This window comes from Bacillus sp. AFS015802, from assembly GCF_002561455.1.
Lineage (GTDB): Bacteria > Bacillota > Bacilli > Bacillales > Bacillaceae_B > Rossellomorea.
Genome location: NZ_NTUP01000012.1, coordinates 1 through 57,671, shown reverse-complemented (window position 1 = coordinate 57,671; position 57,671 = coordinate 1). Strand labels below are relative to the sequence as shown.

At 43.8% G+C, this 57,671-nt stretch carries 52 protein-coding genes, 4 tRNA genes, 1 pseudogene and 1 riboswitch (1 of these 58 running past the window's edge); of the genes and pseudogenes, 11 read left to right on the top strand and 46 right to left on the bottom strand.

Annotation, left to right across the window (positions count from 1 at the left end; translation table 11 throughout):
- The 22 genes from CN378_RS08105 to CN378_RS07995 form a co-directional block, all read right to left on the bottom strand.
- Positions 1-180, bottom strand: partial view of an aldo/keto reductase gene (locus CN378_RS08105; RefSeq protein ID WP_098351392.1) — the start only. It extends 756 nt beyond the left edge of the window; the window shows 180 of its 936 coding nt (coding positions 1-180); its start codon is at positions 178-180; the stop codon falls past the left edge of the window.
- Positions 181-288: 108 nt separating this feature from the next.
- Positions 289-1,269 carry a Gfo/Idh/MocA family protein gene (locus tag CN378_RS08100; RefSeq protein ID WP_098351391.1) on the bottom strand — a complete coding sequence of 327 codons (981 nt, stop codon included), beginning with the start codon at positions 1,267-1,269 and terminating at the stop codon, positions 289-291.
- 74 nt (positions 1,270-1,343) lie between these two features.
- Entirely contained in the window at positions 1,344-2,684 is a 1,341-nt protein-coding gene (locus tag CN378_RS08095; RefSeq protein ID WP_098351390.1) for an amino acid permease, read from the bottom strand.
- A 136-nt stretch (positions 2,685-2,820) separates the two neighbouring features.
- Positions 2,821-2,901, bottom strand: a riboswitch (glycine riboswitch).
- A 382-nt stretch (positions 2,902-3,283) separates the two neighbouring features.
- Entirely contained in the window at positions 3,284-3,946 is a 663-nt protein-coding gene (locus tag CN378_RS08090) for a hypothetical protein (protein WP_098351389.1), read from the bottom strand.
- Between the two features lie 92 nt (positions 3,947-4,038).
- On the bottom strand, positions 4,039-4,500 hold the full coding sequence (locus CN378_RS08085) for a hypothetical protein (protein ID WP_098351388.1): 462 nt from the start codon (positions 4,498-4,500) through the stop codon (positions 4,039-4,041).
- 304 nt (positions 4,501-4,804) lie between these two features.
- Positions 4,805-5,284, bottom strand: coding sequence for a 23S rRNA (pseudouridine(1915)-N(3))-methyltransferase RlmH (gene rlmH, locus CN378_RS08080; RefSeq protein ID WP_098351387.1), 480 nt, complete (start codon positions 5,282-5,284; stop codon positions 4,805-4,807).
- Between the two features lie 94 nt (positions 5,285-5,378).
- Positions 5,379-5,537, bottom strand: a complete 159-nt coding sequence (locus CN378_RS08075; RefSeq protein ID WP_079532410.1) for a CxxH/CxxC protein — start codon at positions 5,535-5,537, stop codon at positions 5,379-5,381.
- Between the two features lie 110 nt (positions 5,538-5,647).
- Positions 5,648-6,889, bottom strand: coding sequence for a S1C family serine protease (locus CN378_RS08070; protein WP_098351386.1), 1,242 nt, complete (start codon positions 6,887-6,889; stop codon positions 5,648-5,650).
- A 393-nt stretch (positions 6,890-7,282) separates the two neighbouring features.
- Positions 7,283-8,077, bottom strand: a complete 795-nt coding sequence (locus CN378_RS08060) for an MBL fold metallo-hydrolase (protein ID WP_098351384.1) — start codon at positions 8,075-8,077, stop codon at positions 7,283-7,285.
- 5 nt (positions 8,078-8,082) lie between these two features.
- A complete protein-coding gene (locus CN378_RS08055; protein ID WP_098351383.1) occupies positions 8,083-8,889 on the bottom strand; it encodes a two-component system regulatory protein YycI in 807 nt (268 codons plus the stop codon).
- Positions 8,890-8,892: 3 nt separating this feature from the next.
- Positions 8,893-10,209, bottom strand: coding sequence for a YycH family regulatory protein (locus CN378_RS08050; protein WP_179884848.1), 1,317 nt, complete (start codon positions 10,207-10,209; stop codon positions 8,893-8,895).
- A complete protein-coding gene (gene walK, locus CN378_RS08045; protein WP_098351381.1) occupies positions 10,206-12,032 on the bottom strand; it encodes a cell wall metabolism sensor histidine kinase WalK in 1,827 nt (608 codons plus the stop codon). Before walK ends, CN378_RS08050 begins: the two co-directional genes overlap by 4 nt.
- A gap of 6 nt (positions 12,033-12,038) precedes the next feature.
- Positions 12,039-12,746: a response regulator YycF gene (gene yycF / locus CN378_RS08040; protein WP_098351380.1), complete on the bottom strand. Its 708-nt coding sequence runs from the start codon at positions 12,744-12,746 to the stop codon at positions 12,039-12,041.
- A gap of 217 nt (positions 12,747-12,963) precedes the next feature.
- Entirely contained in the window at positions 12,964-14,451 is a 1,488-nt protein-coding gene (locus tag CN378_RS08035; RefSeq protein WP_098351379.1) for a M23 family metallopeptidase, read from the bottom strand.
- A 354-nt stretch (positions 14,452-14,805) separates the two neighbouring features.
- Positions 14,806-14,878 (bottom strand) — tRNA-Phe (locus CN378_RS08030).
- A 159-nt stretch (positions 14,879-15,037) separates the two neighbouring features.
- Positions 15,038-15,114 (bottom strand) — tRNA-Asp (locus tag CN378_RS08025).
- A 95-nt stretch (positions 15,115-15,209) separates the two neighbouring features.
- Positions 15,210-15,281, bottom strand: a tRNA-Glu gene (locus CN378_RS08020).
- Positions 15,282-15,290: 9 nt separating this feature from the next.
- Positions 15,291-15,366 (bottom strand) — tRNA-Lys (locus CN378_RS08015).
- A gap of 259 nt (positions 15,367-15,625) precedes the next feature.
- Positions 15,626-16,039 carry a DUF350 domain-containing protein gene (locus CN378_RS08010; protein ID WP_098351378.1) on the bottom strand — a complete coding sequence of 138 codons (414 nt, stop codon included), beginning with the start codon at positions 16,037-16,039 and terminating at the stop codon, positions 15,626-15,628.
- Positions 16,040-16,054: 15 nt separating this feature from the next.
- Positions 16,055-17,206 carry a glutathionylspermidine synthase family protein gene (locus CN378_RS08005; protein ID WP_368731157.1) on the bottom strand — a complete coding sequence of 384 codons (1,152 nt, stop codon included), beginning with the start codon at positions 17,204-17,206 and terminating at the stop codon, positions 16,055-16,057.
- Positions 17,207-17,297: 91 nt separating this feature from the next.
- Entirely contained in the window at positions 17,298-17,606 is a 309-nt protein-coding gene (locus tag CN378_RS08000; protein ID WP_098351376.1) for a hypothetical protein, read from the bottom strand.
- Entirely contained in the window at positions 17,603-18,067 is a 465-nt protein-coding gene (locus CN378_RS07995; protein ID WP_098351375.1) for a hypothetical protein, read from the bottom strand. Before CN378_RS07995 ends, CN378_RS08000 begins: the two co-directional genes overlap by 4 nt.
- 119 nt (positions 18,068-18,186) lie before the next feature.
- Here CN378_RS07995 and CN378_RS07990 point away from each other — a divergent pair, with 119 nt between their 5' ends.
- Positions 18,187-19,209 carry a potassium channel family protein gene (locus CN378_RS07990; protein WP_142323588.1) on the top strand — a complete coding sequence of 341 codons (1,023 nt, stop codon included), beginning with the start codon at positions 18,187-18,189 and terminating at the stop codon, positions 19,207-19,209.
- Between the two features lie 44 nt (positions 19,210-19,253).
- Here the strand turns inward: CN378_RS07990 and CN378_RS07985 are convergent, their stop codons facing one another.
- Positions 19,254-20,546 (bottom strand): adenylosuccinate synthase, encoded by a 1,293-nt coding sequence (locus tag CN378_RS07985; protein ID WP_098351374.1) that lies wholly within the window; start codon positions 20,544-20,546, stop codon positions 19,254-19,256.
- Between the two features lie 769 nt (positions 20,547-21,315).
- On the opposite strand from CN378_RS07985, the gene CN378_RS07980 reads away from it, so the two are divergent.
- On the top strand, positions 21,316-23,040 hold the full coding sequence (locus CN378_RS07980) for an ABC transporter ATP-binding protein (protein ID WP_098351373.1): 1,725 nt from the start codon (positions 21,316-21,318) through the stop codon (positions 23,038-23,040).
- 42 nt (positions 23,041-23,082) lie between these two features.
- Here CN378_RS07980 and dnaB read toward each other — a convergent pair whose 3' ends face one another.
- From dnaB to CN378_RS07925, 12 genes and pseudogenes are all read right to left on the bottom strand, one after another.
- Positions 23,083-24,435, bottom strand: coding sequence for a replicative DNA helicase (dnaB, locus tag CN378_RS07975; protein WP_034764791.1), 1,353 nt, complete (start codon positions 24,433-24,435; stop codon positions 23,083-23,085).
- A 187-nt stretch (positions 24,436-24,622) separates the two neighbouring features.
- Positions 24,623-25,069, bottom strand: coding sequence for a 50S ribosomal protein L9 (rplI, locus tag CN378_RS07970; protein ID WP_098351372.1), 447 nt, complete (start codon positions 25,067-25,069; stop codon positions 24,623-24,625).
- Positions 25,066-27,039, bottom strand: coding sequence for a DHH family phosphoesterase (locus CN378_RS07965; protein ID WP_098351371.1), 1,974 nt, complete (start codon positions 27,037-27,039; stop codon positions 25,066-25,068). Before CN378_RS07965 ends, rplI begins: the two co-directional genes overlap by 4 nt.
- Positions 27,040-27,065: 26 nt before the next feature.
- On the bottom strand, positions 27,066-27,989 hold the full coding sequence (locus CN378_RS07960; RefSeq protein WP_098351370.1) for a YybS family protein: 924 nt from the start codon (positions 27,987-27,989) through the stop codon (positions 27,066-27,068).
- Between the two features lie 213 nt (positions 27,990-28,202).
- Positions 28,203-29,036, bottom strand: coding sequence for a methyl-accepting chemotaxis protein (locus tag CN378_RS23300; RefSeq protein WP_483295070.1), 834 nt, complete (start codon positions 29,034-29,036; stop codon positions 28,203-28,205).
- A gap of 114 nt (positions 29,037-29,150) precedes the next feature.
- Positions 29,151-30,122: pseudogene (locus CN378_RS23295) on the bottom strand (cache domain-containing protein); the annotation flags it as partial.
- A gap of 304 nt (positions 30,123-30,426) precedes the next feature.
- Entirely contained in the window at positions 30,427-30,663 is a 237-nt protein-coding gene (rpsR, locus tag CN378_RS07950; RefSeq protein WP_034764780.1) for a 30S ribosomal protein S18, read from the bottom strand.
- Positions 30,664-30,704: 41 nt separating this feature from the next.
- Complete coding sequence (gene ssb, locus CN378_RS07945) at positions 30,705-31,220, bottom strand: single-stranded DNA-binding protein (RefSeq protein ID WP_034764778.1); 516 nt, start codon at positions 31,218-31,220, stop codon at positions 30,705-30,707.
- Positions 31,221-31,299: 79 nt separating this feature from the next.
- Complete coding sequence (gene rpsF / locus CN378_RS07940; protein WP_034764776.1) at positions 31,300-31,587, bottom strand: 30S ribosomal protein S6; 288 nt, start codon at positions 31,585-31,587, stop codon at positions 31,300-31,302.
- Positions 31,588-32,088: 501 nt separating this feature from the next.
- The gene (gene ychF / locus CN378_RS07935; RefSeq protein ID WP_060674606.1) at positions 32,089-33,189 is read right to left on the bottom strand and encodes a redox-regulated ATPase YchF; all 1,101 of its coding nucleotides are present in this window, start codon (positions 33,187-33,189) and stop codon (positions 32,089-32,091) included.
- A 252-nt stretch (positions 33,190-33,441) separates the two neighbouring features.
- Complete coding sequence (locus tag CN378_RS07930) at positions 33,442-33,648, bottom strand: DUF951 domain-containing protein (protein WP_098351541.1); 207 nt, start codon at positions 33,646-33,648, stop codon at positions 33,442-33,444.
- 7 nt (positions 33,649-33,655) lie between these two features.
- On the bottom strand, positions 33,656-34,504 hold the full coding sequence (locus tag CN378_RS07925) for a mechanosensitive ion channel family protein (protein WP_257141084.1): 849 nt from the start codon (positions 34,502-34,504) through the stop codon (positions 33,656-33,658).
- A gap of 335 nt (positions 34,505-34,839) precedes the next feature.
- Here CN378_RS07925 and yyaC point away from each other — a divergent pair, with 335 nt between their 5' ends.
- Positions 34,840-35,460, top strand: coding sequence for a spore protease YyaC (yyaC, locus tag CN378_RS07920; protein WP_098351367.1), 621 nt, complete (start codon positions 34,840-34,842; stop codon positions 35,458-35,460).
- 38 nt (positions 35,461-35,498) lie between these two features.
- Here yyaC and CN378_RS07915 read toward each other — a convergent pair whose 3' ends face one another.
- From CN378_RS07915 to rpmH, 11 genes are all read right to left on the bottom strand, one after another.
- Entirely contained in the window at positions 35,499-36,212 is a 714-nt protein-coding gene (locus CN378_RS07915) for a DUF554 domain-containing protein (RefSeq protein WP_098351366.1), read from the bottom strand.
- A gap of 117 nt (positions 36,213-36,329) precedes the next feature.
- Entirely contained in the window at positions 36,330-37,169 is an 840-nt protein-coding gene (locus tag CN378_RS07910; RefSeq protein ID WP_098351365.1) for a ParB/RepB/Spo0J family partition protein, read from the bottom strand.
- Positions 37,162-37,923, bottom strand: coding sequence for a ParA family protein (locus CN378_RS07905; protein ID WP_098351540.1), 762 nt, complete (start codon positions 37,921-37,923; stop codon positions 37,162-37,164). The genes CN378_RS07910 and CN378_RS07905 overlap by 8 nt, the downstream gene beginning before the upstream one ends.
- Before the next feature lie 220 nt (positions 37,924-38,143).
- Positions 38,144-39,007 carry a nucleoid occlusion protein gene (gene noc / locus CN378_RS07900; RefSeq protein WP_098351364.1) on the bottom strand — a complete coding sequence of 288 codons (864 nt, stop codon included), beginning with the start codon at positions 39,005-39,007 and terminating at the stop codon, positions 38,144-38,146.
- Positions 39,008-39,122: 115 nt separating this feature from the next.
- Positions 39,123-39,839, bottom strand: coding sequence for a 16S rRNA (guanine(527)-N(7))-methyltransferase RsmG (gene rsmG / locus CN378_RS07895; protein ID WP_098351363.1), 717 nt, complete (start codon positions 39,837-39,839; stop codon positions 39,123-39,125).
- Between the two features lie 21 nt (positions 39,840-39,860).
- Entirely contained in the window at positions 39,861-41,753 is a 1,893-nt protein-coding gene (gene mnmG, locus CN378_RS07890) for a tRNA uridine-5-carboxymethylaminomethyl(34) synthesis enzyme MnmG (RefSeq protein WP_098351362.1), read from the bottom strand.
- A gap of 49 nt (positions 41,754-41,802) precedes the next feature.
- A complete protein-coding gene (gene mnmE / locus CN378_RS07885; protein WP_098351361.1) occupies positions 41,803-43,188 on the bottom strand; it encodes a tRNA uridine-5-carboxymethylaminomethyl(34) synthesis GTPase MnmE in 1,386 nt (461 codons plus the stop codon).
- Between the two features lie 297 nt (positions 43,189-43,485).
- Complete coding sequence (jag, locus tag CN378_RS07880; protein ID WP_098351360.1) at positions 43,486-44,103, bottom strand: RNA-binding cell elongation regulator Jag/EloR; 618 nt, start codon at positions 44,101-44,103, stop codon at positions 43,486-43,488.
- A complete protein-coding gene (spoIIIJ, locus tag CN378_RS07875) occupies positions 44,100-44,888 on the bottom strand; it encodes a YidC family membrane integrase SpoIIIJ (RefSeq protein ID WP_098351359.1) in 789 nt (262 codons plus the stop codon). Before spoIIIJ ends, jag begins: the two co-directional genes overlap by 4 nt.
- Positions 44,889-45,028: 140 nt before the next feature.
- Positions 45,029-45,403, bottom strand: coding sequence for a ribonuclease P protein component (gene rnpA / locus CN378_RS07870; protein ID WP_098351358.1), 375 nt, complete (start codon positions 45,401-45,403; stop codon positions 45,029-45,031).
- 166 nt (positions 45,404-45,569) lie between these two features.
- Entirely contained in the window at positions 45,570-45,704 is a 135-nt protein-coding gene (rpmH, locus tag CN378_RS07865; protein ID WP_034764748.1) for a 50S ribosomal protein L34, read from the bottom strand.
- 1,323 nt (positions 45,705-47,027) lie between these two features.
- Between rpmH and dnaA the strand changes: the two genes are divergently transcribed.
- The 8 genes from dnaA to CN378_RS07825 all read left to right on the top strand — a co-directional run bounded on the left by dnaA (position 47,028) and on the right by CN378_RS07825 (position 57,442).
- On the top strand, positions 47,028-48,374 hold the full coding sequence (dnaA, locus tag CN378_RS07860) for a chromosomal replication initiator protein DnaA (RefSeq protein ID WP_098351357.1): 1,347 nt from the start codon (positions 47,028-47,030) through the stop codon (positions 48,372-48,374).
- A gap of 207 nt (positions 48,375-48,581) precedes the next feature.
- Positions 48,582-49,718 (top strand): DNA polymerase III subunit beta, encoded by a 1,137-nt coding sequence (gene dnaN, locus CN378_RS07855; protein ID WP_098351356.1) that lies wholly within the window; start codon positions 48,582-48,584, stop codon positions 49,716-49,718.
- Positions 49,719-49,957: 239 nt separating this feature from the next.
- Positions 49,958-50,176 (top strand): S4 domain-containing protein YaaA, encoded by a 219-nt coding sequence (yaaA, locus tag CN378_RS07850; protein WP_098351355.1) that lies wholly within the window; start codon positions 49,958-49,960, stop codon positions 50,174-50,176.
- 17 nt (positions 50,177-50,193) lie between these two features.
- Positions 50,194-51,312, top strand: coding sequence for a DNA replication/repair protein RecF (recF, locus tag CN378_RS07845; RefSeq protein WP_098351354.1), 1,119 nt, complete (start codon positions 50,194-50,196; stop codon positions 51,310-51,312).
- A gap of 9 nt (positions 51,313-51,321) precedes the next feature.
- Complete coding sequence (gene remB / locus CN378_RS07840) at positions 51,322-51,576, top strand: extracellular matrix regulator RemB (RefSeq protein ID WP_098351353.1); 255 nt, start codon at positions 51,322-51,324, stop codon at positions 51,574-51,576.
- 48 nt (positions 51,577-51,624) lie between these two features.
- Positions 51,625-53,547 carry a DNA topoisomerase (ATP-hydrolyzing) subunit B gene (gene gyrB / locus CN378_RS07835; protein ID WP_098351539.1) on the top strand — a complete coding sequence of 641 codons (1,923 nt, stop codon included), beginning with the start codon at positions 51,625-51,627 and terminating at the stop codon, positions 53,545-53,547.
- A 144-nt stretch (positions 53,548-53,691) separates the two neighbouring features.
- On the top strand, positions 53,692-56,226 hold the full coding sequence (gene gyrA / locus CN378_RS07830; protein WP_098351352.1) for a DNA gyrase subunit A: 2,535 nt from the start codon (positions 53,692-53,694) through the stop codon (positions 56,224-56,226).
- A 130-nt stretch (positions 56,227-56,356) separates the two neighbouring features.
- Positions 56,357-57,442, top strand: a complete 1,086-nt coding sequence (locus tag CN378_RS07825; RefSeq protein WP_098351351.1) for an HD-GYP domain-containing protein — start codon at positions 56,357-56,359, stop codon at positions 57,440-57,442.
- The last annotated feature ends 229 nt before the right edge of the window (positions 57,443-57,671 follow it).

Below are 57,671 nucleotides of genomic sequence, written 5' to 3'. Positions count from 1 at the left end.
CGATCCATAGTTAGGAGCAGTATCAAAAAAATTGCACCCCGAATCCATAGCTTTTTCAACTAAATAAATAGCTTCATCATCGGTCATTTTCCCCCAGTCTTTCTGGTTGCCTAATTGCCATGCGCCAAACCCTATTTCCGATACCTGAATGCCTGTACTTCCGAGGTTGCGTTTTTTCATTTTATTCACCCTTTTTCTTTTCTTCTATTATTGATGAAAATAGATACACAGATCAGGAGATTTAAAATATGATAGGGAACCGGAACGCCCATTAGTATTTAGGTTTCTTTACTTCCCGACGATCGCATCCATCACCCAGTTGGTTCGCGAACCAGAATCTCCCGTACTAGGACACCGGACGCCACCCTCGGTCAGCTCTTTCACGATTGTTTCCACAAGGGGCTGGTGAACATGGAGAGGGCGTTCAAAACTCCATTGCTCTATCCCTTCGTTTGTCGTCAACGTGACGGGATCATCTCCAAAAGTAGAAAAGGTGATTTTCCCCTTGCTGCCGACTATCTCATTCATGTCCACATCTTCAAAAGCCGTGAAGCACCATTTTCCGGTACCTTGAACGCCAGAGGAAAATTGATATGTACCTGTCACAATATCTTCGGCCTGATAATAGCCCCCTTGATTCGATGCAAACCCTTTTGCTTCTTGAATGGGTCCGAGCAGAAAATCAAGAATATCGAGGGTATGGCTGGCCAGGTCAAAAAACAATCCTCCTCCGGCAACAGCAGGTTGAACGCGCCAAGGAAGATGTTCCGCATCTTTTACATCCTCACCCGCTTTTTGATATTGAGTCGAGGAGACAAAGCGAACATCTCCAATCCTCCCTTGATCTAGTAATTCTTTTATTTTCAAAAAGCGCTCCTGTGCCCGGCGATAGTAAGCTACATACAACGGAACCCCTGCCCTCTTACACGCAGCGATCATCTCATTGCATTCATCGAAATCACGAGCCATTGGCTTCTCGACATATACAGGTTTCCCGGCAGCTGCAGCCTGAAGGGTATATCCCATATGAGAACCTGGTGGCGTAGCAATGTAAATCGCATCCACCTCTGGATCGTGAATGAGCTTTTCGGCATCATCGTACCACTTAGGGACCCGGTGCCTTTCTGCATAATCCCTTGCCAGTTCACCCGTCCTCCGCATGACTGCCACAAGTTCCGAGTTTTTAACCTTTTGAAAGGCCGGGCCACTCTTCTTTTCTGTCACATCTCCGCAGCCGATGATCCCCCACCGGACTTTATTGTATGTCATGGCTTGGTTCCTCCTATTTGGTTCGTCTCTATTCATCATACCTGAACTCACATACGTTGGCCGCAATTAGTTGCTTATTTCCCTCTCCTTAGCCGATATAAAACAAATAAGAGAAAGAACCATAAAGGAGTCAACAATAACGCCGGACGGGTCGCCTCAGAAAACAGCATGATCAACAGAATCACAGCAAACAATGTCAGCACCACGTAGTTCATCAATGGAGTGAAGGGTGCCTTGAAGGTTGATTTCAAGTGTAGTTGTGGCCGTGTTTTCTTGTACTTTATATGGCATATGAGAATGATGCCCCAAACCCAGATAAAACAAATCGCACTAATGGTTGTAACGATTTGAAAGGCTTGACCTGGTATAATTTCACTTAAAAGAGCTCCCGCTGATATGACCAGTGTCGACAAAAATAATCCGTTACTTGGTACATGATTACGATTCAGTTTGGCCAATTGAGACGGACCTTGATTGTGATTGCTTAAATTATAAAGAATCCGGCTTGTGGAAAACATTCCACTGTTACAAGCAGAAGCGGCCGACGTTAAAACGACAAAATTAATGATTCCCGCAGCAAGCGGGATCCCTACTAAACTAAATGTCTTCACAAATGGACTTTCTGAAGCATTAAGTTCCACCCACGGGTTAATACATAACAGGACAATAAGCGCCCCAACATAGAAAAATAAAATTCGTAAAGGAATTTTATTAATGGCGGATGGGATGTTTTTTTCTGGATTAGATGTTTCCGCTGCCGACACACCGACTAATTCCACACCCACATAGGCAAATACGACCATCTGGAATGAAAGCAAGAAGCCTGAGATTCCGTTCGGGAAAAATCCTCCATGTTCCCAAAGGTTATGAACCGTAACCGATCCCGCATTTGTCTTAAAACCCATGACCAGCAAAATGGCCCCTAGTACAATCAACCCCAGAATCGTCATGACCTTGATTAAAGCAAACCAAAATTCCAATTCTCCAAAGAGCTTTACCGTTAGCAGATTCAATCCTAACAAAATGATGACACAGATGAGTGCAGGCACCCACTGTGGAATGTCGAACCAATAGTTCACATACACACCAACAGCAATCACATCAGCCATAGCCGTCATGATCCAACAGAACCAATACGTCCAGCCCGTTACAAAGGAAGCCCAAGGGCCCAGATACTCTTCAGCAATATCTGTTAACGATTGATAACCCGCTTTCGACAACAGCAGCTCCCCAAGTGATCTCATCACGAAAAAAAGGGCAATACCCACAATTAAATAAGCAAAGATGATGGAGGGACCTGCAAGCTGTATCGCTTTCCCGGAACCTAAGAACAGCCCCGTACCAATCGTTCCCCCGATGGCAATCAGCTGAACGTGTCGATTTGATAGATCCCTCTTTAATTCTCGTTGTTCCAACCTTAACTCCTCCTTACAACCAATAAAATGAAGCACTTCAACAAATGAGCACAAAAAAAGAGATTGGATGGGCTCCAATCTCGCGGTCATAAGAATAACAAATATCATTTGGCATGAGCACATACCAAAAAAAATCCGATACTCTTCTGTCCTTTTGCCTGAGATAATGAACCCTTCGGCGCCGCGGATCTTCCGCGGTCTCTCCAGAAGCTGCTCCTGCTATGGGATGATCCATAGCAATCATAGCTTTCTATTATTTATATTTTCTGTTCATCGTTCCACTGTCGAATAGTTGATAATTTTAAGGGGTGATATAGATTTTGTCAACCGGATGGATTGGTTATGGTGCTGCTCTTTGCAACAATATGAATTCAGGGTCACCTCTGGGTTCATATTGAGCGGAGGTAAATTAATCGGAATTTTTCCGGTTATATAAAGGTTGGACCTCGATTTTGGGGTATTTAAGCGGAATTTTTCCGGTTAAACATAGGAATTTTTCATATTTTCTCGTTTTTTATGTCAATAGGCGGAATTACTCCGTCTATTTAAGCTAATTCAAACTAAATTTACTGATTAGACGGAATTTTTCCGTCTATTGATTAGATTGTGTGTTTAACCTGATCCCCTAAGCGATAAGAGCGGATTCTCTTGACCCCAGATTCGGGAATCAACATTTTTTTTTCAACTAGTTGAGTAAGTAACTTTTTCACCGTCTTGTCAGTTCGCTTCAAATACTTTTCAACTTCCATTGGGGATATCGCTTTCCCTTTTCGAATCGCTAATCGCAGCACTTCCTTTTCAGCATAGGATAGAGTGAACTGGTCAAGCTCATCACCTAGCCGTCGCCCAATCACTTGCTGAACAACCTGTTGACATCGACGAGGTTTTTCTTTCACTTGGTCATATGAAAATCGGATGACAGTCCACCCGTCAATCACCAACTGGTTTTGACGTTCCAGACTATCGGAAAATTGCCATCTGCTTATGTTTTTTAAGTGAGGGCCATACCCGTCGACCTCAAAGCAAATCCTGATGGCTTGACGAATATAAGCAAAATCTAAATACGGTTTTCCATCCTTAAAATCATTGACTTCAAATTCTGGATGAAGATAACGAAAATGATAGAATGAAGGCCACCAAACCTGCTTCAAAAACAGCATTTCAGCCTGGCTGTGACCTTCTTGTAAACGCCTCAATCGTTCCCCGTTTCTTTCCTGAAAGTGAGCATTCATAAAAGCCTGGTACTCTTCATCAAATCCCACAGCAATCCTCCTAAATAATCAGCAAACATTAGCCAATTCATCAAAAAAATATTAGTTCGTTCTTTCCTCAATTTCTTCTACTAAACCTTTATCTACCTCTCAATTGGAACCATAAAACCATATTCAGGTGCTCCATACTTGGCAATCATCTTTTTCCGATACTCTTCAAAAGATAATTGAAAATGTTCCGGTGGGTTGCCGAATAGGATAGTAAATTCTCCGTTTTTGAAAGACATTAAATAGCTTTTCTCCTGGTTAACATTCTCCTCCATAAGTGATTCCATTAACTCTTCCAATTGCTCATCTGTTAGGCTATCGCTCAACTTCACTTTTTTGCAGTTTCCATCTTTATTTTCCAATACAAACATACCGTGTCCTTCACATTCCTCTTCCTTGTACTTAAAAGAGTTTTCAGTATATTTTTCTATTGTTTTGGTGGAATAATAGCCGCACACCCCACAAAAAATGTACTTCTCATCAGTTTTGTAATAATCGTCTACATAAGCAGAACGTCCACAACTGGGGCATTGAATAGCATACATAATCGATGCCAAAAAGGAATCATCTCCCTTAATTAATTATTTTAATTTCGGACAGTTTTTTAAAATGAATGAGTGTAAAATCTAGAGGGGGAAAAGGTTTAATGTGGTTTCAACTGGAGAGAGATTAAAAAGCAAATAAGGATATCAAGGAGTAGTTAAGTAAGAAGAAATGTGAGGAAAGAACTACTTTTAGTCTAAAAGAATTTTTTCATTTGTCAATCTAATTTATCTTCACTTCAACAATACCTCCCTTCACATTTCTATTTGCCTTTTGCCTCCCCAGCAAGTAGGAGAGGCATTGGACTTACAACTTCATTCACTTATGATACGGTTCACCCCGATTAATCCGAAACGCCCGATAAATCTGCTCCACCAGTATCAATCTCATCAGCTGATGGGGGAAGGTCATCTTGGAAAACGAAAGCGTCTCATTCGACCGTTTGATGACTTCATCACTGAGTCCCAATGATCCGCCTATCACAAACGCTACTTTGCTTTTACCATACGTTGCAAGCTTGTCCAGGTTATCAGCGAGCTCTTCTGAAGATTGCATTTTCCCTTGAATGGCAAGGGCGATGACATGATGGTCCGGCGAGATCTTCGCTAAGATCCGTTCCCCTTCTTTATTCTTCACCTGCTCCATTTCAGCGTCACTCAATACTTCAGGGGCTTTTTCATCTGCCAGCTCCACAATATCGATCTTTGCGTACGCACCAAGGCGTTTCACATATTCGCCGATGCCCTGTTTTAAATATTTTTCTTTCAGCTTTCCAACCGTTACTATTGTGATGTTCACTATCCACACTCGCTTTACAAACAATTTACAAACACGTTATCCACAGAAATTATCCACATATCCACAATGCCCATCTTCATATGGTATGGGAATATTAGTTCGCCACTATATATACTGCGTTATTCCCACAATATTCACAGGTTGTGGATAACTTCTTGTCTTCAGAAAGCTCCGTTAGTTGAGGCGCTACCTCATGCTCATCGACGACAATATCCATGGCTAATTCCACATGCTCCAAACAGCAGTAAATCATGTTGTTTCCTCCCTAAATGTAGTTTATATACTTATCCACAATCATCATATCATGTAAAGAAAAAGCAGGAAAGGGCGCATCGCCTTCCTGCTTTTCACTTTATCCACATTCTATAATCGGGATTCATCCGTCAGTTTCATCGTGACTTCTTTCTTTTTGCCATCCCGGTAGATGGTGACTTTCATTTGATCGTTCACTTCTTTTTTATTGTATAGGTGCTTCCTGAGATCAATTACATTCTGGATTTTCTCACCGTCAAGTTCTGTGATGACATCAAGTTCTTGCAAACCAGCTTGAGCAGCAGGTGAATTCGGAACGGTTTGTCTGATCATGACACCATAATTGATATCCTTCGGCAGTTTTAACGTTTCCTGCTGATGGTAAGCAGAGATCTGGTTGACGTCTTCAAGGGTGACACCCATTGCCGGACGCTTCACTTCACCATATTGCTCAAGATCTTCAATGATGGGTCTGGCTGAATTGATTGGGATGGCAAGTCCAATACCTTCAACGGCTTCCTGGGCGATCTTCATGGAGTTGATTCCGACCAGCTGACCGGAAATATTGATAAGGGCTCCACCGCTGTTCCCCGGGTTGATGGCTGCGTCGGTTTGCAGAACCTCAGCATTCCAATCCTCCATGCCATCCTGATTGATGTCGACAGGAATCGTTCTCTCCACACCAGATACGACACCCTGCGTAACGGAACCTGAGAATTGGAGTCCAAGGGGATTCCCGATGGCGATGACAGGCTCACCCGCTTTCAGTTCATCCGAATTTCCAAACTCGGCAATATCCTCCTTCTTGATCTTGCTTCCATCAATTTCAATGACGGCAAGGTCTGTCCAAACGTCAGTACCACGAAGCTTGGCAGGAACCTTTGTACCGTCAGCAAGGGTAACCTCCAGTTGATCAGCACCTTCTACCACATGATTATTCGTCACGATATAAACGGTTTTTCCTTCTTTTTTATACATGACCCCTGATCCCGTTCCTGCCTGCTGATCCTGAGTTTGTCCACCACCCTGACCCCAGAAGCTCTGGGATTGGATGTTCGTGATGCCCACCACGGAGTCTCCGGTCTTCTCAACCGCCTTCGTCACATCCGTCGTCACATTGACAGACACATTCTGAGTGGTTCCATTGTGGTAATCTTGGTCGGTTTCTTTCAAATCCTGATCCGGTTGAACCGAATAGGGCAATATATCAAAGTTCGTCAGCTGAGGAATGGCAACAACTACGAGAATCGCTCCAAGGATGACTCCCAACAAACCGGCAAGAAACATCCCGCCCCGGTTTCCCTTTTGTCTCCCGGTCCTTCCTTCCGAGTTATTACCGTCATAATATCCCATGTATCTTCATCCTTTCTACCAGCTATTCCTTTTGTTATTTTATCTTTCCAAGCCCGATTATAGTCAGGTTAAATTAAAAAATGATGAAAAAAAGGTAAGAATTTCATAATGGCATATCAAAAGCGGAGGCGGCTTGACCAGAGGCGACAAGCATATGACGAGAACATCGGAAAGGCGCTCTTTGCCTTTTTGATGTTCTTGACATATGACCTCGAGCCTCTAGCCGCCGGAGCTCGACGACACCAAAAGCGGAGGCGGCTTGACCAGAGGCGACACCCAAATGAGAAAGCCAGTCAGACATATGTCACTCTATGTAAACACAAAAAGGTGAAGACCAATAGTCCTCACCTTTTTGATACCATTCAGGGAGAAATCATAAACATTTGAACCGGTTTAAATCGCAACTAATGGTGTTGGCACTTTAGGGTCCGTATCAAATAGATCGATTTGTTCTCCTACTATGATTCCTTTTGATTCGAGTGTTTGGGTGACACTCATCCTTGCCAGGTCCTTCATATTGTTGTCCAGGCTCAGATGGGCCAGGTAAATCCCTTTTGTGTTATCTCCCATCACATCACTCATCGCAATGGCCGCGTCCTCATTGGATACATGTCCGTAATCACTGAGGATCCGGCGCTTGATATTCCATGGGTAGCGGCCCATTCGGAGCATTCCTACATCGTGGTTGCTTTCAAATACATAGGCATCGGCATTCGAGATGATCCCTTTCATCCTGTCGCTTACATACCCTGTATCGGTGACCAGAACAAGCTTCTTATCTCCGTGATGGAAGATATAAAACATCGGTTCGGCCGCATCGTGTGATACACCGAAGGACTCGATGCTCAGTCCCCCGAAGTGCTTAGCCGTTTCCATATCAAAGGAAAACTTCTGCTCTGTATCGATTTTCCCCACTAATCCGTCCATCGCATTCCAGGTCTTATCGTTGGCATAGATCGGCAGCTTGTACTTTCTCGCCAATACGCCGATCCCTTTAATATGGTCACTATGCTCATGGGTGACGAGGATCCCCGACAAATCTTCAATCTTTCGGTCGATCTGGCTGAACAACCCTTCCATCTGTTTGCCGCTTAATCCGGCATCGACAAGGAAAGAATGCTCCTCTGACTCGACAAATATTGCATTTCCTGTACTGCCGCTGGCAAGTACACTAAAATGCATCGTCATAACGCTCACTCCAATGTTTCTTTTTCTGGTTTGTTAATCTCTACAATCTGTGCTTCCACTGCATTGATAAATAAATCTTCTTTCTTTCCATCTTTTTCAACAATGAAATGCCAGGTTGGTGCCAACACTTGATAATCATCAAGTTCGAGGGTTGAATATCCCAGGCTTGGAACCTCGGTGATTTCACTGCCATTGTCAATTTCATTGTTTTCCACAAGGTACCTGAGGGCATCAAATGGGGTCACGAGCTTTTTCTTTCCGGTGGATTCTTTCAGGTTTTCCAACAGTGTTTGTTTGTAAGAGACAATTTCCCTGTCTGTATTTAAATAGAGAATCAATTTGCCGTTTGTATTATTAAAAATTTTCCGGTCGTTGTACGTCTGAAAATAGACGAGGGTCTGATCTTCCTTATTATATTTCCAAAAGCTGTACTGCTCTCCACTGATGATTTTATCTTTTAGAAAGCCCTTCAATTCTGCCGGAGAAAAATTTTCATTAATGGGAAAAGGTTCCTTCAAAGTTGAATTGATCGTACTCTCATTTACAGCATTGACTTCCTGAGCAGTTAGCTTTTCAAGGTCTTTTTCACTGAATTTTTTTTTGCTGGCACTGATAATCGCATCTTTTACAGGCTCTTTTGACAGCTTTGGCGGATACTGTATATTAGCCGCTTTTAACGTTTCTTCAAAGGAAGTCTGTTCTAAAGTAGCAGGATTGCTCGCCCTGATTTTATTCATGAATATAGTCAGGAGAAAAATATCCAGAACCAGAAAGACGATAATGAAAATGCTCTTTGTTTTACTCCAATCCATCTTTTAGAATCCCTCCAGTTCTTCCAGTGGGACCCTTATCCAATTTCCACTAAACTTGTAGTACCAGGAAGGCTCAAATATTAAGAATTTCCTATTGGATTCATTGGTATCCCTGGTCATCTTATATCCAACGACAATGTCCTCGATCTCTTCCAATTCTTTCGGGCTATTCTTCTTCAACGCATACAGTACAGAGGCACCAGAAGGAAGCTGCACATCTCTGATGGCGTTTTTCGACACCATATCCAGTGTATAGTACGGCCGTTCATACTTGCTGATGGAATTACTTCCCCATTCTTGGGTGAGTTCAGCCATATTATTCTCATTAAAGACCGGATGGTTCTCCATAAATAGCCTGTACACAATCTTGTTTTCTACAGAACTGATGGAATAAAAATGATAGTCATCCGTCCATCCCCCGTGATCATTGACGAATTTCATGCTTTTCTGAAATAGAGTAGCAGGTGGCATGGAGGTATCAATATCGACAGATAAATTTATATACGAAAGAGTACTGTATTCTTCATCCGTCTTCATAACGCTCGGTATATTAATAAAGGTATTCTTTTTTACTTCAACATTATTCGGATCGCTGAATAGGGCTTTCTGAAAATCTCCTAAAGAGAGTGTATCAGCGTAAAACCGATAGCTTTTATACTCTTTCGGTGATCTGGGCAGAAATATATTTTTCTTAGAGTTCAAGGGCTGCTCAATATACTCATCATAAGAAGCGACCTGTTTCAAGAAACTTTTCTCGAATTTTTGTAAGCTTTCCGCATTGACGCGGCATTCATAAAAGTACTTCTTCCCGGAATCAAGGGATGCAAAATAAATCGTCCCCGTATCGGAGTTGACTGTATTCAAATCGATTACAATACGGTCGAATGAAGCAGCGGGAATATTTTTATCTTCGAAATGAATGACGCGGTAAACGGATAGAGGCACAGGATCAGGGAATACAATCTCAACTTTCTTTGCACCCTGAATAATAGATTTCATCTCATCTTTGGAATATTGATTTGAGTAATCTTTTAAATCAAACAGCGTCCAACTACTCAATCCTTTTATGACACTGTTCATCTCCTTACCATCAAGCGTTCCTACGGTTTTGTTAGCAGAATGATAAAAAAGTTGATACGGTTTGATCAACATCTTCGAAAGATTTGTCTCTTCAATCTTTTCTCCAACAGAAACATCAAAGGTTTCATTACTATCAATCGTGTCATACCCGGGTTGATACGTCCAAAGATTAAAGGTTAGAAAAATGCTTAGGCACACTAGTAAGGTTAAGACTATCGATTTTATTTTTTCGTATTTCATGACCATTCATCCTCTTGTCCGACTTCATATGGGAGGGTAAAGATGATCGTCGTGCCTTTCCCTTCCGTGCTGGTCGCCCACACATCACCACCGTGTGCTGAAATCATTTCTTTCGCAATCGCAAGACCGAGACCCGTACCACCCATTTGCCTTGTTCTGGCTTTATCCACACGGTAGAAACGTTCAAAGATTTTTTCTAAGTTTTCCTTAGGAATACCTAACCCTTGATCTGACACGCTGATTTCAATGTAACCATCTTTTTCTTTTACTTTAAACGTAATCGTTCCACCCTCAGGGGAATATTTCAATGCATTGGAAATGATATTATCTAACACCTGAGTGATTTTATCCTGATCCACTTCTACAAACAAAGCCTTATCTGGTAAAAAGCGTTGAAATGTCACATTAATATTTTTCGTCATTTCAAATCGGTCGATGATTTTGTGGAAAAAGAGAATAAAGTCGACCCAATCTTTATTAAATCGATAGTCTTTGCTATCCATTTTAGAAAGTTGCAAGAGATCATTGACCAGCCTGATCATTCTTTCGGTTTCGTTTTGCGTGACATCCAGGAATTGTGGGGCGATATTTTCATCCTGCCATGCTCCTTCAGCAAGCGCCTCTAAGTAACTTCTCATCGTTGTAAGTGGCGTTCTTAGCTCATGGGATACATTGGCTACGAATTCCCTCCGCTCCAGGTCAATCTTCTCCTGTTCCGTAATATCATGTAATACGGCGATCAGACCGTTTACAAACCCGGTTTCTTTTTGAATAATAGAGAAATTAGCCCTCAGGATATATGGTTTATCCTTTGTGCTATAGTCTAAAATGATGGACTCCTGTTCATTGGACAGGTCATCAAACGTATATTCCTCATCCAGTCCCAATAATGAAACGATGGGTTGGGAAACAACTGTTTCACGTGAAACATTCAACATGCTCGCTGCAGGGTCGTTGATAAGGATGACCCTACCCTTTCGATCGGTGGCGATGACTCCATCGGTCATATAAGAGAGGACGGATGAAAGCTTTCTGCGTTCTCCTTCTGTCGTTGCCTGAGCTTCCTGGAGGCGCTTTGTCAAATTGTTAAACGTGATGGCAAGTTGACCAATCTCATCATATCCATACACTTTAACTTTTCTGGAAAAATTCCCTTTCGCCATAGCCAGCGCCTGTTTCCGCATATCTGAAATCGGCCTGGTGACGGTTTGAGCCAATAAGACGCCCAGAATAGCTGTTATGACCAGGGCAATCAGGGTACCGTTGGTAAAAATTTTATTAATATCGTTCATTTGGTCATAGACCCTCTCAATTTCACCAACGATATAAATGGCACCAATCACTTCATTGTTTGATTCAATCGGTTTCGCATGCACCCAAATACGGTCATGTGTTTGATTATCAACATACGTATTTTCAGAAGTAACACCCAGGGCAAGTACCCTTTTCACATCTTTATCAGACGTCACTCTGTTTACAAGCTTTTGATTATTTGGATCAGAAGTCCCGATGATACGTTTTCGATTATCAATGACCCGGATTTCAGCGATATCTGAATTCTTGCTGCTGTCTTCTAATATTCTTCTAATGTCTTCTTCCAGCGTAGGGTCATCCTCCCCACGCTCCTTCACCATTTCTTCTCTGATCGTGTACTCTAATAATTCTACCCGGTTGGTAATGGAAGATTGGAAGTTCTCTACAAGCTTCTGCTCAAGTTCCCGCACAAAATAAACCCCGATGATCTGCATGGCGAGAAGGATGAGCAGGACGTAGATCAGAACAAATTTCAAATGAATCGAACGGGTTAAGCCAACTTTCTTCATTCCATCTTACTCCTGTTCAGGATTTCGTAGGTAATAACCGACTCCTCTACGTGTTACGATCCAGGTAGGGTGACTTGGGTTATCTTCAATTTTCTCACGAAGGCGTCTGACGGTCACATCGACTGTACGCACATCCCCGTAGTAATCATATCCCCAAACAGTTTGAAGTAAATGCTCACGGGTCATGACTTGTCCGATATGCTTCGCTAAATAATGAAGGAGCTCGAACTCACGGTGCGTCAGTTCAATCGTTTCTCCTCTTTTCGAAACAACGTAGGCATCCGGATGAATCGTCAATGATCCAACGGTTATCTCATTATTCTCATCCTCGACGTTTTGCTGCGCTCCATGCTGATGGCGTCTCAGGTTGGCTTTCACCCTTGCAATCAGTTCACGGGTACTGAAAGGCTTTGTCACATAATCATCCGCCCCAAGTTCCAATCCCAAAACTTTATCAATTTCAGAGTCTTTCGCTGTCAACATGATAATCGGCATTTCGTACTTCTTCCTGATCTCACGGCACACTTCCATTCCATCGCGGTTCGGAAGCATAATATCAAGAAGGACAAGATCCGGCTTGATTTCCTCCGCCATCTTGACTGCTTCATCGCCGTCATACGCACAATGAACCTCATAGCCTTCCTTTTTCAAATTGAACTGTAATATATCTGCAATTGGTTTCTCATCGTCAACGACTAATATTTTCTTTTCCATGTCAATAGATCTCCTTTTAGAAAAAAGTAATGTATCATATAAAGTTGTGATTAGTATAAGAGTCTTCCTTTAAATTTATCACTTTCTCCATATTAATTCATCTTTAACTCTATCATACCCTTTATTTCCATGCTTGTTGACTACAATCTAAATATAACAAAGGGGACTGACAAATAAAATGATTGTGTCAGTCCCATGCTTGATTGCCTCTATTTGATTATAGTACATCCAATGGATTGATCATCGATCCATTTTTGTATACTTCGATATGAAGGTGAACACCCGTTGCCTCACCGGTTTCCCCCATGATACCGAGCTTTTGCCCTCTTTCGACCGTCTGACCGGCTGAAACAGAGATGGAGTCCAGATGAGCATAGATGGTCTTATACCCATTTCCATGATCGATCACGACTTTATTTCCATAACCGCCATCGTCCCAGCCTGCTGAAACGACTCTTCCGTTATCAACGGATTTGATCGTGCGGTCACTAGGGCGGGCAATGTCAATCCCTTTATGCATTTTCCCCCATCTAGGTCCTTGTTTAGAGGAAATGTACCCGCCATTCGTCGGCCATGCAAAACTTCCCGAACCTCTTGATGGAGTGGCTTTCGTTCCTTTGATGACGATATACTTCACTGGATCTTTCAGTTTCTTTTCTTCTTTTACATTTTTCTTTATTTGAGAACCATTTACTTCTGTCGTTTCAAACGTAACGGATTTCTCACCATCTTGACCTTCTTGCTTCACTTTTGTATCGCCTTTATTCATTGAGGAGTCTTCCACTACTTCTTTTTCATAGGCGATCTTTTCAATCTTATTGGCTTCTTTTCTAACAAGAACGTGAACAAGCGGCTCATATACGGTCACGTTTAGCTCCGAGCCTATTTTCAGCGCACCGTCTTCCTTAACGCCTTCATTAAGCTCCAATAATTTACCGGTCGTCAACGAATGATCTTCAGCAATCGTGCTTAACGCATCGCCTTCTTGAACCTTGTATTTCTTCTCTTCTAAAGCACCTTTTTCAAGGAAATCAGCCGCTTCTTGAGGCGACATGAGCTCTTCCGGCTTCACCTGTGCCTTTTTGACGTCAACACTCTCTTTAAAAGAAATGTCTAATAAACGCGTTTCATTTTCTTTTAAAGCGGGTAAAGAAGTGGTTGAAGAATCCTTTTTTCTCGCTTCCCATTCGTTCAGTTCTTCTTCTGATACATAGTTAAGCTTAAAGGTTTTCAAAGCTTCTTCAGCAGCTTTTTCGTCTTTTACATAAGCAACCGGTTTATTATTCACAACCAAAGCAAACGCATTTGCTTCGATGGATACGGATTGATTCAAGCTTTCAATGACCTGTTGATTATTCGTTTTGACAGCTGTAAATACATTCTCTGGTATGTACGTTACCTCATGATCAAAATCAACCTGGTAGTCTTTATACTCTTTCTTCGCATTCTCAAGCTTTGCACCCAAAACAGCCTTTACTTCGTCCTGACTCGTAACGGCCCCTACATACTCATCCCCCATGTAGACATGATAGATGGTTTGCAACTCTTCTTCGGATCCGGTGCTGGCCGCCGCAGAAGAAAACGTTAAAGTGGTAAGAGCGAGGGTCGTCATTCCCACTCGTTTCGCAAATCGAGTTGATCTATGTCGAATATTAAATTTTTTATATTTTTCTAAAATGGGTGATAACTTCTCTCCAAAACTCATTGACTTGCCTCCTATAAACTAAAGCAAAAATCCCAGTTAAAGGTAGTTCATTAAGCCTAATTTAGTAAATTCTATAAAATTCGTACTTTACTAATTTACCATAATTCGACGAAATCCGGGACACAGAATCATGATTGTAATATAACTGTATAATTTGTCAGAAAATATCCTTTTGCCTTTCAGAGGATGATCCGCGTCATAGTGGGAATTTAATGGGTATAAAGGTGGGTTCGTGATCGAAATAGGAATGGTAAAAATTAGAGGGAATCCGGTGGTTTATGTTACACGTATGTTACAAAGACATAATAAAAAAGTACTACGAGAGTCAAAGTCGTCGCAGTACTTTTTGTAAGATGGCTCAGGACGGAATCGAACCGCCGACACATGGATTTTCAGTCCATTGCTCTACCAACTGAGCTACTGAGCCATATAGTTTTCGGCTTCCGCTAAGCTTCGAATCTCTTCGTCAGCTCACTCAGTCACATCCTCACGTATGTAAAATACGCTCCGGTGTTCCTTCAATCGCTTCCTCGACCTTCTCGCTTATCGAAACCCTTTTCCATTTCATGAATATCAGATATGAAAATGGCGGTCCGGACGGGACTCGAACCCGCGACCTCCTGCGTGACAGGCAGGCATTCTAACCAACTGAACTACCGGACCAAAGCTTTTTGCGTTAGCAAAATATGTTTCTATGTAATCTATTTCCAAATAATGATATCTCGTAAACCAGCAATCTATCATTCAGGAAATAAAAATGACCCATACGGGATTCGAACCCGTGTTACCGCCGTGAAAGGGCGGTGTCTTAACCGCTTGACCAATGGGCCATAAAAAAATGGTGAGCCATGAAGGATTCGAACCTTCGACCCTCTGATTAAAAGTCAGATGCTCTACCAACTGAGCTAATGGCTCTCTAAGTATATATAAACACGAATAGATAAGCTTGATCAAAGCCTCTTTCGTGACAACGAAATTAATATTATCACAGGATGATTGTCGAGGGCAACAGTTTTTTTGGTTTTTATGTCGAAAATTATTTCTCGGGGAATAATTTGGTGGGAATTCAATCATAAAGTGGATTCCTACCAATATTCCACATAAAAAAAGACCCGCCACCAGAGCAACAAACCGCTCCAACAGCAGATCCCCCTATCTCACACATAGTCTTACATCAATACGTCAAACTGGCCGCCACAATCAATCCCACTACAATAGCAGCGGAGAACAGGCTGAATCCGATGGCGATGTTTCCTTCTTCAACTTTCTTCGCTAAGTTCGTACGCGGTGTCAGGACGTACTCGATGATCCAATAGGCGATGACCTGGGTCGCAATTCCGATCAGTCCCCAGATGAACGCATCAAGCAGGTTAAGGCTGTTCGCCCATACTGTGTAGATGACGACGGCGAGTCCGATGGCTTTACCCCAAAGTTTCAGGGCTACGGCGATATTTCCTTCTCTGATCAGGGTCGCCTCAGAGAATTTGGTGGTGAAGGCGAAGACGGTAACGCCTAGGATCATGAGTCCAAGGCCGGTTCCGACGTGGGCCAGAAAGCTGAGTAGGGCTTCACTTGTTATGATTTGCATGTGTTTCTCTCCTTTTTATTTCTCCTGTATTCCTACAGGCAGAAAGTATGATTCATTATCGGTGATGGCGTTTCCGGCTCGTATGCCGATGGCACCGGGGTTGCCGTTGATGATGAAGCTTCCGACCATCAGGCTTGCTTCTTTCTCCCCTTCATCGGTTGTGATCACCGAGACAGGAAGTGGGCAAAATTTTTGATAGACAGGGAGGGTCTGTTTATAGGTTTCGTTCTTATCTTCAAGCAGCACTTTCCCGGTCGCTTCCAGGATCTTGACCGTGTCTCCTTCGCGTCCGAATGCCGGTTTTTGCACATAGGTCAGCCCGTCTTCTTCAAACGTTTCAGAGTCAAGGTAGGTTGGAAGGAAGTAGCGTTCGATCCACCGGTGTTCTTGTTCGGTGAAAAAGGGGCTTCCTTCTTCATGCAGCCCCCAAATGAGTGCCTGCACCCCTTTTGATTGCAGTAAAAAGGATGAGGGAGGGTTCAGGATCGCCAGCTTTTTCTCCACTGCCATTTGCAGCAGTTCCTGACCGACCTTCTCTTTCGTCATTGGATCCCTATCGTCCACGAGGTGCTCAACCGGATAGGTTTGCCGGTATAAAACATCGATCCGCTCGCCGTCTGGAGTGTATAGGCCATCATCCCGAATTTGCAGCCGATCCAGACTGACATATTCTGAAGGGACCCCGGCAAGCTCCTGGATATATCTTGTCGTCAGGTAGTCTTCTTCGTGGTCAACATGAGAAGTGAAGACGATTTTCGCTTCTCCTTCTCTTTGAAGGGACTTCCAGGAGGATAAGAGACCCCGTTTCAATTCTTTGGCTAATTGCTCTTCCATCCCAACATTTGGATTGGGACAATCAAAATACCGACATACTTTTTCATTCACGTGATAGAGCTCTTTGATAAAGGTGGGCGTGTCACTATTAAATTCTAATAGTTTGATTTCTCCTTCTCCCACCACAAAATCGAAGCGTCCGATGATACATTCTTGCGGGATGGATTTAAACGTTATATAAGAAAGGGATTCCTCAGGGTATCCAAGTTCCAGGAGAGTATCATCTTCCAATTCCCGAAGCAGATCCGCTGTTTTATCAAAGATGGCGTACACTCGCTTAGATGCTTCCCGGATTTCTGAAACAGTTTCACGTGTTTCCATTTTTATATCCAATAAGGCATACTCCATATCATATAAATTATGCCAAAATGCAGATATATCCTTGTAAAAATCGGTTCTTTTTTCACGGTGAGAGGCTGTCATATTATCCTCCGAATCCACCTTTGGAGCCGCTTCCGATTCCTGATTTATAGCTTTTGGAGTAGGATTTGTATTTTGAGAAATTTCTCAGGCCCGCTTTATTTTTGAACATTCTTCCCGCAAAGTAATAGTAGCCGAAGTTGGATGAGCGGTCATCATCGCAATAATAGGTGCCACTTTCGTCATCCCAGTCCCAGTCGTCACAGTCTACATCCGTCGGTTCCGGTGGGAGGTCCTGATTTCCGCAGCCAGTGACAGATATCGCCATGACGGATGCGGCCACTCCAGCCATCATTTTTTTCGTTTTATTCATCTTCTTTCCTCCTCCAGTTTATATCCCGTCGCTTTCACATAGAGTAAATACACATAGCGATCTTCATCGATTTCAGCAGAGTCACGTTCCCATTCGACCCCATCTATATAGTAATAAACGGAACCGATGACACTTAGGATATCCAGATGATAATCATGGTGTTCTATTTTCAGAATGGGATGATTTTTCCGCTGATTTAATTCCCGTATTTCCAGTACCAGTCGCTCTGGAGGGAACAAAGGATCCTTCAGTGGTTCCTCTTCATACGTTTCAACGTATATGATGAACAGATTCCCTTCCACGGCAGATGAGAGCTGTCGGTAGGTGACCCCTTCCTTCACGAAGAACTCACATTCCCTTCTTGCGAGGATTTGTTCAAGTTCTATATCGGGGTAGTGATAGATGGGTTCAAAGGTGTCGTTTCCCTTTCTCAATCGATACTCTAATATCGGTTCTTTCATTAAATGGCATCCTCCTATTATGTTTTCTTTAAACTATACGAACCAGTGAGGAAAAGGTTTCATTTTCCATTCGTTCATTGGTATGATTGAACTATGATTTTTTTATAAGGAGGGTACGTATGATCATTTTCCAAAGACTTTGGAAGCAGATTACGAAGATGGACTTCGGTTTCATTCTTCTATTATCCCTGATTATCATCCTGTTTGGAACCTTTGGCAGTCATTTATTGGAACCAGAAACGTTTCCATCGCTCTTTGACGGGTTCTGGTGGACGATGACGACCTTGACGACTGTCGGATATGGGGATTATTTTCCCGTTTCGGTGGAGGGACGGATGCTTGGGATTTTCCTCTTCATCTTCGGGATCGGGATCATCGGGGTGCTGATCAGTAAAACCGTTGATTCGATCACCACGTTTCAGAAATTCAAAAGGGAGGGAAAGCTAGTGTATACATATGAAGATCATTATATTTACATCAATTGGTCTAAAAAAACGGAAAGGGCAATTGAAGAAATTCTTGCCCATGTACCCGATGCTGAGATCGTCCTCATTGATATGCTTTCCATCACGCCGATCGAGCATGAGCAGGTCCATTTCATCCAGGGAGACCCTTCCGATGAAAACGTGTTGCTGAAGGCGAATATCTTTGAAGCGAAACGTGTGGCGATCTTCTCCGATTCGAAAATCGAGGACCCTTCCCTGGTGGATGGTAAGACCTTGCTGATTGCCTCAGCCGTTGAAGGGTTATCTAAAACGCATCAAAGGGAAGTCCATACCATTGTGGAAGTATCGGAGGACCGGCATATCCCTAAGTTCCAGCACATTGCCGTTGAGGACTTTATTTTATCCAATGACTCCGTTTCCCTTCTCATGGCAAAAGCGACCCTTCACCCTGGAACGACGAATTTGTTCAGACAACTACTCAGTAAGCGGTATGGGAATAACATTCATGAATTCAAGGTGCAAGAAAATTGGAAGACGATCAAACAGGCATCCGAGGAGCTTCTTGAAAAAGGGGCCATCCTTCTCGCTGTGAATGATAATATGGATTTCTCCGATGCCATGAACAGGGAGCTGCATCCAAAGGATACCCTCTATGTCGTATGTCATGACCGGGTATATGAGCAATTGAACCAATAAAAAAACTCTTAGCCTACACGTAGGCTAAGAGTTTTTTTGTATCATTAATTCGGGCTCCATACGCTGCGAACCACATTCGTTTGAGAACGGTCAGGGCCGACAGAGAAGATGGAAAGAGGGATACCAGTCAATTGAGATACGCGCTCTAAGTAGTGACGAGCGTTCTCAGGAAGATCCGACAGCGTCTTGCATCCTGTGATGTCTTCCGTCCAGCCTGGAAGCTCTTCATATACAGGCTCACATTCAGCCAGGATGTTCAGGTTAGCCGGGAACTCTTCCATGACTTCACCTTTGTATTGGTAAGCTACACAGATCTTCAATGTTTCGATTCCTGTCAGGACGTCGATCGAATTCAGTGAAAGATCCGTTAACCCGCTGACACGGCGGGCGTGACGCACAACCACACTGTCGAACCAGCCGACACGACGGGGGCGTCCAGTCGTTGTACCGTATTCACGGCCGACTTCACGGATTTGATCTCCGATTTCATTGTTTAATTCAGTAGGGAAAGGTCCGTCCCCAACACGTGTTGTGTATGCTTTTGATACTCCGACTACGTGATTGATTTTTGTTGGGCCTACTCCGGAACCGATCGTTACTCCACCAGCTACCGGATTTGAAGACGTGACAAACGGGTATGTACCTTGATCGATATCAAGCATAACCCCTTGAGCTCCTTCGAATAGAACACGGCGTCCGTTATCGATGGCATCGTTTAATACAACGGATGTATCGACAACATAGTGCTTGATCTGTTGACCGTATTCATAGTACTCATCCAGGATGTCATCAATGTTGAAGCCTTCTGTTTCATAGAACTTTTCGAAAAGGCGGTTTTTCTCTTCAAGATTACGTGCAAGCTTTTCTTCGAACGATTGACGATCCAGAAGATCTGCGATTCGGATTCCGACACGTGCTGCTTTATCCATATAAGCAGGACCGATTCCTTTTTTCGTTGTACCGATTTTATTGGCACCTTTACGTTCTTCATCAATTTCATCCAGTTTCAAGTGGTATGGAAGAATCACGTGTGCACGATTGCTGATTCTAAGGTTGTCTGTTTTCACATCACGATCGTGAAGATATTTCAACTCTTTTACTAGAGCTTTCGGATCGACAACCATCCCATTTCCGATGACGGATGTTTTTTCATTATAGAATATACCTGATGGAATTAAGTGTAATTTATATGTTTCACCGTCAAACTTAATCGTATGACCCGCGTTGTTCCCACCTTGGTAACGCGCGATAACTTCTGCATGTTCAGAAAGGAAGTCAGTGATCTTTCCTTTTCCTTCGTCTCCCCATTGCGTTCCTACTACTACTACTGAAGACATATTAAGCACCTCCGACGGGAATTAGTATTCCCTCTTTTATCAAACAAACTCATTTTATCAACACTAAAAGTGAAAGTCAATGAAAACACGAACGTTTATATAGGTAATTATCATTATGTTCGTGTAATTTCAAGGTTTCATCCTAAAAATCCTCTAGTTTAAGAATTTTGAGAAAAATAATAAAAACTTAAATAAAAGTGAGTAATGATGGTGTGTGAAAACGGGGACCGTTCCTTTCCGCTCCAGGCACAAGACTCGCGCGGGGAGGAAGTCGAGCCTCCTCGGGCATTGCCCTGCGGGGTCTCGACCTTTCCTCTATTTCCCGCAGGAGTCAAGTGCCTTACGCTACAATCCACTTTCTCATTATAGAGACAGAATATAAAAGCACAGATGGCAAATACAAAAAAACGCCTAATGTAGATTGTTTGATTCAGGAGATAAACTATCTACATGGGAGCAGTAATTCAACCTTATTGTGATAGTTAAAAATCATTAAGGTTGTCAGGGGATTTGCGAGACTCCTGCGGAAAAACGGGCGAGGCAAGACCCCGCAGCGAATGCGAGGAGGCTTGACCGGTCGTCAGCGGAAAGGGAGCGAATCCCCTGACAACCAAGCAGTACGATATACGAACAGAGCAAAAGCACTCAATTTAATTGATCAAGCTTGGTAAAGAAGCGAATAAATAGGATAGCGCAATATAGAAACTTTTGCTAATCTAAAATAAGCATTTTGAATTTTACATACAATTGAATATCGAGGTGAGGTTTGATGATAAGACGATTTTTTGGTTATTACCGTCCGCACCGGCGGCTTTTTTATATTGATTTCGTCTGTGCGGTGTTGGTAGGACTTTTAGAGTTGGGATTTCCTTTGGCCGTATCGTGGTTCATAGATTCATTATTGCCTGATGGGAATTGGAGCACCATCCTGGCTGTTTCAGCGGGTCTCCTGGTTCTCTATTTGCTCAGTTCGAGCATGCAGTTCGTGGTGAACTACTGGGGGCATAAGCTCGGGATCAATATCGAGACGGATATGAGGAGGGAATTGTTCCAGCATGTGCAAAGGCAATCCTTCCGCTTCTTTGACAATACGAAAACGGGTCATATCATGAGCCGGGTGACGAACGACCTGATGGATATCGGGGAGCTTGCCCACCACGGGCCCGAAGATCTGTTCATCGCCGTCATGACCTTTATCGGGGCATTTTGGATCATGCTCTCGATCAATATGGAGCTTGCTCTGGTGGCGATCATCATTGTTCCTTTCCTTGTATGGCTCATTTCGTATTCCAATATTAAAATGAACGCTGCCTGGACGAAGATGTATGGAAATATAGCTGACGTCAACAGCCGAGTAGAAGACAGTGTGTCAGGGGCGAGAGTGGTTCAATCGTTCACGAATGAATCCTATGAGATGGAACGATTCAATGAGAATAATCAATTTTTCAGGAAGTCCAAGTTGAAAGCTTATAACGTGATGAGCGTCAACTTATCAGGGATCTATATTACGACACGCTTAATGACCTTGATCATCCTTGTATACGGAGCCTGGTTAAGCTTTTCTGGTGTCCTATCCTACGGAGAACTTGTCGCCTTCATCCTTTATATCAACGTCCTGTTTAAACCGATCGACAAGATTTCAGCCCTCTTAGAGCTTTATCCAAAGGGAATGGCAGGCTTTAAGCGGTTCACCGAGCTTATGGATATGGAGCCGGATATCGAGAATCGCCCCCATGCTGTTGAAGTGTCTACGCTCAGAGGGGATATTGCCTTTAACGACGTGACTTTTGGATATGAACCTGACCGGACCATTCTGAACGATTTATCCTTCACCATCCAACCAGGACAGACGGTCGCATTTGTCGGTCCTTCCGGTGCCGGGAAAACGACGATATGCTCATTGATTCCCCGGTTCTATGATATAGAAGAAGGAGCCATCACCATTGATGGGATCGATATCCGTGAGATGACGAAGGAATCCCTCCGCTCTCAAATCGGGATCGTACAGCAGGACGTGTTCCTATTCACAGGAACGCTCAGGGAAAATATCGCCTATGGGAAACTCGATGCGTCTCAGGAAGAAATCGAGGAAGCGACGAGACGTTCCCACCTGACGGATCTTATTGCCTCCCTTCCCGATGGATACGATACACAGATCGGAGAGAGGGGATTGAAGCTATCGGGAGGACAAAAGCAGCGCTTGTCCATTGCCCGTATGTTCCTTAAGAATCCGAGGATCCTGATACTTGATGAGGCCACTTCCGCACTGGATACGGAAACGGAAGCCATCATCCAAGAGGCGTTAAATGAACTGGCCAAAGACCGGACCACCCTGGTCATCGCTCACCGATTGGCGACGATTCGTAAGGCTGACCGCATTTTGGTCGTCACAGAAGATGGGATTGCCGAAGATGGGACACATGAAGAACTGCTCTCAAAAGAGGATGGTATCTTCACAAGGCTTCATGCCCATCAGCATGCGACGATCTTATAACAATAAAAAAAATCCAAGCCTGATAAGCTTGGATTTTTTTTATTAAGCCGGAGCGTCATCAAACCGCCGCTCGAGATTCACGAATTTATTGTATTCCTTCACGAATGCCAGAGACACGTTCCCGACCGGACCGTTACGCTGCTTGGCGATGATGATTTCGATGATGTTCTTATTTTCCGCTTCTTTATCATAGTAATCTTCACGGTAAAGGAAGGCTACGATATCCGCATCCTGCTCGATACTTCCGGATTCACGGATATCAGACATCATCGGACGTTTATCCTGACGCTGCTCCACTCCACGGGAAAGCTGGGACAATGCGATGACGGGAACTTGAAGCTCACGGGCAAGTCCCTTAAGGGAGCGGGAGATTTCAGAAACCTCCTGCTGACGGTTCTCGCCGGAACGCCCGCTACCCTGGATCAGCTGCAAGTAGTCGATGAGGATCATTCCAAGACCGTGCTCCTGAGCGAGTCGACGGCATTTGGAACGGATCTCCCCGACTTTGATCCCCGGCGTATCATCGATATAGATACCGGCATTCGATAGGCTTCCCATAGCCATCGTCAGCTTTCTCCAATCTTCGTCTGTCAGATCTCCGGTACGCAGGTTTTGTGCGTTAATGTTTCCTTCTGCACACAGCATACGCATGACGAGCTGTTCCGCACCCATCTCGAGTGAGAAGATGGCTACGTTTTCCTTGGCCTTTACGGCTACGTTTTGCGCGATGTTCAGGGCAAAGGCTGTCTTACCCATGGAAGGACGTGCCCCTACAATGATCAAATCATTTCGCTGGAACCCTGCCGTCATATGATCAAGATCGGCGAATCCCGTTGAAATCCCCGTGACGTCGCCTTTACGATTCGTCAAGGTTTCAATGTTGTCGTATGTCCGCACCAGGACATCTTTAATATTATGGAAGGCCCCTGCATTTTTTCGTTGAGCCACTTCCATGATGTTTTTTTCCGCTTCGCTCAGAAGGCTGTCCACTTCATCTTCCCGGGCATACCCGTCAGAAGCGATATCGGTCGCTGTCCGGATCAACCGGCGCAGCAATGATTTCTCTTCCACAATCTTTGCGTAGTATTCAATATTTGCAGCGGTCGGAACGGAAGCAGCAAGTTCACTCAAGTAAGCGACCCCGCCTACATCTTCAAGTTCTTTCGCTGCTGCCAGTTCCTCTGTCACCGTGATCAGGTCAACGGCCTTTCCGCCGTCACCCAGATTCAGCATGACATTATATATTCTCTGGTGAGAATGGCGATAAAAATCCTCTGGAATCAATATTTCCGATGTGGTCGTCAACGCACTGGGCTCCAGGAAAATGGCCCCTAATACCGCTTGTTCAGCCTCTATATTCTGAGGTGGAACCCGGTCCTGAAACATTTCATTCATCTATGCTCACGCCTCCCTTACGATCAAACAGATCCTGACTTTCATTATCTATATAAAAAAAGAATGGTATTTTACCGAAAAAATGTGATCAGGATAAAATCCAGATCACATTTCATATCAAGCTATATTCATTTTAACATGTTTTTCTCAAAATGAAGTTACCAAATTTCGTATATTCAGTGGAAAACTATTCTTCCGTTACATGTACCTTTAATGTTGCGGACACATCCGTATGCAGTTTCACAGGCACATTCGTGTAGCCAAGGGCGCGGATCGCATCATTCATTTCAATTTTACGCTTATCGATCTTAATGTCATGTGCTTTTTTCAGCTCATCGGCGATTTGCTTGCTCGTGATGGAACCGAATAGACGGCCGCCTTCACCAGACTTCGCTTTCATTTCAACAGTGATCTCTTCTAACGTCGCTTTTAATTTTTTCGCTTCTTCCAGTTCCTCTTGAGCCAGCTGCTCCTCTTTTTTCTTTTGACCCTCGAGCTGACCCATGTTTGCGTTCGTTGCTTCAACAGCCAAACCTTTTTTCAATAAAAAGTTATGTGCATAGCCGTCTGCTACGTTTTTCACTTCACCTTTTTTACCTTTGCCTTTAACGTCTTTTAAGAAAATGACTTTCATATCTCTTTTCTCCCTTCAAAATAATCATTTAATGCTTCTTTCAGCTGTTCTTCCGCTTCCAGGACCGATACCTGCTTGATCTGGGTGGCGGCATTGGTTAAATGACCTCCACCGTTCAGGTTTTCCATGATGATCTGTACGTTAACGTCCCCGAGTGAACGGGCACTGATACCGATTGTGTCAGGATCCCGCTTCGAGATGACGAAGGACGCGATGACTTCATCCATGGTCAATAAGGTGTCGGCTGCCTGGGCGATGAGGACGGGATCATAAATGACATCATCCTCCGCTTTCGCAATGGCGACCCCTTCACGGAAGAACTTGACCGATTCGATCAACCGGGAACGCTTGATATACGTCTCGACATCCTCTTTGAGGAATTTTTGGACCAGCACCGTATCCGCCCCTTGAGCCCGTAAGTAGGAAGCGGCATCGAAGGTTCTCGACCCCGTCCGAAGCGTAAAGCTCTTCGTATCGACAATGATCCCGGCAAGAAGCGATGTCGCTTCGAGCATCGTGATCTTCTCATGCTTTGGCTGATACTCGAGCAGCTCTGTCACAAGCTCTGCAGTAGAAGAAGCATAAGGCTCCATATAGACAAGCAGTGGATTTTTGATAAAATCTTCGCCTCGTCGATGATGATCGATGACGACGACTTTATCCACTTTGTTTAAAAGCTTTTCTTCAATGACCAGGGAAGGCTTATGGGTATCGACAACGACGAGCACCGTATCGTCCGTCGCCATTTCAAGAGCTTCCTCCGGGGTGATGAAACGCGGATAGAGATCGGTATTCGCTTTGATTTCCTTCATCAACCGTTTCACACCATTGTCGATTTCATTAAAGTTCAGAACGACATAGCCTTCACGCTGATTCATCTGCGCCACTTTCCTGATCCCGATGGCCGCTCCGATGGCGTCCATATCGGGATGCTTATGTCCCATGATGATGACCTTGTCACTTTCGATCATGATTTCTTTCAATGCATGGGAAATGACCCTGGCTCTTACACGGGTGCGCTTTTCCATCGGATTGGTTTTCCCGCCGTAGAATTTGACCTTTCCGTTGGTCTGTTTGATGGCCACCTGATCTCCGCCCCGCCCAAGTGCAAGGTCCAGGCTTGATTGAGCCAGTGTCCCGAGTTCCGGAAGGGAAGAAACCCCTGTTCCCACACCTATACTCAAGGTAAGGGGAACATTCTGCTTCGATGTCGTATCCCTGACATCATCCAGGATACCGAACTTTTCTTTCTCCAGCACCTGAAGGATCTTTTCATTTATGACGGCGATGAATCGTTCGGAAGAGACCCTCTTCAAGAACACGCCGTACTCTTTTGCCCACTTATTCAGAATGGATGTCACGAGACTGTTCAAGCTGCTTCTCGTCTGGTCATCCATCCCTTGAGTCAATTCATCATAGTTATCTAGAAAGATGATTCCAATATTCGTGCGTTCATCATGATATTGCTTTTCTATTTCTTTTTGTTCCGTGACATCAAAGAAGTAGAGTAGTTTTTCCTTGAGCTTCAATACGACATGATACTTTCTCTCATTAATCGTTACGATTTCCGAATCGACTTCCTGTTTGATTAATGGAACGAGAGATTCTGCCACATCGTAAAGGGATCTTCCCACGACTGTGTCTTCATTGAAACAAGAGGCCAGAAAAGGGTTTGTCCATTCTATGTAATATTCATCATTGATCAGCATGATCCCAATGGGCATCTCCATTAACGCTTCTTCTCCGACACGCTTGACGCGATAGGATAAAGTGGAGATATATTCCTCTGTTTCTTCGTGTGACCTTCTTTCAAAATAGAAAGCAAGAAAGTACACGATTCCAAAGACAATCAACCCTATTAACGAAATGATCCATTGGTAAAAGGAAACCGATACTAACAATAGAGCTGTTAATATAGCTAGACCGTACAATGGGTAGCGGATCATTCGCTTATTAAAATAAGATGGCATGATTTCAGCTCCTGGATCTTAAATTTCTATGACTTACGTTGGAGGCGTTGTCTTAGATCAAATCCTAAGTCAATTATACCTAAAATTCGCACGAGATAAAGAAGAGGAATCGAAATGATTGTAATTAATACCAAAATCCCTTTGGACCACCCTTTGAGATGAGCAAAGAAATAAAGGAACGACAGACCCTGGACCGCCATTAACGTCTGCAGGACATAAAGGACATTGATCAGTGCCGTATAAGCATATGTCCCTTTCTCCGGCTGCAGGATCATGGAAAGCACGAGGGTAATTAAATAATACCAAAGAATGCTCTTCGGAAGCTTCCATTCCCTGAACGGCTTGAACACGGGAACTTCTCTCCCCAGACGCTTCATAATCGGGAAATTGATCAAGATAAATACCAATGCCAGTACGACGGAAATTCCTACAAACAGCGTAGGCATCAAGGTATGAATCAAGTCAATCGAAGTCTCCAGACTATCGACCAGCTTCTTGTCCGGCTCCTGACCAAGCGTCTCAAATAAAGAATAATAAGCAGCCTTTGATTCCTTCAGGCTGTCTTCTATTATGTTAACACCTAAGAATAAGATCGAAACAACGTACCCTAACACAATATTGATGACAAGGGTAAGACTCGCTGCCATAAACAGCCTCATCTTATCCACGTTTGCCTTCACACACCAGCCGATGACCACCCCGGTCGTCGCCACCATAAAGGCAACCGGCAGTGCAAGCAGCCCGCCAAATAAGAAAGACAGACCAAGTGATCCGATCAATACCACAATCGAGTTCCATAATGAATACTTGGAACTGAATAAAATAAGAGGGAGGGGCAGCACGAAAAATGCCAGCGTCCCAATCAGCGGAACATATAAACTCAATAACATTAACACAGTAAAGATGGCGAGCATAAGCGCACCTTCAGTCAACACACGGGGATTCCTCACTCAAAACGCTCCTTACGATAGATTAAACAATGCAATAGCACTATCATATCAATTTTGAAGATAGATTTCATCTTAATGACTCACACAAAAAAAGAAGGCAGTCCTTCAACATGCTTCTCTTCTTCATCTACTCTAGTATGCACTCACTCTAAAAAGGAGTATACGCAGCAGATAAAGAATGGCAATGTGTCAGGACTACCCTCATATCGCAAATTATGAAATTTTAAAGCGTTCAATCGATGCCTGAAGCTCCTGGCTTAAGTCCGTCAGGCGTTCTGCCGCTTCTGTAACGGATTGGACGGCCCTTACCTGCTCCTCTGTCGAAGCACTCATTTCCTCGCAGGAAGCGGCTGTCTCTTCGGCTGTTGCGGCCATCATCTGGATTACGTTGACCACTTCATCCTTTTCGAGATTGATTTGACCCACTTCGTTATACATATTCTCAATTTCACGCTGCATCGATTTCATTAGTTGTGACGTTTGATCGAAAACATGATTCGTTTTTTGAATCACATCATTCTGTACTTCGAATGTTTCCTTCGTTTTCACCATTTCATCCACCGCCTGATGAGATCCCTGTTGGATTTCAACGATGGTGCGCTTTACCTCTTCTGTTGCCTTTACGGATTGGTCAGCAAGCTTGCGTACCTCTTCAGCTACTACAGCGAAGCCTTTGCCGTGCTCTCCGGCTCTTGCCGCTTCGATGCTCGCATTGAGGGCAAGCAGGTTCGTTTGAGACGAAATCTCCGTGATCGTTCCCATCACCGATTCGATCGTCTTCACTTTCGCTTCCAGGCTAAGGATGACCTTCTCCATGGAAGAGATGTATTCACTGGAAGAATGGTAGGCGTTCTCTAATTCTTTCACCTGATTTAATCCTGACTGGTTCATGACATCTGCTTTTCCAGCAAGTTCAGACATGGCTTTGGATTTTTCATAAACCCCATCGATCCTTGCCCCCAGCTGCTCTGTTTGAAGATTGGCCCTGTCCGAGTCAGCAGCCGACTGGGAAGCCCCGCTCGCAATTTCGGAAACGGCCTTTGCCATTTCTTCACTTGACGCATTCGTTTCCTCTGAAACCGCACTTAATCCTTCAGCAGATTCCCGTACGTTATAAATCGATGCCTGAACGACTTTGATCGTATCCTTCATATTGACGATCATCTTATTTAAATCAGATGCGAGTAGTCCCGTTTCATCTTTTTTGTTGATCGTAGATTGAATCGACAAATCACCGGAAGAAACGTCTGTCACCGTTTTTTGCAGCTGTTTAATCGGTTTCGTCATCATATTGGCTACAATCACAACCATAATGAGCATGATGACCAGTGCAATGAGAGCCGTAATCAGCAGTAAGCGTTCAATGTCTTTCGACGATTGAATGAGATCCTCCATGTTATAGGCAGATCCCACTTTCCAATTGGTCTTCGGGACCGTACTGTACACCAGCACTTTTTTATCGCCTTCGAGTTCATAACGGATCGTGTCCGATTCTTTTTCGGATTTCAGCATTTTGCTGATGAAAGGCAATGTGGACAGATCCTCGCCGCGCTTGGTTGGGTGGACGATGGCCGTTCCATCAAGGCCGATCAAGAACGGATAGCCATTGTACCCGATTTCCATCTTTGATACCCGGTTGGTCAGCTTCGTCAGGTTGATGTCGACACCCAATACACCTACCACTTTATTATCGGATACGATGGCCCGTGAAGCGGTTATGATATATTCATCCGTTGCCTCGTCTACATAGGGTTCGCTCCATACAACACCGGCCCTTGCTTCATCAGCTTTTTTATACCATTCCCTGCTTGTGGGATCAAAATCAGCGGGTAACGATACAGACGGAACGATTTTCAATTTCTTATTCGGTGACGCAAAGTAGATTGAAGTCGCTTCGTCATATAGACTTAAATAATTATCAAAGTCAGATTGGATATTCGCATATAACTCCGTATTATCCATTCCCTCTTCTTTCCCAGTCTGCAGTTGGGCCTTTGCGTAGTTTTTCAATGAATTCGAGATGGAGTATTGATCGATGCTCTTTTCATACTGTCCAAGGAACAGCTGAACGGAATTATTGAGCTCACCCACGATTCCTTGAGTCTGACTGATGACTTCATCCTCCGTTTTCATTCTCGTCTGCCAGCTGGTAATCGAAATGATGACAGCCAAGGAAACCATAAATAAAATAGAAATGATGACGATAAGCTTCATTCTGATCGAGGATAAAATAAAATTCTTTTTATGGTCTTTTTTGTTTTTTTTGGTTCTGATTTTTTTCACCAAAATTCCCCCTTTTCCTACAAAAAACATCTATGTACACACTTATTCATCGACATTTTCCTGCAATTCTTTAGAGGTGGGAGGGAATTCACCAGTGAAGAGACATAAAAAAAAGCAGCAGAGACAAGTCTCTGCTGCTTTTAGATCAATGATATTATTCACCAGTAACGTATGGAAGTAATGCCATTGTACGAGCGCGTTTGATCGCACGAGTCAACTTACGTTGGTACTTAGCGTTCGTTCCAGTTACACGACGTGGAAGAATCTTTCCACGTTCAGATACGAATTTCTTAAGAAGATCTACATCTTTGAAATCGATATGTGTAATTCCGTTTGCTGTGAAGTAGCACACCTTACGACGTCTACGTCCACCTCTACGTCCTCCTGCCATTTGTTTCGCCTCCTATCTTGTTTGGATTCATTATCGTTCGTTTAGAATGGCAGATCATCATCGGAAATGTCGATCGGCTGACCGTCATTAGCGAATGGATCTTCATCTACACGTGTATAGTTGTTGTTATTGTTGTTATTGCGCTGTTGATTCTGATTCTGACTATAAGGATTTCCTTGGTCGCGCTGACCTCCACCCGAATAGCCCGGACTTCCTCCACGATCGCCTTGGTTCGCACTACGCGGTTCTAAGAACTGAACGCTTTCTGCTACGACTTCCGTCATAAACACACGACGTCCATCCTGTCCTTCGAAATTACGTGTTTGAATACGACCGTCAACGCCAGCTAAGCTGCCTTTTTTAAGAAAGTTTGCTACATTCTCTGCAGGGCGACGCCATACAACGCAGTTAATAAAATCTGCTTCCCGTTCACCTGATTGATTCGTAAAACTACGATTGACAGCCAGTGTGAACGAAGCCACAGCCACTCCACTTGGAGTATATTTTAATTCAGGGTCTTTGGTTAAACGCCCTACTAATACAACTCGGTTCATCATCAGAATCAACCCCTTCCTTCTAGGTTACTGTTTCACGTGAAACAGATGATAGAAGTGTATATCTTAAAAAACGTACGGATTATTCTTCTTCTTTAACAACGATATGACGGATAATATCATCGCTGATTTTAGCTAAACGATCGAATTCGTTAACTGCATCAGAAGTAGCGCTCATCTTAACTAGTTGATAGAAACCATCACGAAAATCGTTGATTTCATACGCTAAACGACGTTTACCCCAATCTTTTGACTCGATGATTTCCGCGCCGTTAGTTGTTAAAACGTTATCGAAACGCTCAACTACTGCTTTCTTTGACTCATCGTCAATGTTTGGGCGGACAATGTACATAACTTCGTACTTTCTCATCTGAATGTCACCTCCTCGTGGTCTATGCGGTCCTTTCTTTGTGAAAGAACAAGGAGCAATGCGTTCATTACTCACGAAATAAAATTATAGCATAAGACTTCTATTATTGCAATAAGACGTAAAAAAAAGACTAGAATCGAAACTCTAGTCTTTTAATAATGTTTTGCCGTGAAATTCGTTGCTTATATAAAAGCGAGTGCTGGTTGATTTCCACTCCAGGTGCTCGCTTTCCGCGGGGCGTGAGTTGAGCCTCCTCGGGCTCTGCCCCGTGGGGTCTCAACTTTCCCGCTATTCCCGCAGGAGTCGAGCACCTTCCGTTCCAATCAACTTATAGGCTGAAATAGATCTAATACAAGTTTAAGTAAATAATTGTCTTTAGATGAGCCCAAGTTCAATTTTCACTCTCATCTATTGGGTTAATACTAACCGCCAGCCCTAACTTATTCTTTCAGTATTCAACACAACTTTTCATACACAAAGGTAAGATGAATTTCAGATATTTTACACGTTAAAACGGAAGTGAATGATATCTCCGTCTTTTACTAGGTATTCTTTCCCTTCGAGGCGGACTTTTCCTGCTTCGCGGGCTGCACCCATTGTTCCGGCAGCTACCAGGTCTTCATAGGAAACCGTTTCGGCACGGATGAATCCTCTTTCGAAGTCGGTGTGGATGACACCTGCACATTGAGGGGCTTTCATCCCTTCACGGAACGTCCAGGCACGGACTTCCTGTACACCTGCCGTGAAATACGTAGCCAGTCCCAGCAGGGAATAGGTAGCGCGGATCAATTGATCCAAACCTGATTCTTCAATTCCTAATTCCTGAAGGAACATCGCCTTTTCTTCATCATCAAGCTCGGCGATTTCAGATTCGATTTTCGCACAGACCACGATCACTTCTGCGTTGTCGTCCTTAGCAAATTCACGTACTTTCTGAACATATTCGTTGTCAGAAGGGTCCGCGATTTCATCTTCACTAACGTTCGCTACATATAATACCGGCTTTGAAGTCAGAAGGTGAAGTTGTTTCACAAGCTTCATTTGTTCATCAGAGAACTCCACTGTACGGGCAGGCTGCTCTGCTTCCAAAGCTTCTTTGATTTTCACGAGGATATCATGTTCAAATACCGCTTCTTTATCTTTTTGCTTGGCCATTTTTTGAACTCTGGCAAGACGCTTATCGACTGTCTCAAGGTCAGCGAGGATCAATTCCAGGTTGATGACTTCAATATCCGCAATCGGATCTACTTTTCCGGAAACGTGCGTGATATTATCATCGGCGAAACAACGGACAACCTGACAGATCGCGTCCACCTGGCGGATGTGGGATAGGAATTTGTTCCCTAATCCTTCCCCTTTACTTGCCCCTTTTACAATTCCGGCAATATCCGTGAACTCAAAAGCTGTGGGAACCGTCTTCTTCGGGTCCACGAGTTCTGTTAATTTATCTAATCGGTGATCGGGAACCTCTACGATTCCTACGTTCGGATCAATGGTACAGAAAGGGTAGTTGGCAGATTCTGCACCTGCTTTTGTAATTGCGTTGAATAAAGTGGATTTCCCTACGTTAGGTAACCCGACAATACCAGCTGTTAATGCCATTTCGGTCACTCCTCATCTATATTCTTATCTATTAAAAAATCCTGTAAGATTGAAAAACAAGTAAACGGTCGAACCTTTCACAATTATAGAGATAATAGAGGGAAAAGACAAGTGAAGCTTCCAGGGCACAGGGGAAATCTTCCTGCACAAAAAAAGCACCCAGTCGCAGGAAAAAGACTGAATGCTCTCAAGAACGCTCATTTGAACGTTAGATGGATTAGGTCAAAAGAATTATGGGTAAAAAAAGAATACTTATTCTTCTTCACCGCTTGAAATGACTTTTTTCATTTTTTTCGCAAAATCTTTTCTGGGGATCATGACACTGTGACCGCACCCTACACACTTGATGCGAATATCCATCCCCATACGGATCACTTTCCAGCGGTTCGTACCGCATGGATGAGGCTTCTTCATTTCTACAATATCATTTAAAGTGAATGTCTTTGGCTCCACTACCATTTCCTCCTCATTCGCTTTCAAGTCTTCTTTGTTTCTCTTCACGCGGGTGCAACTCTTCTTCGTCCTTACGTGAATACATCACCATGCGAGGGAATGGAATTTCAATACCGTGCGCATCCAGGCAAAGTTTCACTTCTTTCCGTATCATCCTCGCCATATACCAATGCCTCATCGGCACGGTTTCGGCGACGATCCGGATGACGACATCGGATGCTCCTAGAGTTTGAACCCCGAGAAGCTCGGGTGGATTCACAAGATCTTCGTACTTTTGAGGTAAAGAAAGAAGAAGATCCTGCATCACCTTTTCAGCTTCCTCTATGTTTTCTTCATAGGCAATACTGACATCCACGACGGCGATACTATTATGGACGGAGAAATTCGTCACTTCTGTAATGTTTCCGTTGGGGAAGATGTGAAGTTCACCGGTCCAGCTTTTGATCTTTGTCGTACGCAATCCAATTTCTTCGACGGTTCCCTCTGCAGAACCGATTCGCACATAATCACCGACTGAAAATTGATCCTCGAAAATGATAAAGAACCCGGTGATGATATCACGGACCAGATTCTGCGCCCCGAAACCGACGGCAAGACCGACGATTCCGGCACCGGCGATGAGTCCTTTTACATCAATAGCAAGAGTCGACAAAATCGTCATGAGACTGATGAAGTAAATCACATAGGTTAATACATTTTCAAGGAGCTTTAATAAAGTAGCTTCCCGACGTTCCGTAAACTTAAGAGGTGACCGCGACCTTACCTTAAAGACGTTTCTAATCGCTGATTTACCAATTCTTAAGGCAACATATGTAATGACCATGATTGCCACAATTTTTAAGGTACCTGTACCTAAGGACATCCAAAATTCATTATCTATGAGCTTGTCTACAGCTTCATTTTGCTTTAGTTTATCTACGGCATCTTTTACATCTGTTTTTGTACCCGACATATACGAACCTCCACTTATCATTCAATAAGAGTATTCCTTATTTTATCAACTTTCCCTAACCTTGTGTAGATATAACCTCATAAAGATTAGTTTCTAGAAAATTTTTATTTTATGAAAAATCGGACCATATTATGTATGAAAAAAAGAAATCGTCCGTATACTGATAATACTAAAAAATTGATTTTGGCAGAAGGGACCGGCCAACGGAAGGTCACCCCTTCAACACAACCGAAGGAGTGGAAGCGATGAATCTGAAAAAAGGATTATTTGAACGAAGACCTGAACCCTTTAGAGTCCTTCATCAGGAAGAGCGCGCGGCACAGGATCTTTCCGTTCAATTGTCGTCGATGCTTCCCACTTATTATCGTACAAGGCCCATCGTATTTGTCTGTATCGGTACTGATCGCTCGACGGGGGATTCACTGGGACCTTTGGTTGGCACACTGATAGAGGAACAGGATATCAAGCCCTTCCATGTCTATGGCACATTGGACGATCCGATCCACGCTGTGAATCTGGAAGAGAAGCTTAGTGAGATCACCTCCAGACATATCAATCCCTTTATCATCGGTGTCGATGCCTGTCTCGGACGATTAAAGAGCGTAGGCGCCATTCAATTAAGCGAAGGCCCTTTGAAACCAGGGGCCGGAGTTAATAAAGAGCTGCCTGAGGTCGGGGAGATTCATTTGACAGGAATCGTGAATGTCAGTGGGTTTATGGAGTTCTTTGTACTACAGAATACACGTTTGAATCTGGTGATGAAAATGGCCAGGACGATTGCAGAAGCGATTGTGCTTGCAGGAGATTCAGTTGAACGGCGAAATGCCGTGAGTATTGAAAAGTGGCGGGAAGAATTGCAGCAATAAAGAAAGGAGATGACGCATTTCGTCATCTCCTTTTATGATTACATATACAACTGGTATGCGTGGATGATTCCGACCACCATGCCCACCACGATGATGCCGGGAAGCAAATTGGCCACTCGTATTTTCGTCACCCCGAGGAGATTGAGTCCAATTGCAAAAATCATGATCCCACCCGTTGAGGTCATCTCGACAATGTACGCATCCATCAGTTCCTTTGGGACCCATTGATGGATTTGAGTGGCGAATAGGGCGATAAACCCTTGATAAAGGACGACAGGGATGGCTGAAAACATGACACCGATCCCCAGGGTCGTCGTTAGGATCAGAGAGGTGAATCCATCAATGATCGACTTGGTCAACAGAACATCATGATCTCCCCTTATACCACTATCCAATGCGCCGATCACAGCCATGGCCCCAATGACAAAAATCAGGGTCGCGGTTACGAACCCTTGGGAAATAGAGGTTTCACTCTTGCTTCCAAGCTTTTTTTCGAGCCAGTTACCCAAAGCGTTCAGCCTGTCCTCAAGATTCATCCACTCTCCCCATGCAGCACCAAGGGCGAGACTGATGATCACGATGAGAAAGTTTTCGCTTTTCAGTCCCATCTGTAAGCCAAGAACGATGACGGCGAGTCCGATCGCTTTCATGACGGTGCCCTTCATGTCTTCCGGGATGCGGTGCAGGATCTTCCCAAGGAGGGTCCCGATGATAATACATACTCCATTTACTAACGTTCCTAAAAGTACCATGACGTTTCCCCTTATATGTATTTACCTAAGAATAGAATGCTCTATGTACCATATGGAAGAGGACCGGCTTAACGGGTATGTGATATACCGGCTAAGTCAGTCCCTTTCACATGTGTTCTACTGCAATAACTCCAAAATCCGATCCAGGTCTTCCTTCGAGAAGAATTCCAGTTCGATTTTGCCTTTTTTCTTCGATTGTTTAATCGTGACGGTCGTGCCGAAGCGTTCACGAAGCAGAGATTCCTGCTCCTGGATGAAAACATCTTTCCGCTCGGTCTTTTTTGTTTCACGTGGAACATTCTCATTCAGTTCCTGAATGATTCTCTCTAATTGGCGGACGTTTAACGATTCCTTCATGATCCGATTCACGATCACGGAAAGATTCTTTTTATTTTTCAACCCAAGGAGGGCACGGCCATGTCCCATCGACAGCTTGCCTTCAGAAATAAGCTCCTGAATGGGCGAAGGAAGGGAGAGTAACCGGATATGGTTCGCGATATGAGGTCTGCTCTTCCCTAATCGCTTCGCCAATTCCTCCTGCGTAAGCTTTAACTTATCCATCAGCATCTGATAGGCTGCGCCTTCTTCGATCGGCGTCAGGTCCTCACGCTGAAGGTTCTCCAAGACGGCAAGCTCCATCATTTGTCGATCATCCAATTCACGTACCACGACAGGAACGGTCTCTAATTCAGCCGCTGTGGCTGCACGGTACCGGCGTTCACCGACCACGATTTCATATCCCTTGATGGATTTACGGACAATGATCGGTTGGAGGATCCCGTGCTCCATGATCGATTCCTTCAACTCTTCGATTGCCTGCGGTTCAAAGATCTTTCGTGGCTGGTAGGGGTTCGGCCTTATTTCTTTCAGGCTCACTTCCTGAACGGACTCTTCATTTTGAGTTGTTTGCATATTGGTAAAGAGAGCGTTGATGCCCTTTCCTAAACCTTTAGCCATTCGCAACCACTTCCTTTGCCAGTTCTAAATAAACTTCTGCTCCCCTGGATTTCGCATCATAGATGATAATCGGTTCACCATGACTGGGTGCTTCACTTAAACGAACATTACGTGGGATAATCGTGCGATACACTTTGTCTTGAAAATATTTTTTCACCTCTTCGATGACCTGGATTCCAAGATTGGTCCTGGCATCGAGCATGGTTAACAATACACCATCGATCATGAGATCATGATTGAGATGCTTCTGCACTAAACGGACCGTGCTTAACAGCTGGCTTAACCCCTCAAGGGCGTAATATTCACACTGTACCGGTATGACGACGGCATCCGAGGCCGTCAGCGCATTGATGGTCAGAAGCCCTAATGAAGGAGGACAGTCGATAATGACATAATCGAATTCGTCTTTCACCTTCTCCAACGCTTTCTTCAGGCGAACTTCACGGGAAATGGTCGGAACCAATTCAATTTCGGCACCTGCCAGTGAAATAGTGGCAGGAACAATGGATAAATTTTCTACCTTTGATTGTTTGATGGTGTCTTTTACGTCAACATCATCCACTAACACATCATAGATGCACTGCTGTACATCCCCTTTTTCCACGCCAACACCGCTGGTGGCGTTTCCCTGGGGATCGATATCTACGAGTAAAACCTTTTTCCCTATATAAGCTAAACAAGCCCCCAAATTGACGGATGTCGTGGTCTTCCCCACCCCGCCTTTCTGGTTTGTAACGGCTACTATTCTGCCCAAGGTTGTCACCTACCCTTTGACTTCCTAAAATTGACTTTATTTTTTCACAGTATTCTTCTATTCTATCAAAATTCCCGAATAATTGTCTGTCAATTTTTCAAAAAAGACGTCCATATCCATAAATAGGAAATAACCAGGAGTTCATCGTTCATATATGCCCGCTTCACAACAAAAAAGTGAGAAACGGAATGGATGGGTTTCTCACTTTCAGTCTATGAATCTATTTTTTTTTCGGGATGCGAATCGTGAATTGGTAGAATTCCTCGTGCTCTTCTTCTTCTGAGTCGAGGTTGATCCCGCTATCGGATACCATGGATAACGATTGTCGGATCGTATTCACGGCAATTCTCATATCCTTGCTGAATGCCTTGCGTTTAGGCTTGGGCTTTTGAGCCGTACCTTCTTGCATCTTCACGACCCGGTCTTCGGTCTGTTTGACATTCAGGCTTTTTTCAATGATCTCCTGAAGGAGCTGGATCTGCTTTTCGGCATTCTTCAGAGGGATCAAAGCCCTGGCATGACGTTCAGTGATTTTTTTATCTAATAAGGCTGATTGAATTTCTTCGGGAAGCTTTAGGAGACGAAGCTTGTTCGCCACGGTCGATTGTCCTTTTCCTAAGCGTTGAGCAAGGGCTTCTTGAGTTAGATCATGTAATTCCAACAGTTTTCCATACGCGATTGCTTCTTCTATAGGAGAGAGCTCTTCTCTTTGTAAGTTCTCGATTAATGCGACAGAAGCGGTTTCTGTATCATTAAGATTCTTTACAATCGCCGGTACGGTTTCCCAGCCAAGCTTTTGAACGGCTCTGTAACGTCGTTCTCCCGCAATGATTTCAAACTGGTCATCATCATATTGTCTCACCACAATCGGTTGGATAATACCATGAGTGTGAATCGTTCTTGATAACTCTTCTATCTTTTCATCATTAAACACAGTCCTCGGTTGAAATCGATTAGGAATGATTTGTGAGACAGGTATCTTCCTCACTTCATCTCGATCTTCTTCCACTACATTTGACTCTTCAGATTCAACATCTTGCTCCTTTTCACCTAGGCCAAAAAAACGAGAGAAAGGATGCTTCATCTTCCTACACCACCTTTAAGAAACTCCCTTTATTAATATTCTCTAAAATATGACAATTTCCTGCCTTCCAAGAGCCGATTTTCCTATGACTTTATAAGGCAGGAGGTCAGCCATACTATTCTAACGGTAATTTATTCGGTGTCCCAGGCTTTCTGGGATATTTGTTAGGCGTTTCTTTCACTTTGTTGATCTTCACGATATTCCGGTCGCTTTCCTCTTCGGGAAGAACGAAGGAATAGATTTTATCTGTTTGTCCACCCAGTGTACCGATGGCTTTCTTTGCGTTCGACAGCTCTTCATTGACATTCGAGGCTTTCATCGCAACAAAGGATCCGCCTTTTTTCACAAGCGGCAGGCATAGTTCACTTAAAACAGACATTCTGGCTACGGCTCTTGCTGTAACCATATCATATTTTTCGCGATGAGCCTTGTTTTTTCCAAATGTCTCGGCACGGTCATGATAAAAATTCGTGTTTTCAAGCCCCAACTCGTCGGATAAATGATTTAAAAATGTGATCCGCTTGTTCAAGGAGTCCACAATCGAGATATGTAGATGGGGAAAGCATATCTTCAGCGGTATGCTTGGAAAACCGGCACCTGCCCCCACATCACAAAGGGACTGTACTTTCGTGAAATCAACATAAAATGCTGCACTGATCGAATCGAAGAAATGCTTCAAATAGACGTCTTCCTTCTCGGTGATCGCCGTCAGATTCATTTTTTCATTCCATTCAACCAATAATTCATAATAGCGCTCAAACTGATCTAATTGCCCGGAAGAAAGGGAGATCCCCTTCTCCTCGAGCATGGTTTGAAATTCATTTACGTTCATGAGTTTGTCCTTCCTTTACCTCTATTGATCACCCGATACTTTGGCGATTTTCCCCTGCTCGATGTAGACCATTAATATCGAAACGTCTGCAGGATTCACGCCTGAAATGCGGGATGCCTGTGCAAGGGAAAGAGGCTGAACCTCGATTAATTTCTGTCTTGCTTCAGACGCTAAACCGCTGATGGCACTGTAATCAATGTTTTCAGGAATTCGTTTATTTTCCATCTTCTTCATTTTATTGACCTGTTGAAGAGATTTTTCAATATAGCCCTCATATTTCACCTGGATTTCCACTTGTTCCTCCACATCGGGATCAAGCTCAATTTCACTTGGAACGAGTGTCTTGATATGACTATAGTTCATTTCAGGGCGCTTTAGGAGGTCCGCAACCAGTATTCCGTCTTTCAGCTCGCTTCCGCCTGCCTCCCGAATGACCTGTTGTGTTTCTTCAGTAGGCTTTATCCGGACTCCTTCAAGACGCTTCTTCTCGGCAGAAATCGCTTCTTTCTTCGCCGAGAAACGCTCATAACGGTCGTCGGAGATCAATCCGATCCTATGACCGATATCCGTCAGGCGAAGGTCCGCATTATCATGACGGAGCAAGAGGCGGTATTCCGCACGGGAAGTGAGAAGACGATACGGTTCGTTCGTCCCTTTTGTCACCAAGTCATCAATCAGAACGCCGATATAGGCATCGGAACGGCTTAAGATGACTTCTTCTTTATCGAGGGCCCGGCAAGCGGCATTGATCCCTGCCATCAATCCTTGACCAGCTGCTTCCTCATAGCCTGATGTTCCGTTGATTTGTCCTGCTGTATAGAGATTCTTGATCTTTTTCGTTTCAAGGGTCGGCCATAATTGGGTCGGTACGATGGAATCATACTCGATCGCATATCCGGCACGCATCATTTGTACGTTTTCAAGTCCAGGGATGGTCTGCAAAATCTTTTGCTGCACATCTTCAGGAAGACTTGTCGACAACCCTTGAACGTACACTTCCTGCGTATTTTTCCCTTCCGGCTCCAGGAAGATCTGATGACGCGGCTTGTCGTGGAAACGCACGACTTTATCCTCGATGGAAGGGCAGTAACGCGGACCCGTTCCCTTGATCATTCCCGAGTACATCGGAGAACGATGAAGATTATCATCGATCAATTGGTGAGTGAGTTCATTTGTATACGTCAGCCAGCATGGAAGCTGGTCCGTGATGTATTTAGTCGTTTCATAGCTGAATGCACGTGGGACGTCATCACCCGGCTGAATCTCTGTTTTCGAATAGTCGATCGTCGAGCTGTTCACACGCGGCGGCGTCCCGGTTTTAAACCGGACCGTATCAAAACCAAGCTCATGCAAATGGTCGGATAACCTGATGGAAGGCTGCTGATTATTGGGACCGCTTGAGTATTTCAGGTCTCCCAAAATGATTTCCCCGCGCAGGAACGTACCCGTTGTGATGACGACCGTTTTGGCACGATAGGCAGCCCCTGTCATCGTTACGACACCTTTACATTCATTATCCTCTACGATCAATTCTTCGACCATTCCCTGCATCAAGGTCATATTCGGTTCATTTTCGATGGTCCGTTTCATTTCATGCTGATAAAGGAACTTATCGGCCTGTGCCCGTAATGCACGCACCGCAGGACCTTTCCCTGTATTCAACATCCGCATTTGAATATGCGTTTTATCTATATTACGCCCCATTTCTCCACCAAGGGCGTCGATTTCCCTTACAACGATCCCTTTCGCCGGTCCACCGACAGATGGGTTACACGGCATAAAGGCGACCATATCCAAGTTAATGGTGACCATTAACGTTTTAGCTCCCATACGTGCAGAAGCAAGTCCCGCTTCCACCCCGGCATGGCCAGCACCAATGACAATGACATCATATTGCCCTGCGTCATATTGCATGGTTTGATTTTTCCTCCTTGTAGGACCAGTCACATACGGTCCCCATTGTTTATTTTCCTAAGCAGAATTGGGAAAAGAGCTGATCAATCAGGCTTTCATGGACACTATCCCCGATGATCTCACCTAATAGCTCCCATGTCCTGGTCAAATCGATCTGGGCGATATCGATCGGGGTGCCCATTTCAACGCTGTCGATCGCTTCATTGATTGCAAGCGATGCCTGATTGAGTAAAGCGATATGACGGCTGTTGGACACGTACGTCATATCCCCCGCTTCGATGGATCCCGCAAAGAATAAGGATGAAATGGCTTCTTCCAGTTCATCGATCCCCTGCTCTTCCAGTAATGCCGTCGTCACCAATTGATGATTTTCCGACAGTTTCCTTACCTTATCTATATCAATTTTCTGAGGAAGATCCGTCTTGTTCACGATCACAATGACGTCCATTCCCTTAACCGCTTCAAATAACTGTTCATCCTCGAAGGTCAACTCATCGGCATAATTGAGAACGAGTAAAATTAAGTCCGCTTCTTTCAATACCTGTCGCGAACGCTCTACACCAATCCGTTCAACGATGTCCTCGGTCTCACGGATTCCGGCTGTATCAACGAGACGCAATGGAACGCCCCTTACGTTGACGTATTCCTCGATCACATCGCGCGTTGTCCCCGGAATATCGGTTACGATCGCTTTATTTTCATGAACAAGGCTGTTTAACAGGGAGGACTTCCCTACATTGGGCCTTCCGATGATCACGGTAGAAAGACCTTCTCTTAAAATCTTCCCTTGTTCCGATGTACGGACCAGCCTGTCTATTTCATCCCGGACGCGTTTGGATTTTTCCAAGAGTACATTGTGCGTCATTTCTTCCACATCATCATACTCCGGATAATCGATATTCACTTCCACATGGGCAAGCGTTTCAAGGATTTCCTGCCGAAGCTTCCGGATCAAATTGGAAAGTCGGCCTTCCATCTGATTAAGGGCTACATTCATGGCCCGGTCCGTTTTGGCACGGATGAGGTCCATCACCGCTTCAGCCTGTGACAGGTCGATTCGGCCATTCAGGAAAGCACGCTTCGTGAATTCACCCGGTTCTGCAAGTCTTGCCCCCTGTTTCAGCACAAGCTGCAATACTTTATTGACCGACACGAGTCCTCCGTGGCAGTTGATCTCGATAATGTCTTCCCGGGTGAATGTCTTCGGCCCCCTCATCACAGACACCATGACTTCTTCCACCACTTGATCGGTGTCCGGATCGACGATATGTCCATAATGAATGGTATGGGAAGCAAATTCTTTCATGGAGCTCCCTTTCATTCCCTTAAAGACCTTATCACCGATATCGAATGCCTGATCACCGCTCAAACGCACGATCGCGATCGCACCCTCTCCCATCGGAGTGGAAATGGCTGCAATTGTATCAAACTCCATTGTATTCACCTCTCTTATAGCTGATCTATTTATATAAACATGTATTGTAGAAAGCAACGTTTCCCCAAATTATTAGAATATCACAATCCGATTTAATACTAAAGAAAGGAAACCTATCATTCGTCACCAAATAATGTTATCCACACTGATAACATCTCATCTCTATTATTTTAACTTATCCACATGTGAATAACAATAAACCGTGATGAAAATAAGAATCCACAGGGTGTTGGGATGAAAAATCCACTCCCGTTTTGCCCACAAAAAAAACGATCCCCCGAAAGGAATCGTCTTTCATTATTTTGGTGCAATGACAATGTATCGATTGGGTTCCCGGCCCTCTGAATGGGTATCGACCCTTTTGGAATCCACTAATGCCGTGTGGATCACTTTTCGTTCATAAGATGGCATCGGTTCAAGTGAAACGGAACGATTGGTGCGCAGTGCCTTTTCTGCCAGCCGTTCAGCGAGGGTTGTCAGCGTTTGCTTCCGTCTTTCGCGATAGTTTTCAGCATCCAACAGGATGGTGATGAACTGCCCGGATACTTGATTGGCAATCAGCTGGGTCAAGTGCTGCAGGGCATTCAACGTTTGCCCCCTTTTTCCTATTAAGAGAGCCATTTTTTCACCGGAAATGTTGAACTCTACATCCCTTCCATCTCTTTTCACTTCGATGGTCGCGTCCACGCCCATTTCACGTGCAACAGATAAAAGAAATTCCTTCGCTTCGTTTACTGGATCAACCGCTTTCTTCACTTTGACGATTGCCGGTCTCCCACCGAACAATCCGAATAATCCTTTTTTACCTTGGTCAATGACGTCGATTTCTGCTTCTTCTTTGGTGATATTCAGTTGAGACAAGGCTGATTCAATGGCTTCTTCCACCGTTTGACCAGTCGCTTCTACTTCTCTCACTTTTTCTTTCCTCCTGAATTCCCACCAGCTTTGACGGCTTGCGCTTCTTTAATCTCAGGTCCCTTGATGAAGTAGGTTTGAGCAATCATGAATAGATTTCCGACTACCCAGTAAAGGGATAGAGCTGCAGGGAAGTTAATCGCAAAAATGATGATCATGACCGGCATGATATAAAGCATCATGGCCATTTGCGGATTTTGATTCGCTGTACCCGCCATCATTAATTTTTGTTGGATGAACGTTGTTAAACCTGCTACTAAAGGTAAAATATAGTATGGATCCGGGTTACCGAGATCGAACCATAAGAAGTTATGCGCTTTAATTTCCTGTGTTCTTACAATCGCATGGTAAAAACCGATCAAGATCGGCATCTGTACGATCAATGGGAAACAACCCGCTAACGGATTCACCCCGTGACTTTGGAATAAAGCCATCGTTTCTTGTTGAAGCTTTTGCTGAGTTTGTGCATCTTTAGAGCTATATTTTTCACGCAGTTTTTTCATTTCAGGTTGTAATGCCTGCATGGCTTTGGAGTTTCTTGTTTGTTTGATCATCAATGGCAGAATCGCTAAACGAATAAGCAATGTAACGATGACAATCGCTAATCCATAGGAACCGCCCATGAACTCTGCAACCATTGTAATCAATTGTGATAAAGGATAGACAATATATTCATTCCATATTCCGCTACTATCAGATGTGATCGGCTTATTGTAATCCGTGCAACCTGACAGAATAGCCATTAGCCCAATGATTCCCACCAGGGCTATCATTCTCTTTTTCACCCTTATTTTCCTCCCAACTAATATCTTTCAAATAAAATGTAAACAAGTACCATCATCCCGTACTAAGAAAGTACAATCTCTCGTATTGTAACATCTTTTCCTAGACTTGTGATGACGAAACCTGTCATTCTCTCAAAATGTTATGACTTCTTCCTATCATATTTGCCATAAGAAGACCTTTTCAATACTTTTCCTCTTTTTAAGACATGGGTGAGACTCCCTTTCACCTCATGGAAATTCATTTCGGCCGCCGGTTTTCTGGCGATGATAAGATAATCGTACTGATCGTGCACCTCTTCTTGCAATTCTAAGAAAGCCTGCCTCACATACCGCTTGATCCGATTCCGGCATACAGCATTTCCGATTTTCTTGCTGACGGAAATTCCGATTCGAAATGGCTGGGGCTCTTCCTTCTTTAATAGATACAAGACGAATTGACGATTCGCAAAGGATGTCCCATTTTTAAATATTTCCTGGAACTCTTTGTTCTTCTTCACTCTTTGTTCTTTCCGCATGGACCACACCTAATTTTCATTTTTGTCTTGATCGAACCTCGACATTATTGGCTCATTCCTATGAAATTATAAGTACTTTTTCTTTGAAAAACAAAATACGAACGAGCCAAATCGTCTTTATCCTTGATACAACGGAAAAAAAAGACCACTGAGTCAGTTCAGTGGTCTAGGCAGATAGTACTTTTCTTCCTTTGCTGCGACGGCGAGCTAAAACATTGCGTCCGTTTTTAGAGCTCATACGCGCACGGAAACCGTGATTCTTTTTTCTTTTGCGGTTATTTGGTTGAAACGTTCTTTTCATCTATGACACCTCCCTGAAGGATATCTTTAAAAAGTTAAAGACATTCCTCACTATTATAAAGACGGTACCCATAAAAAGTCAACACTCAGATTATTTTTCTTTTAGAGTGTTGCTTCACCAGCATTTTTAAAAACATTTATTTCTTAATCGTTCGTACACTGCTCTGTTCTATTGATGGAGTGCTGGATTGGAAGGAGATTACGCTCCCTTTCCGCGGACGAGCGGGCAAGCCTCCTCGCTTCGCTGCGGGGTCTTTCCCAGCCCGTTTTTCCGCAGGAGTCTCGCAAATCTCCTTCCAATCCTAACGAAAGATCAATGAACAGAGCAATAAATTTTAGTGATCAATCCCCTCTCTAAGGATCTACTGCTTTAAACAAAAAAGGCACTAGTTACTTTTGATAGATAGAAGCTAATCGCGAAGTTTACTTTTTAACTAACTATCCAACTGTGATGGATCAACAATAAAGAAGAATTGCCTCCCTATGAGTAAAAATAGATTACCTTCACATTAAATTTCAGAGAAATTACATGCTCACAAAGTTGATGGGAGTGGAAGGTGCTCGACTCCTGCGGGAAAAGCGGGAAAGGACGAAAAGCGGAGGCGGCTTGGTCAGGCCCGACAAGCACAAGGCGAATCAAACGGAAAGGCGCTCTTTGCCTTTTTGGTTGATTTGACTTATGACCTCGAGGGGCTAGCCGCAGTAGCTGGATCTTGAGACCCCGCAGGCGAAGCCGAGGAGGCTCACCGCCCGCCCCGCGGAAAGCGAGCACCTGGAGCGGAAATCAACCATTACTCGCTTCTTCAAAAATTCTTTTCGAAAGTTACATCAAATAAACATAGCAATTTAATAGTCATCATTTTCCTTCTACAAATCTTATCCCATTTTTCTATTCAAGGTGCCTGTGGATAGGATTCGACATGGTTTTAAATTATCCACAACACATACTGACAACTTTTTCACAAGTTATTGGGTTGTGGACAAAATCATTCCACAAGGGATAGGGGTTGTGGATAAAATTTAAAAAGCATTGCACCACTAAGGATATTTTGATATGATTATTGTGTTTTCACTCTTGATAACTCGGTTCACGTAATTAACTTATCCACAAAATGTGGATATCATGTGGGTAACTTATACAGAGGGTTTGTAAAACGTTGTCCACAAGTGGTGGATATTGTCGAAAAGCCATTTTCTTTCCTTATTATATATATTTTCCACATTCAACGCATTGTATTTTTATAAAATAGCGAGTGTTACAGGAATGTATAGCGCGTAATGATTGTACAGAAGTTATACAAACTAAGAAAAGGAGGGATCAGGATTGGAGAATATCGGGGATCTTTGGAGCAAGGCCTTAGAAAATATCGAAAAAAAAATCAGTAAACCGAGCTTTGATACTTGGTTGAAATCAACTAAGGCCCATTCCATTCAAGGGGACACCCTTGTGATTACAGCTCCAAATGAATTTGCTCGAGATTGGCTGGAAGGCCGATACTCTCAGCTAATCTCAGGGGTTTTGTATGATATTACGGGCGAAGAATTAGTCGTGAAATTTATCATTCCTCAAAACCAGGAGCCGGAAGAGTTTGATATTCAAATACCGCCAAAAAAGTCGATGAAAGACGACGATCAGCAGGATATCAATCAAAATATGCTGAACGCTAAATACACGTTCGACACTTTTGTTATCGGTTCGGGCAACCGGTTCGCCCATGCTGCTTCTTTGGCTGTGGCTGAAGCGCCTGCCAAAGCCTATAATCCCTTGTTTATTTATGGGGGAGTAGGACTGGGAAAGACCCACTTGATGCATGCCATCGGCCATTATGTGCTCGAACATAATCCTGCGGCGAAAGTGGTTTACTTGTCATCCGAAAAATTCACGAACGAGTTCATTAATTCGATTCGGGATAATAAAGCAGTGGATTTCCGCAATAAATACCGTAATGTTGATGTTTTATTAATTGATGACATACAATTTTTAGCCGGAAAAGAACAAACGCAAGAGGAATTTTTCCATACTTTTAATACCTTACATGAAGAAAGCAAGCAAATTGTCATTTCCAGTGATCGGCCACCGAAAGAAATTCCGACACTTGAAGACAGACTTCGTTCCCGATTCGAATGGGGGCTCATTACGGATATCACACCACCGGATCTCGAGACGAGAATTGCGATATTACGAAAGAAAGCAAAGGCTGAAGGGCTGGATATTCCAAATGAAGCCATGCTTTATATAGCTAATCAAATCGATTCTAATATTCGAGAGTTAGAGGGCGCCTTGATCCGTGTCGTCGCGTACTCTTCTCTTATAAATAAAGACATTAACGCAGATCTTGCAGCTGAAGCGTTAAAAGATATCATCCCGAGCTCTAAACCAAGGGCCATCACGATCCAGGAGATCCAACGTGTCGTTGGTGAGCACTTCAATGTGAAGCTTGAGGACTTTAAAGCGAAAAAACGAACAAAGTCGATTGCGTTCCCTAGACAAATCGCCATGTATCTATCCAGGGAAATGACCGATTCCTCCCTTCCGAAGATCGGGGAAGAGTTTGGCGGACGAGATCACACGACTGTCATCCATGCTCATGAGAAGATTAGTACACTTCTCGGGTCGGATGCACTCCTTCAGCAGCAATTGAAGGAAATTCGCGAGTCTTTAAAGAGCTGATTTTACACACAACAAAACTGGATATTGTGAATAACCGAGTCCAACTAGCACACAGTCTGTCCACATGTGGATAGGCTGTATTTACGTTCGATTCACACACTTATCCACATATCAACAGGCCCTACTACTTCTATTACTATTTTTTAAATAAATTATTAGTATATGATTCAGTCCATAAAATTATGTGCAAATTGGAGGAAAAAAATCATGAAATTTGTTATTCAAAGGGATCATCTTGTTCAAAGTGTCCAGGATGTCATGAAAGCCGTAACGTCCAGAACGACGATCCCCATCCTTACAGGAATCAAAATCATCGCAACCGAAGATGGAGTCACATTGACAGGTAGTGACTCGGATATTTCAATTGAATCCTTTATCCCAAATGAGGAAGAGGGTACAGAAATCGTTGGAATCATGGAAACGGGCGGCATTGTGCTACAAGCTAAGTTCTTCAGTGAAATCGTAAAGAAATTACCGAAGGATACGGTGGAAATCGAAGTTCAAAATCATTTCCAAACGGTTATCCGGTCAGGACAGGCAGAATTCAATCTGAACGGTCTGGATCCCGAGGAGTATCCGCATCTTCCTCAAATTGAAGAAGGAAACGGTATTAAAGTTTCAACAGATCTACTTAAAACGATGATCAGACAAACTGTATTCGCAGTGTCCACCTCAGAAACACGCCCCATCTTGACAGGTGTAAACTGCCAGATCGAAAACGGTGAATTAAGCTGTATTGCAACAGACAGCCATAGACTCGCGATGAGAAAAGCACCGATTGAATCCAATCAGGATGCTTCTTACAATATTGTGATTCCCGGAAAGAGCTTAAATGAGTTGAACAAGATCCTTGATGATACAGATGAGCCTGTTGAAATCGTCATTACAGAAAATCAAGTACTCTTCAAGGCGAAGCATCTATTATTCTTCTCTAGATTATTAGAAGGAAACTACCCTGATACCAGTCGATTGATCCCTTCTGATACGAAAACGGAATTGACCCTGAATACAAAAGAATTCCTACAAGCGATTGATCGTGCATCTCTGCTTGCGAGGGAAGGACGAAACAACGTGGTGAAACTTTCGACGCTTGATGGCGGAATCATTGAGATTTCATCGAACACACCTGAAATTGGTAAGGTCATCGAGCAGGTGGAGAGTCAATCCATCGAGGGAGAAGAGTTGAAAATCTCCTTCAGTGCAAAATATATGATGGATGCATTAAAAGCGATCGAAGGAACCGAAATCCATGTGAATTTTACGGGAGCGATGAGACCTTTCGTCCTGAAACCTCTTCATGATGATTCAATCCTTCAGTTGATTCTTCCAGTCAGAACGTACTAAAACAAAAAGCCAACACCTCAGAAAAAGTTCAGGTGTTGGCTTTTTTGATTCTTAGTTGAATGAAGAGGACCCTTTCCTATTGTCAGCCGGGGAGGCTCACCTCAGGACCCCGGGAAAAGCGGGCATCTGGAGCGGAAAGCAACTACACACAATCCCACCCATTTTTCGTTAGTTGTGACTTAACTCCATTTAGAGTAAAATAAGATATTAGAGACTTTATACGGAAAGTAGTGATTTTAGTGGCGAAAGAGATCACCATTGAAACAGAAATCATCACATTGGGACAATTCCTGAAGCTTGCTGAAGTGATTCAGTCCGGCGGCATGGCGAAATGGTTCTTAAGTGAATATGAAGTATACATAAACGGGGAGCAGGACCAAAGAAGAGGGAGAAAGCTTACGATCGGTGACAAAGTTGAAATTCCTGAGGTAGGGGTCTTTGTGGTTGCCGGAGAATAATAAAGGGTGTTATGTCCATGTACATTGAACAATTAGAATTAAGAAACTACCGAAATTACGAATCGATCGATGTGAGTTTCGAGAATAAGGTAAACGTAATTCTTGGAGAAAACGCTCAGGGAAAGACGAATATCATGGAGTCTATCTATGTCCTCGCAATGGCTAAATCCCACCGGACCTCAAATGATAAAGATTTAATCCGTTGGGACGAGGAATATGCTAAAATAAAAGGTAGGATTCAGAAATATAATGGTGCATTGCCCTTGGAGCTGGTCCTTTCGAAAAAGGGGAAAAAGGCGAAAAGTAATCACCTTGAACAATCTAAATTGAGTCAATATGTCGGCAATATGAATGTCGTCATGTTTGCACCTGAAGATCTCCATCTGGTAAAGGGAAGTCCGCAAGTAAGGCGACGCTTCATCGATATGGAAATCGGTCAGGTTTCTCCTGTTTATTTACATGATATCAGCCTTTATCAAAAAATATTACAGCAGCGGAACCATTATTTGAAACAGTTGCAAACGAGAAAACAAAAAGACCAGACCATGCTTGATGTGTTGACGGAACAGTTCATCGAGATGGCGGTGAAAATCACCAAGAAACGATTTGAGTTCGTTCAGCTGCTCGAAAGTTGGGCCAAACCGATCCATTCAGGGATTTCAAGGAACTTGGAAACCTTGGAAATCGTATATAAACCGTCTTTAGATGTATCAGATAATCAAGAATGGTCAAAAATGGTAGATATATATGAGCAGAAATTCAATGGTATCCGCGAACGGGAAATTGATCGCGGTGTGACCCTGGTCGGCCCGCATCGGGATGATCTTCAATTCATTGTGAATGGACGGGATGTCCAGACGTTCGGTTCCCAGGGGCAGCAACGGACGACCGCCCTATCTGTGAAGCTTGCCGAAATCGAGTTGATTCACTCTGAAATCAAAGAATATCCCATCTTGCTTCTCGATGATGTCTTATCTGAATTAGATGATTATCGTCAGTCCCACTTATTAAATACCATACAGGGAAAAGTTCAAACCTTTGTCACCACGACAAACGTCGACGGGATTGATCATCAAACCCTGAATGAGGCAACGACCTTCGAAGTGGAAGCCGGATCAATGAAAAGACTGAAATGAGGTGTTACCTTGTACATACATGTTGGAGAAGATGTCATGGTACGTACAGATGAAATCATTGCAATTATTGATCGAGACACCGTTCAATTTTCAGAGGAAATTCAACATTTTCTAAAAATGAAAGATAAAAACCTTTGCAACCTCGCAAAGGGTTCATATAAATCTCTTGTTATCACGACGAGTCAGTTGTATCTTTCACCACTGGCATCCAGTACGTTGAAGAAGCGATCAAAGAAATACTCAAACTATGAGAATTTATTATAGAAATACAAAGCCCTGAAGGTTAGAAAGTGTAGGTGAATCAGTATGGCTATGGACCAAAAACAAGCGCAAGGTCAGTCCTATGATGAAAATCAGATTCAGGTTTTAGAAGGATTAGAGGCCGTTCGAAAAAGACCGGGTATGTATATTGGATCAACAAGCGGAAGAGGCTTGCATCACTTGGTGTGGGAAATCGTTGATAACAGTATCGATGAGGCATTAGCCGGTTACTGTAGTGAGATTGAAGTCATCATCGAAGAGGATAACAGCATTACTGTAACGGATAATGGACGTGGTATTCCTGTCGGTATCCATGAAAAGATGGGACGTCCTGCCGTTGAGGTCATCATGACGGTCCTTCACGCAGGCGGTAAGTTCGGCGGCGGCGGATACAAAGTTTCCGGAGGTCTGCACGGAGTCGGGGCATCGGTTGTAAACGCCCTTTCCACTGAGCTCGAAGTCCATGTTCATCGTGATGGAAAGATCTATTACCAGAAGTTCGAAAAAGGTGTTCCGAGCTTCGACCTGAAAGTGATCGGGGAAACGGATAAAACAGGAACGGTCATTCACTTCACGCCGGATCCTGAAATCTTCACTGAAACGACAGAATACGATTATGACACACTTGCGAATCGAATTCGTGAACTGGCTTTCTTAAACAGAGGAATCCAGATCAGCATTGAAGATAAACGCGGTGAAGGGAAAAGAAGGGACTACCATTACGAAGGTGGAATCAAGTCCTATGTCGAGCATCTTAACCGTTCGAAAGAAGTCATCCATGAAGAACCGATTTACATCGAAGGCGAGAAAGACGAAATTACGGTTGAAATCGCCCTTCAGTACAACGACGGTTTCGCAAGTAATCTTTATTCTTTTGCCAATAACATCCATACCCATGAAGGTGGGACCCATGAGTCTGGGTTTAAAACGGCTTTAACAAGAGTCATCAACGATTATGCACGTAAAAACAATGTATTCAGAGAGAACGATGCCAATCTTTCAGGTGAAGATGTCCGTGAAGGACTGACAGCCATCATCTCGATCAAACATCCAGACCCTCAGTTCGAAGGTCAGACGAAGACGAAACTCGGCAATTCAGAAGCAAGGACGATCACGGATTCCCTTTTCTCAGAGCATCTGGAGACGTTCTTACTTGAAAACCCGGTCGTTGCACGCAAAGTCGTGGAAAAAGGACTGATGGCTGCACGAGCCAGACTGGCTGCGAAAAAAGCAAGGGAGCTTACCCGCCGTAAGAGTGCCCTGGAAATTTCGAGCTTACCTGGTAAACTGGCGGACTGTTCTTCTAAAGATCCGAGCATCAGTGAAATCTATGTGGTTGAGGGTGACTCAGCCGGTGGATCGGCCAAACAGGGCCGGGATCGTCACTTCCAGGCCATCCTTCCTCTGCGTGGTAAAATCATCAACGTAGAAAAGGCCCGACTGGATAAGATCCTCTCAAACAATGAGGTCCGTGCCATTATCACCGCGCTTGGAACCGGGATCGGCGAAGACTTCGACCTGGCAAAGGCACGTTATCATAAAATCGTGATCATGACCGATGCCGACGTTGATGGCGCCCATATCCGTACGCTGTTATTGACGTTCTTCTATCGTTATATGAGAAATATCATCGAAGCAGGCTACATCTATATCGCCCAACCACCGTTGTACAAAATACAACAAGGGAAGAAAATCGAGTATGCCTACAATGATAAAGAACTGGATCGTATCCTGGCAGAAATCTCCCCGACGCCTAAACCTGGCATCCAGCGTTACAAAGGTCTTGGAGAGATGAATCCTGAACAGCTGTGGGAAACGACCATGGATCCGGAATCGAGAACGCTTCTGCAAGTAAGCCTTCAAGATGCGATCGAGGCCGACGAAACCTTTGAAATCCTCATGGGTGACAAAGTAGAGCCGAGACGTAATTTCATTGAAGAAAACGCGGCTTACGTAAAGAACTTAGATATCTAATGAAAAGCGGAGCCGAATGGCACCCGATGAATTTCCAATGAAATAGTACAGGATAGACCACGTGCTATCCTGTCTTTTACATAGCGGACAAGGTAAAGAATGAGAAAGGTATAAATCTTTCTTTAAAAGGAGGTCCCTTTTACTATGGCAGAAACACCAAGATCGAATGTTAAAGAGATTAATATAAGCAGTGAAATGCGCTCGTCTTTCCTGGATTATGCGATGAGTGTTATCGTTTCCCGTGCCCTACCGGATGCCCGTGACGGTCTGAAGCCCGTCCATCGCCGTATTTTGTATGCGATGAATGACCTTGGGATGACATCTGACAAAGCGTATAAGAAATCGGCGCGTATCGTCGGTGAAGTAATTGGTAAGTATCACCCCCATGGTGACTCCGCGGTTTACGACACGATGGTTCGTATGGCACAGGATTTCAACTATCGCTACATGCTCGTCGACGGCCACGGTAACTTCGGTTCTGTTGACGGAGACGCAGCTGCGGCCATGCGTTACACAGAAGCACGTATGTCCAAGATCTCTATGGAACTCATTCGTGATATTAATAAAGATACGATCGATTATAAAGATAACTATGACGGCACCGAGAGAGAGCCGGAAGTATTACCTGCACGTTTCCCTAACCTGTTGGTCAACGGTTCTTCAGGTATCGCTGTAGGGATGGCAACGAACATCCCGCCCCATAATCTGGGAGAAGTCATCGACGGGATCCTTGCGTTAAGTAAAGACCCTGACATTACGATCCAGGAATTGATGGAATTCATCTACGGTCCCGATTTCCCTACAGCCGGATTGATTGTAGGGAGAAGCGGGATACGCCGCGCCTACGAAACAGGAAAAGGATCCATCACCATGCGTGCCCGTGTGGAAATCGAAACAAAGAGCAACGGGAAAGAAACGATCATCGTTCATCAAATTCCTTATCAAGTCAATAAAGCTAGACTCATCGAGAAAATTGCAGATCTTGTCCGTGATAAGAAGATTGACGGCATCACAGACCTGCGTGATGAATCGGATCGTAACGGTATGCGGATCGTCATCGAAGTAAGAAAAGATGCCAATGCCAACGTATTGCTCAATAATCTATATAAACAAACGGCACTTCAAACCAGCTTCGGGATCAATCTCCTGGCACTTGTCGACGGCCAGCCAAAGGTACTGAACTTAAAGGAATGCCTGTATCACTACCTGCAGCACCAACGTGTGGTCATTCGACGCAGAACGGAATTTGAATTGCGTAAGGCAGAAGCGAGGGCTCATATCCTGGAAGGTCTGCGGATCGCCCTGGATCATATTGATGAAATCATTGCCCTTATCCGCGGATCACAAACGACAGAACTAGCGAAACAAGGTCTTATGGAGAACTTCTCCCTTTCTGACAAACAAGCGCAAGCGATCCTCGATATGCGTCTTCAACGACTAACCGGTTTAGAACGTGAAAAGATCGAAGACGAGTATCAGGAACTGGTGAAGCTGATTGCAGAACTGAAAGCGATCCTTGCAGATGATGAAAAGGTCCTTGAAATCATCCGCGAAGAGCTGATCGAAATCAAAGAGCGGTTCAATGATGAAAGAAGATCAGAAATCGTAGCCGGTGGAATCGAGAACATCGAGGATGAAGACTTGATTCCAAGAGAAAACATCGTCGTGTCCCTTACTCATAATGGATACATCAAGCGTCTCCCTGTTTCTACCTACCGCAGCCAAAAACGCGGGGGAAGAGGGATCCAGGGAATGGGCACCAATGGAGAAGATTTCGTTGAACACTTATTGACGACGTCGACTCATGACACGATCCTCTTCTTTACAAACAAAGGAAAAGCATATCGTGCAAAAGGATATGAAATTCCAGAATTCAGTCGTACCGCGAAGGGTCTTCCGATCATCAATCTGCTTGGAGTAGAAAAAGATGAGTGGATCAACGCCATGATCAGGGTCGAAGAATTCGTGGACGACTGGTACCTATTCTTCACGACGAAGCAGGGGATCTCAAAACGTACGCCGGTCTCCGATTTCGCCAATATCCGGACAAACGGTCTGATTGCCATCAACCTTCGGGAAAATGACGAGCTGATTTCCGTCAAACTGACTGATGGCGAAAAAGATATGATCATCGGGACGAAGCAGGGTATGCTGATCCGTTTCCCTGAAACAGACGTTCGTTCCATGGGAAGAACGGCTACCGGAGTAAAAGGAATCAACCTGAGTGATGATGATATCGTAGTCGGCATGGAAATACTCGAGGACAAGAGCGACGTCTTGGTTGTAACAGTAAATGGTTACGGAAAGCGTACGCCTGCCAGTGAGTACAGAGTCCAGACGCGCGGTGGTAAAGGATTGAAGACATGTAATGTGACCGAGCGTAACGGCGAACTCGTCTCTGTTAAAGCCGTCACAGGTGAAGAAGACTTAATGATCATCACCGCCCATGGCGTCCTCATCCGTATGGACGTAAATGACATTTCAACAACAGGCCGGAACACTCAAGGAGTCAAATTGATCCGACTTCAAGAAAGTGAATTCGTTTCAACCGTCGCCAAAGTTGAAAAGGAAGACGAAGAAGAAACGGAATCACCAGTCGAATCTGTTGAAGGAGAACAACAGCAGGACATGGAAGACCAACCTTCTTCCGAAGAAGCTAGTGAAGACACGGAAGAATAAATAAAGGATAAGCTATTTTCAGTAATGGAACGTTCATTCTGAAAATAGCTTATTTTTTATGGAAATATCACCTTTATCCAACTCCATTTGGTAAAATAAACTAAAAGAACAAGACGTGAGGTGTTTATAGTTGAAGGTCCATCGTGGAGATATACAATTAGGTTGCATCGTAGCGGAAGATATCATGGGAATGGCCGCAAGCCCGATCATTCCAAAGAATACGGTAATTGAAGAAGAACACTTGAATATCCTTCAAGCATTCCATATAGACGAGTTATTCATAGAGAAAACAAAAGTGGACGGAAACCTGTTCAGATCATCACTCTCTTCTGATAAGGCCACCGACCAGGAGGATACAGATCAACAGGAGCCTTTGGGTTTCGTAGATCTTTACTTGACGACAGTAAAAGAATTCAAAAAAGAGTTTGTGAATTGGCAATCGGGTACAGCCGTTAATGTTGCCAGAGTGAGAGAGTTCATCCTCCCCGTTGTTCAAGTAGTGGAACAAAATCATACATATGTTTACTCCCTGCATCAGTACTCAACGAAAAAAGACTATCTTTATCATCACGCGGTCTCAGTGAGTGTCATTTCTGCTTTAATAGGGAAGAAGCTGGGTCTGAATTCCGGTCAGGTAAACCAACTGGCTCTGGCGGGTGCCCTCTCAGACTGTGGGATGGCCAAGGTGAGCCCACACATATTAACCAAAGAACAGCCTTTGACAGAAAGTGAATTTAAAGAAGTGAAGCTTCACACGGCGAATGGGTATAAAATGGTGAAAGATACCCCATTATTAAAAACGGAAACGAAACTTGCAATCTTCCAGCATCATGAACGTTTTGACGGAACGGGATATCCTGCCTCCGAGAAGAGTGATCGCATCCACCTCCATTCACAGATCGTGGGGATCGCAGATGTGTTCCATGCCATGACCTCCGAAAGAGTGTATAGAAGAAAGCAGCCTATCTTCAAAGTATTGGATATGATCAGTAAAGACTTATTTGGGAAATTTGATATTAAAGTAGTGGAAGGACTTCTTCAATTATTCGGAGACTTAAGAACCGGCACTGCGGTGAGACTATCTACCGGAGAATATGGAGAAGTTGTGTATACCAAACCGAATGCCTTTACCAGCCCGATCGTTAAACGTAAGAGCGGGGAACTGATAGATTTATCTCAACAAAATAACATCTATATTTCGGAGGTTTTCATATAAAGTTTTCTATGATTAAGCTTACGAATAAAGATAGTCGCAGATTTCATCCCAAATCTGCGATTTTTTTATTTATTATCCCTTGCAAACAAGCTTAATAGTGTGTATACTATTATTTGTTGTCCGAAAGGCATTACATAATTATTAGGAAAAACTTTTCTGGAATAATAAAAATACCTTGACGATAAACGCTGTAAATGATATATTATAAAGGTCGCTTCAAACAGAAGCA

Coding starts and splice junctions, on each gene's coding strand:
- CN378_RS08100 (WP_098351391.1), bottom strand. CDS start 1,269: ATGACATACAATAAAGTCCGGTGGGGGATCATCGGCTGCGGAGATGTG.
- CN378_RS08075 (WP_079532410.1), bottom strand. CDS start 5,537: ATGATTTACTGCTGTTTGGAGCATGTGGAATTAGCCATGGATATTGTC.
- CN378_RS08070 (WP_098351386.1), bottom strand. CDS start 6,889: ATGGGATATTATGACGGTAATAACTCGGAAGGAAGGACCGGGAGACAA.
- CN378_RS08060 (WP_098351384.1), bottom strand. CDS start 8,077: ATGACGATGCATTTTAGTGTACTTGCCAGCGGCAGTACAGGAAATGCA.
- CN378_RS08055 (WP_098351383.1), bottom strand. CDS start 8,889: ATGGATTGGAGTAAAACAAAGAGCATTTTCATTATCGTCTTTCTGGTT.
- CN378_RS08050 (WP_179884848.1), bottom strand. CDS start 10,209: ATGAAATACGAAAAAATAAAATCGATAGTCTTAACCTTACTAGTGTGC.
- walK (WP_098351381.1), bottom strand. CDS start 12,032: ATGAAGAAAGTTGGCTTAACCCGTTCGATTCATTTGAAATTTGTTCTG.
- yycF (WP_098351380.1), bottom strand. CDS start 12,746: ATGGAAAAGAAAATATTAGTCGTTGACGATGAGAAACCAATTGCAGAT.
- CN378_RS08035 (WP_098351379.1), bottom strand. CDS start 14,451: ATGAGTTTTGGAGAGAAGTTATCACCCATTTTAGAAAAATATAAAAAA.
- CN378_RS08010 (WP_098351378.1), bottom strand. CDS start 16,039: ATGCAAATCATAACAAGTGAAGCCCTACTCAGCTTTCTGGCCCACGTC.
- CN378_RS08000 (WP_098351376.1), bottom strand. CDS start 17,606: ATGAATAAAACGAAAAAAATGATGGCTGGAGTGGCCGCATCCGTCATG.
- CN378_RS07995 (WP_098351375.1), bottom strand. CDS start 18,067: ATGAAAGAACCGATATTAGAGTATCGATTGAGAAAGGGAAACGACACC.
- CN378_RS07990 (WP_142323588.1), top strand. CDS start 18,187: ATGATCATTTTCCAAAGACTTTGGAAGCAGATTACGAAGATGGACTTC.
- CN378_RS07985 (WP_098351374.1), bottom strand. CDS start 20,546: ATGTCTTCAGTAGTAGTAGTAGGAACGCAATGGGGAGACGAAGGAAAA.
- CN378_RS07980 (WP_098351373.1), top strand. CDS start 21,316: ATGATAAGACGATTTTTTGGTTATTACCGTCCGCACCGGCGGCTTTTT.
- dnaB (WP_034764791.1), bottom strand. CDS start 24,435: ATGAATGAAATGTTTCAGGACCGGGTTCCACCTCAGAATATAGAGGCT.
- rplI (WP_098351372.1), bottom strand. CDS start 25,069: ATGAAAGTCATTTTCTTAAAAGACGTTAAAGGCAAAGGTAAAAAAGGT.
- CN378_RS07965 (WP_098351371.1), bottom strand. CDS start 27,039: ATGCCATCTTATTTTAATAAGCGAATGATCCGCTACCCATTGTACGGT.
- CN378_RS23300 (WP_483295070.1), bottom strand. CDS start 29,036: ATGGCAAAGGCCGTTTCCGAAATTGCGAGCGGGGCTTCCCAGTCGGCT.
- rpsR (WP_034764780.1), bottom strand. CDS start 30,663: ATGGCAGGAGGACGTAGAGGTGGACGTAGACGTCGTAAGGTGTGCTAC.
- ssb (WP_034764778.1), bottom strand. CDS start 31,220: ATGATGAACCGAGTTGTATTAGTAGGGCGTTTAACCAAAGACCCTGAA.
- rpsF (WP_034764776.1), bottom strand. CDS start 31,587: ATGAGAAAGTACGAAGTTATGTACATTGTCCGCCCAAACATTGACGAT.
- ychF (WP_060674606.1), bottom strand. CDS start 33,189: ATGGCATTAACAGCTGGTATTGTCGGGTTACCTAACGTAGGGAAATCC.
- CN378_RS07930 (WP_098351541.1), bottom strand. CDS start 33,648: ATGGTAGTGGAGCCAAAGACATTCACTTTAAATGATATTGTAGAAATG.
- CN378_RS07925 (WP_257141084.1), bottom strand. CDS start 34,504: ATGTCCTTAGGTACAGGTACCTTAAAAATTGTGGCAATCATGGTCATT.
- yyaC (WP_098351367.1), top strand. CDS start 34,840: ATGAATCTGAAAAAAGGATTATTTGAACGAAGACCTGAACCCTTTAGA.
- CN378_RS07915 (WP_098351366.1), bottom strand. CDS start 36,212: ATGGTACTTTTAGGAACGTTAGTAAATGGAGTATGTATTATCATCGGG.
- CN378_RS07910 (WP_098351365.1), bottom strand. CDS start 37,169: ATGGCTAAAGGTTTAGGAAAGGGCATCAACGCTCTCTTTACCAATATG.
- noc (WP_098351364.1), bottom strand. CDS start 39,007: ATGAAGCATCCTTTCTCTCGTTTTTTTGGCCTAGGTGAAAAGGAGCAA.
- rsmG (WP_098351363.1), bottom strand. CDS start 39,839: ATGAACGTAAATGAATTTCAAACCATGCTCGAGGAGAAGGGGATCTCC.
- mnmG (WP_098351362.1), bottom strand. CDS start 41,753: ATGCAATATGACGCAGGGCAATATGATGTCATTGTCATTGGTGCTGGC.
- mnmE (WP_098351361.1), bottom strand. CDS start 43,188: ATGGAGTTTGATACAATTGCAGCCATTTCCACTCCGATGGGAGAGGGT.
- rnpA (WP_098351358.1), bottom strand. CDS start 45,403: ATGCGGAAAGAACAAAGAGTGAAGAAGAACAAAGAGTTCCAGGAAATA.
- rpmH (WP_034764748.1), bottom strand. CDS start 45,704: ATGAAAAGAACGTTTCAACCAAATAACCGCAAAAGAAAAAAGAATCAC.
- dnaN (WP_098351356.1), top strand. CDS start 48,582: ATGAAATTTGTTATTCAAAGGGATCATCTTGTTCAAAGTGTCCAGGAT.
- recF (WP_098351354.1), top strand. CDS start 50,194: ATGTACATTGAACAATTAGAATTAAGAAACTACCGAAATTACGAATCG.
- gyrB (WP_098351539.1), top strand. CDS start 51,625: ATGGACCAAAAACAAGCGCAAGGTCAGTCCTATGATGAAAATCAGATT.
- gyrA (WP_098351352.1), top strand. CDS start 53,692: ATGGCAGAAACACCAAGATCGAATGTTAAAGAGATTAATATAAGCAGT.